The 51193-nt window shown below is 72.5% G+C and carries 41 protein-coding genes and 1 pseudogene; 19 read left to right on the forward strand and 23 right to left on the reverse strand.

Annotated elements, in window-relative coordinates; all coding sequences use genetic code 11:
* Positions 1–990, reverse strand: a 990-nt coding sequence (locus C569_RS0126325; RefSeq protein ID WP_026268673.1) for a glycoside hydrolase family 6 protein, incomplete at its 3' end; no start/stop codon positions are given.
* Between the two features lie 567 nt (positions 991–1557).
* Here C569_RS0126325 and C569_RS0126330 point away from each other — a divergent pair.
* Both C569_RS0126330 and C569_RS0126335 read left to right on the forward strand, forming a co-directional pair.
* Entirely contained in the window at positions 1558–2691 is a 1134-nt protein-coding gene (locus tag C569_RS0126330) for a hypothetical protein (protein ID WP_018788730.1), read from the forward strand.
* Positions 2678–3526, forward strand: a complete 849-nt coding sequence (locus tag C569_RS0126335; protein WP_018788731.1) for a class F sortase — start codon at positions 2678–2680, stop codon at positions 3524–3526. Before C569_RS0126330 ends, C569_RS0126335 begins: the two co-directional genes overlap by 14 nt.
* Positions 3527–3589: 63 nt before the next feature.
* Here the strand turns inward: C569_RS0126335 and C569_RS0126340 are convergent, their stop codons facing one another.
* On the reverse strand, positions 3590–8650 hold the full coding sequence (locus C569_RS0126340; RefSeq protein ID WP_018788732.1) for an NAD-glutamate dehydrogenase: 5061 nt from the start codon (positions 8648–8650) through the stop codon (positions 3590–3592).
* Between the two features lie 288 nt (positions 8651–8938).
* Between C569_RS0126340 and C569_RS0126345 the strand changes: the two genes are divergently transcribed.
* Positions 8939–10906: a penicillin-binding transpeptidase domain-containing protein gene (locus C569_RS0126345; RefSeq protein WP_026268674.1), complete on the forward strand. Its 1968-nt coding sequence runs from the start codon at positions 8939–8941 to the stop codon at positions 10904–10906.
* Between the two features lie 10 nt (positions 10907–10916).
* On the opposite strand, the gene C569_RS0126350 is transcribed toward C569_RS0126345, so the two are convergent.
* The 4 genes from C569_RS0126350 to C569_RS0126365 all read right to left on the reverse strand — a co-directional run bounded on the left by C569_RS0126350 (position 10917) and on the right by C569_RS0126365 (position 16814).
* On the reverse strand, positions 10917–12095 hold the full coding sequence (locus C569_RS0126350; protein ID WP_018788734.1) for an arginase family protein: 1179 nt from the start codon (positions 12093–12095) through the stop codon (positions 10917–10919).
* A 60-nt stretch (positions 12096–12155) separates the two neighbouring features.
* Complete coding sequence (locus tag C569_RS0126355) at positions 12156–13073, reverse strand: tetratricopeptide repeat protein (protein WP_018788735.1); 918 nt, start codon at positions 13071–13073, stop codon at positions 12156–12158.
* Positions 13074–13252: 179 nt separating this feature from the next.
* The gene (locus C569_RS0126360) at positions 13253–14941 is read right to left on the reverse strand and encodes a methylmalonyl-CoA mutase (RefSeq protein ID WP_018788736.1); all 1689 of its coding nucleotides are present in this window, start codon (positions 14939–14941) and stop codon (positions 13253–13255) included.
* Between the two features lie 229 nt (positions 14942–15170).
* Positions 15171–16814 (reverse strand): PucR family transcriptional regulator ligand-binding domain-containing protein, encoded by a 1644-nt coding sequence (locus tag C569_RS0126365; protein WP_026268675.1) that lies wholly within the window; start codon positions 16812–16814, stop codon positions 15171–15173.
* A gap of 108 nt (positions 16815–16922) precedes the next feature.
* Between C569_RS0126365 and C569_RS0126370 the strand changes: the two genes are divergently transcribed.
* Both C569_RS0126370 and C569_RS0126375 read left to right on the forward strand, forming a co-directional pair.
* Positions 16923–18455 (forward strand): CoA-acylating methylmalonate-semialdehyde dehydrogenase, encoded by a 1533-nt coding sequence (locus C569_RS0126370; RefSeq protein WP_369754120.1) that lies wholly within the window; start codon positions 16923–16925, stop codon positions 18453–18455.
* Positions 18456–18475: 20 nt separating this feature from the next.
* Positions 18476–19807, forward strand: a complete 1332-nt coding sequence (locus C569_RS0126375; RefSeq protein WP_018788739.1) for an aspartate aminotransferase family protein — start codon at positions 18476–18478, stop codon at positions 19805–19807.
* Between the two features lie 34 nt (positions 19808–19841).
* Here C569_RS0126375 and C569_RS0126380 read toward each other — a convergent pair whose 3' ends face one another.
* Together C569_RS0126380 and C569_RS34560 are read right to left on the reverse strand one after the other, a co-directional pair.
* Positions 19842–20099, reverse strand: a complete 258-nt coding sequence (locus C569_RS0126380; RefSeq protein WP_018788740.1) for a hypothetical protein — start codon at positions 20097–20099, stop codon at positions 19842–19844.
* Complete coding sequence (locus C569_RS34560) at positions 20096–20422, reverse strand: DivIVA domain-containing protein (protein ID WP_018788741.1); 327 nt, start codon at positions 20420–20422, stop codon at positions 20096–20098. Before C569_RS34560 ends, C569_RS0126380 begins: the two co-directional genes overlap by 4 nt.
* 266 nt (positions 20423–20688) lie before the next feature.
* Here C569_RS34560 and C569_RS0126390 point away from each other — a divergent pair, with 266 nt between their 5' ends.
* Entirely contained in the window at positions 20689–21105 is a 417-nt protein-coding gene (locus C569_RS0126390; protein ID WP_018788742.1) for a winged helix-turn-helix domain-containing protein, read from the forward strand.
* A 15-nt stretch (positions 21106–21120) separates the two neighbouring features.
* Here C569_RS0126390 and C569_RS0126395 read toward each other — a convergent pair whose 3' ends face one another.
* The 3 genes from C569_RS0126395 to C569_RS0126405 form a co-directional block, all read right to left on the reverse strand.
* Positions 21121–21525 carry an Asp23/Gls24 family envelope stress response protein gene (locus C569_RS0126395; protein ID WP_018788743.1) on the reverse strand — a complete coding sequence of 135 codons (405 nt, stop codon included), beginning with the start codon at positions 21523–21525 and terminating at the stop codon, positions 21121–21123.
* A gap of 154 nt (positions 21526–21679) precedes the next feature.
* The gene (gene meaB, locus C569_RS0126400) at positions 21680–22681 is read right to left on the reverse strand and encodes a methylmalonyl Co-A mutase-associated GTPase MeaB (protein ID WP_018788744.1); all 1002 of its coding nucleotides are present in this window, start codon (positions 22679–22681) and stop codon (positions 21680–21682) included.
* A 5-nt stretch (positions 22682–22686) separates the two neighbouring features.
* Entirely contained in the window at positions 22687–23880 is a 1194-nt protein-coding gene (locus C569_RS0126405; RefSeq protein WP_018788745.1) for an acetyl-CoA C-acetyltransferase, read from the reverse strand.
* A gap of 62 nt (positions 23881–23942) precedes the next feature.
* On the opposite strand from C569_RS0126405, the gene mce reads away from it, so the two are divergent.
* The 5 genes from mce (at position 23943) to C569_RS0126430 (ending at position 31051) form a co-directional block, all read left to right on the forward strand.
* On the forward strand, positions 23943–24404 hold the full coding sequence (mce, locus tag C569_RS0126410; protein ID WP_018788746.1) for a methylmalonyl-CoA epimerase: 462 nt from the start codon (positions 23943–23945) through the stop codon (positions 24402–24404).
* Between the two features lie 300 nt (positions 24405–24704).
* A complete protein-coding gene (gene ccrA, locus C569_RS0126415) occupies positions 24705–26060 on the forward strand; it encodes a crotonyl-CoA carboxylase/reductase (RefSeq protein ID WP_018788747.1) in 1356 nt (451 codons plus the stop codon).
* Between the two features lie 263 nt (positions 26061–26323).
* Positions 26324–27574: a DivIVA domain-containing protein gene (locus C569_RS0126420; RefSeq protein ID WP_018788748.1), complete on the forward strand. Its 1251-nt coding sequence runs from the start codon at positions 26324–26326 to the stop codon at positions 27572–27574.
* 172 nt (positions 27575–27746) lie between these two features.
* Positions 27747–29843 carry a hypothetical protein gene (locus tag C569_RS0126425; protein WP_018788749.1) on the forward strand — a complete coding sequence of 699 codons (2097 nt, stop codon included), beginning with the start codon at positions 27747–27749 and terminating at the stop codon, positions 29841–29843.
* A 35-nt stretch (positions 29844–29878) separates the two neighbouring features.
* Positions 29879–31051, forward strand: a complete 1173-nt coding sequence (locus tag C569_RS0126430; RefSeq protein WP_081636041.1) for an AI-2E family transporter — start codon at positions 29879–29881, stop codon at positions 31049–31051.
* A 5-nt stretch (positions 31052–31056) separates the two neighbouring features.
* On the opposite strand, the gene C569_RS0126435 is transcribed toward C569_RS0126430, so the two are convergent.
* The 5 genes from C569_RS0126435 to C569_RS0126455 all read right to left on the reverse strand — a co-directional run bounded on the left by C569_RS0126435 (position 31057) and on the right by C569_RS0126455 (position 35950).
* A complete protein-coding gene (locus C569_RS0126435; protein ID WP_018788751.1) occupies positions 31057–31866 on the reverse strand; it encodes an alpha/beta hydrolase in 810 nt (269 codons plus the stop codon).
* Between the two features lie 67 nt (positions 31867–31933).
* Entirely contained in the window at positions 31934–32260 is a 327-nt protein-coding gene (locus tag C569_RS0126440) for a hypothetical protein (protein ID WP_081636038.1), read from the reverse strand.
* A gap of 121 nt (positions 32261–32381) precedes the next feature.
* Positions 32382–34172, reverse strand: coding sequence for a 3-hydroxyacyl-CoA dehydrogenase family protein (locus tag C569_RS0126445; protein ID WP_018788753.1), 1791 nt, complete (start codon positions 34170–34172; stop codon positions 32382–32384).
* Positions 34173–34296: 124 nt separating this feature from the next.
* Positions 34297–35361: an alpha/beta hydrolase gene (locus tag C569_RS0126450; protein ID WP_018788754.1), complete on the reverse strand. Its 1065-nt coding sequence runs from the start codon at positions 35359–35361 to the stop codon at positions 34297–34299.
* A 142-nt stretch (positions 35362–35503) separates the two neighbouring features.
* Positions 35504–35950 carry an FHA domain-containing protein gene (locus C569_RS0126455; RefSeq protein WP_018788755.1) on the reverse strand — a complete coding sequence of 149 codons (447 nt, stop codon included), beginning with the start codon at positions 35948–35950 and terminating at the stop codon, positions 35504–35506.
* Between the two features lie 216 nt (positions 35951–36166).
* On the opposite strand from C569_RS0126455, the gene C569_RS0126460 reads away from it, so the two are divergent.
* Positions 36167–37669 (forward strand): aldehyde dehydrogenase family protein, encoded by a 1503-nt coding sequence (locus tag C569_RS0126460; protein ID WP_026268680.1) that lies wholly within the window; start codon positions 36167–36169, stop codon positions 37667–37669.
* 9 nt (positions 37670–37678) lie between these two features.
* Here C569_RS0126460 and nucS read toward each other — a convergent pair whose 3' ends face one another.
* Positions 37679–38338: an endonuclease NucS gene (nucS, locus tag C569_RS0126465; RefSeq protein WP_026268681.1), complete on the reverse strand. Its 660-nt coding sequence runs from the start codon at positions 38336–38338 to the stop codon at positions 37679–37681.
* A gap of 71 nt (positions 38339–38409) precedes the next feature.
* Here nucS and C569_RS0126470 point away from each other — a divergent pair, with 71 nt between their 5' ends.
* Entirely contained in the window at positions 38410–39027 is a 618-nt protein-coding gene (locus C569_RS0126470) for a DUF4126 domain-containing protein (protein WP_018788758.1), read from the forward strand.
* Positions 39028–39086: 59 nt separating this feature from the next.
* The gene (locus C569_RS0126475; RefSeq protein ID WP_018788759.1) at positions 39087–39383 is read left to right on the forward strand and encodes a DUF1540 domain-containing protein; all 297 of its coding nucleotides are present in this window, start codon (positions 39087–39089) and stop codon (positions 39381–39383) included.
* Positions 39384–39471: 88 nt separating this feature from the next.
* Here C569_RS0126475 and C569_RS0126480 read toward each other — a convergent pair whose 3' ends face one another.
* From C569_RS0126480 to C569_RS0126495, 4 genes are all read right to left on the reverse strand, one after another.
* Positions 39472–41475 (reverse strand): protein meaA, encoded by a 2004-nt coding sequence (locus tag C569_RS0126480; RefSeq protein WP_018788760.1) that lies wholly within the window; start codon positions 41473–41475, stop codon positions 39472–39474.
* A gap of 101 nt (positions 41476–41576) precedes the next feature.
* Entirely contained in the window at positions 41577–43730 is a 2154-nt protein-coding gene (locus C569_RS0126485; protein ID WP_018788761.1) for an FtsX-like permease family protein, read from the reverse strand.
* Positions 43727–44407 carry an ABC transporter ATP-binding protein gene (locus tag C569_RS0126490; protein WP_018788762.1) on the reverse strand — a complete coding sequence of 227 codons (681 nt, stop codon included), beginning with the start codon at positions 44405–44407 and terminating at the stop codon, positions 43727–43729. Before C569_RS0126490 ends, C569_RS0126485 begins: the two co-directional genes overlap by 4 nt.
* The gene (locus tag C569_RS0126495; protein WP_018788763.1) at positions 44404–44928 is read right to left on the reverse strand and encodes a PadR family transcriptional regulator; all 525 of its coding nucleotides are present in this window, start codon (positions 44926–44928) and stop codon (positions 44404–44406) included. Before C569_RS0126495 ends, C569_RS0126490 begins: the two co-directional genes overlap by 4 nt.
* An 86-nt stretch (positions 44929–45014) precedes the next feature.
* On the opposite strand from C569_RS0126495, the gene C569_RS0126500 reads away from it, so the two are divergent.
* The 3 genes from C569_RS0126500 to C569_RS0126510 all read left to right on the forward strand — a co-directional run bounded on the left by C569_RS0126500 (position 45015) and on the right by C569_RS0126510 (position 47628).
* On the forward strand, positions 45015–45863 hold the full coding sequence (locus tag C569_RS0126500; RefSeq protein ID WP_018788764.1) for an ABC transporter ATP-binding protein: 849 nt from the start codon (positions 45015–45017) through the stop codon (positions 45861–45863).
* On the forward strand, positions 45860–46708 hold the full coding sequence (locus tag C569_RS0126505) for an ABC transporter permease (protein ID WP_018788765.1): 849 nt from the start codon (positions 45860–45862) through the stop codon (positions 46706–46708). The genes C569_RS0126500 and C569_RS0126505 overlap by 4 nt, the downstream gene beginning before the upstream one ends.
* Before the next feature lie 110 nt (positions 46709–46818).
* The gene (locus C569_RS0126510; protein ID WP_018788766.1) at positions 46819–47628 is read left to right on the forward strand and encodes an alpha/beta hydrolase family protein; all 810 of its coding nucleotides are present in this window, start codon (positions 46819–46821) and stop codon (positions 47626–47628) included.
* 57 nt (positions 47629–47685) lie between these two features.
* Here C569_RS0126510 and C569_RS0126515 read toward each other — a convergent pair whose 3' ends face one another.
* Both C569_RS0126515 and murA read right to left on the reverse strand, forming a co-directional pair.
* Positions 47686–48534: a 3-hydroxyacyl-CoA dehydrogenase family protein gene (locus C569_RS0126515; protein WP_026268682.1), complete on the reverse strand. Its 849-nt coding sequence runs from the start codon at positions 48532–48534 to the stop codon at positions 47686–47688.
* Between the two features lie 69 nt (positions 48535–48603).
* Positions 48604–50025, reverse strand: coding sequence for a UDP-N-acetylglucosamine 1-carboxyvinyltransferase (gene murA, locus C569_RS0126520; RefSeq protein ID WP_026268683.1), 1422 nt, complete (start codon positions 50023–50025; stop codon positions 48604–48606).
* On the opposite strand from murA, the gene C569_RS0126525 reads away from it, so the two are divergent.
* Both C569_RS0126525 and C569_RS31115 read left to right on the forward strand, forming a co-directional pair.
* The gene (locus C569_RS0126525; RefSeq protein ID WP_013475364.1) at positions 50024–50596 is read left to right on the forward strand and encodes a cob(I)yrinic acid a,c-diamide adenosyltransferase; all 573 of its coding nucleotides are present in this window, start codon (positions 50024–50026) and stop codon (positions 50594–50596) included. The two genes, murA and C569_RS0126525, sit on opposite strands and share 2 nt — an antisense overlap.
* Positions 50572–50995, forward strand: a pseudogene (locus tag C569_RS31115) (VOC family protein). Before C569_RS0126525 ends, C569_RS31115 begins: the two are co-directional and overlap by 25 nt.
* Positions 50996–51193: the final 198 nt, after the last annotated feature.

A 51193-nucleotide genomic window follows, 5' to 3' on the forward strand; every position in this document is an offset into this window, starting at 1 on the left:
GCCGCCCGCGTTGCCCGAGGTGTTGGTCACCAGGTTGGGCAGCGAGTCGATTTCGATGATGTTGATGATGCGCAGGTTCCGGTACTTCGCGTCGCCCTGGATCGCGGCGATCGGGTCGATGTACTCGGCCTTGTACTTGGGCAGCTCGTTCGGGCCCAGCTCACCGTTGGAGGCGAGCGCCGCACAGTCCCGGCCGGGCAGGTTGTAGATGACGAACTGGATGTAACCGGCACCCTGAGCGAGCGCCTCATCCAGGTGGTCCCGCACGCCCATCGCACCGTTGGAGCTGCTGTCCGGGGTGCCGTTGATGGCGGCGATCCGGTCCAGCCAGACCGCGGTCGGGTTGTTCGACACCCGGTTACCGCCGGCCACCGACTCGGCCTTGGCCTTCCACTCGGGGTTCACGTACCCCTTCACCCCGACGTACGGGTTGTCGACCTTCTGCCCCGGCGGCGGGGTGGTCGGCGGCGTCGAGGTAGGCGGGGTCGACGTGGGCGGCGTGCTCGTCGGCGGGGTGCTGGTCGGCGGGGTGCTCGTGGGCGGCGTGCTCGTGGGCGGCGTGCCGCCGTTGCACACGGTGCCGTTGAGCGTGAACTGGGTCGGCTTGGGGTTGCTGCCGCTCCAGGAGCCGTTGAAGCCGAGGCTCAGCGTGGCACCGCTGGCGACGGAGCCGTTCCACGACTCGTTCTGCGCGGTGACGTTCTGGCCGTTCTGCGACCAACGCGCGGACCAGCCGTTCACCACCCGCTGTGAGCTGTTCGGGAAGGTGAAGCCGAGGTTCCACGAGCTGAGCGCGTCACCGATGTTCCTGATGGTCACGCTGCCGGTGAATCCACCGGGCCAGTCGCTGGTCGTGTAGGTCACGCTGCACTGGGTGGCGGCCTGCGCCGCGGTGACCGGGAGGGTCACCAGTCCACCGGCTACCAGGACGCCGGCGCCGGTGAGCGCAAGCGTCCGGTTCCGGCCGGACAGCCTTCTCCACAGATTCATGCCACTGATCTCCTTGGGCGAGACCGGATCCGCGTACGGCCCGGCGCACATGGCGGCGGTGGTCGTCCTGCGGGAACGACCGTGCACGCCACGGGTTTTTTCGGGGACGCCCGACCCGGACGGGCGTTGTGGGGTGGTGGTGCCAACCGGTCCGCAGGACCGGCCGATGGAGCGGGACGTCGGCCGGTGGTGCCGGCTGCCCTCGACGTCTGAGCTCGCGGTGTGGCTCCCCGAACCGCGTGCAGCGATTCTTACATGGGAGCGCTTCCATGGCAATGGCTCGATAGCTTGACGCTCACCCCACCCCCGCGCCTCGTCGGCATCGACGGCGAAGCCGCGCGATCAGGGCCCAACGGGACGGGCAGGGTCAGATCCGCCAGCGCCGCACGAGCGGAACCGGCGTCCCGGCGGAGGCGAAGGGAGGCGGATCGGTGCGCAGCGTCGGGTAGGACGCGGACCAGCCGCAACATCAGCAAATCCCTAAAAGCGAATCTTTCCCCGAATAAGTCGCGAAAAGGTCTAACGTCGGCCTTAGCTCGACTGACGTCGGGCTCAGGACGAACAGGGATGGAGACGCTGGTCATGGCTAAGAAGATGCTCGGGAAGGTGGTCGCGGGCGCCGCCCTCGGCGGCGCCGGCCTTCTCGTGTTCACCCCGGGGATGGCCTACGCGGGCGGGCACGACGAGGGCAAGGTCGTCGCCAAGCCGCACGTGGTGAAGGCGGGGGACACCGTCGAGCTGCTCGCGATCTGCTCCGAGCCGCAGAAGCACGCCACCGTCTGGTCGAAGGTGACCGGCAAGGTCGACCTGCACCCGGCTCGCGACGGCGAGCACGGCGACCGGACCGACCGCGGCGGCGACCACGGCAAGGGCCCGGACGGCAAGGGCCCCGACGGCAAGGACGACCACGGCAAGGGCCCCGACGGCAAGGGCCCCGACGGCAAGGGCCCCGACGGCAAGGGCCCCGACGGCAAGGACGACCACGGCAAGGGTCCCGACGGTCGCGGCGAGCCGGGCGGCGACGGGCACGGCCCGGACGGCAACGGGCCGGGTGGCAACGGGCCGGGTGGCGACGGCATGCCGCAGCCTCCGGCGAACCAGCCCCAGCCGCCCGCCGGTCAGCCGGGGGGACAGCCGCAGCCGGGCGGCGCGGGCGGCGGCACGGCCGTCGACCCGGGCGACTGGCAGGGGCACGACGAGTACGGCCAGGACGCCGAGCCGGGCTGGGAGAAGGAGCAGCGGGGCACGCCGGACTGGACCAGGGACGCGCACGGCTCCGACGGCAAGGGCCGGTACGGCAAGGACGCGAAGGACGAACACGGCAAGGACGCCAAGGGCGAGCACGGCAAGGACGACTGGCAGGCGAGCGGAGGCGCCTGGCCGGACGACAAGGGCGGCTACGGCAAGGACGCCGAGCACGACTACGGCAATGACGGCTGGGAGCACGGGAAGGACTTCGTCTACTACGGCGAGGCCACCGTCTCGCACGACGCCCGGCCGGGCCGGTACGAGCTGCGGGGCACCTGCGGTGAGGGCGAGCTGGTGGTCCTGCCGCGCGGTGGGGTCGACGGCGGCGACGGTGGCATGACGAGCACCGGCGTGGACCGCAACCTCGCCACCGGCGGCGCGGGCATGATCGGCGCCGCGGCGCTGGGCGGCCTGGTGCTGCTGCGCCGGCGGCGGGCCGGTGGCCTGGTCTGACCGGACGACGACCCGGGCCGGCGGCCGTCACGGAAGTCCGTGGCGTGCCGCCGGCACCGCCGTCGTCGTCCTGCTCGCCATGGCCGGGGCCGGTCTGATCGGCGCTTCCGTCCGGACCGTCCCGCCGCCGTCACCGCCGCAGCCGATCTCGCAGGCCGCTCCCGTCACCACCGGACCGCGAGCCGACCCGGCCGGGATCGCCACCGACCCGGACACCGAAGGGCCGGACGCCGCGGGCCGGCCGGCTGCGGAGGCCGCCGGGGGCGGCAACGGCCCGGCGACGCCGGACCCGCCGGCCGGGTCCGTCACCCCGGGAGCCCTGGGCACGACGGGCACCCCGGGCGCGGCGGGCGCCACCGGCCCCGCCCCGGCCCCGCTCCCCCGATCGGCGCCGGCCACCATCTCGATCCCCCGCATCGGGGTGCAGGCGCCGATCATGTCGCTCGGCACGAACCCGGACGGCACGGTCCAGGTGCCCCCGCTGGACCAGGCCATGAAGGCCGGCTGGTACTCCCCCGGCGCCAGCCCGGGCGAGGCCGGTAACGCGGTGATCGTGGGTCACGTCGACTCCGCCCAGCTCGGCCCGGCGGTGTTCTTCAACCTCGGCGCGCTGGTGCCCGGCGACACGATCGTGGTCACCCGGCAGGACGGCTCGTCCGCCACGTTCACGGTGCGGGAGGTCGGGTCGTACCCGAAGACCGCCTTTCCCGCCGCGCAGGTCTACGGCCCGTCGGCCGTGCCCGCCCTGCGCGTCGTGACCTGCGGCGGGGTGTTCGACCGGACGGCCGGCAGCTACTTGGACAACATCGTCGTCTACGCCCCGATGACGAGCTGAGGGCCTACACGGCAGTGGCCCGGTGGTCGGTCCCCGACCACCGGGCCACGCACGCATCAGCGGTCAGGCCGCCGCCGAGGTCCGGACCAGGGTACGGATCTGGCGCAGCAGCACCGACAGCGCGGCCAGGTCGGCGCGGGACTCGTCGAACTCCCCCATCGCCCGGTGCGCCCGGTGGATCGAGGTGGCGTTCGCCTGCTCCCACTCCTGCACCCGCTCCACCGGTGGCACGTCCTCGGGCGTGGACCCGAGCACCTCCGCGGTGAGCGCGGCGAGCGCGGCGTACAGGTCGTAGCGCAGCGCCATCCGGGCCAGGGTCTGCCACCGGTCCTCGCGGGGCAGCAGGGAGATCTTCGACAACAGCGCGTCGACCCGGAACCGGTCGGAGAGCACGAAGTAGACCGAGGCCACCTCGCTCACGTCCCGCCCGGTGCCCTGCGCCGTCTCGACGATGTCCAGCAGGCCGAAGCTGTACATCAGGCGGGTCGCCTGCTCGGCCAGGTCACGCGGCAGCCCGCGGCCGACCAGCGACTCGATGTGCGCCGCGATGGCCTCCCGCTCGGTGCCCCAGAACCGGTGCTCCAGGTCCGGCAGGAGCCGGGCCACACCGTCACGCAGGCGGGAGATCTCCGCCGGCACGTCGATCGGCGACCGCCGGTTGGTGACCAGCCAGCGCACCGCGCGGTCGAGCAGCCGCCGGGTGTCCAGATAGACGGCGGTCTGCAACTCGGGCGAGACCTTGTTGTCAAGCGCCTCGACCGCGTCCCACAGGTCGCGCAGGCCGAACACCTCGCGGACCACCGCGTACGCCCGGAGCACGTCGGCCGCGGACGCCGCAGTCTCCTCGACCACCCGGAAGACGAACGAGATGCCGCCCCGGTTGATCGCCTCGTTGACCAGGACGGTCGTGACGATGTCCCGGCGCAGGCGGTGCCGGCCCATCCGCTCGGCGAAGCGCTGACGCAGCGGCGTCGGGAAGTAGTTGACCAGGACCTCGGTCGTCCACTCCTCGTCCGCCAGGCCCTCGCCGACGATCTCGCGCTCCAGCACGATCTTGACGTACGCGAGCAGCACCGCGAACTCCGGCGCGGTCAGCCCGCTCTCGGTGCGGACCGCCAGTTCCTCGTCCGAGGGCAGCGCCTCCAGCGCCCGGTCCAGCGCACCGGACCGCTCCAACTCGTTGATCATCCGCCGGTGCACCGGCAGCAGCGAGGCGGCCTGTGCCTGGGCGTTGTTGAGCGCCCGAGCCTGGTCGTAGTTGTCCCGCAGCACCAGATCGGCGACCTCGTCGGTCATCTGGGCCAGCAGCTCGTCGCGCTCCGGCCGGTCCAGCTCACCGTCGGCCACCGCCGTGTTGAGCAGGATCTTGATGTTGACCTCGTGGTCGGAGCAGTCCACACCGGCCGCGTTGTCGATGAAGTCGGTGTAGATGCGGCCGCCGGTCGAGGCGTACTCGATCCGGCCCTGCTGGGTGAAGCCCAGGTTGCCGCCCTCGCCGACCACCCGGCAGCGCAGGCCCTTGCCGTCCACCCGGATGGCGTCGTTGGACTTGTCCCCCACGTCGGCACTGGTCTGGCTGGACGCCTTGACGTAGGTGCCGATGCCGCCGTTCCAGAACAGGTCGACCGGCGCGGTGAGGATCGCCTTCATCAGCTCCGGCGGGCTGAGCTGCGTGACGTCCTCGTCGAGGCCGAGCACCGCGCGGACCTGCGGCGAGACCGGCACCGACTTCGCGGTACGCGGGTAGATCCCGCCGCCTTCGGAGATCAGCTCGCGGTCGTAGTCCTCCCAGGACGAGCGGGGCATGTCGAACAGCCGCCTGCGTTCGGCGAAGGACCGGGCCGAGTCCGGATCCGGGTCCAGGAAGATGTGCCGGTGGTCGAACGCGGCCACCAGGCGGATGTGCTGCGACAGCAGCATCCCGTTGCCGAACACGTCGCCGGACATGTCACCGACACCGACCACCGTGAAGTCCTGCGTCTGGGTGTCGTGCCCCAGCTCCCGGAAGTGCCGCTTGACGGACTCCCAGGCGCCACGGGCGGTGATGCCCATCTTCTTGTGGTCGTAGCCGGCCGAGCCGCCGGAGGCGAACGCGTCGCCCAGCCAGAAGCTGTGCGCCTCGGAGATCTCGTTGGCGATGTCGGAGAACGTCGCGGTGCCCTTGTCGGCGGCCACCACCAGGTACGGGTCGTCGCCGTCGTGCCGGACCACGTCCTCGGGCGGCACGATCTCGCCGCTGACGATGTTGTCGGTGACGTCGAGCAGCGCGGAGATGAACTCCTTGTAGCAGATGACCGCCTCGTCCCGGTCGCCCGGCTTCTGCTTGAGCACGAAGCCGCCCTTGGCGCCGACCGGCACGATCACCGCGTTCTTCACCATCTGCGCCTTGACCAGGCCGAGGACCTCGGTCCGGAAGTCCTCGCGCCGGTCGGACCAGCGCAGGCCGCCGCGGGCCACCGGCCCGTAGCGCAGGTGTACGCCCTCGAACCGGGGCGAGTAGACGAAGATCTCGAACTTGGGTCGCGGGGCCGGCAGGTCCGGGATGGCCTGCGGGTCCAGCTTGAACGCCACGTACGCCTTCGGCCGCCCACCCACCGGCTTCTGGTAGAAGCTGGTGCGCAGCGTGGCCTGGATCAACGTCAGGTACGACCGCAGGATGCGGTCCTGGTCGAGGCTGGCCACCTCGTCCAGGGCCTCGGCGATCGCGTCGACCAGCTCACCGCTGCGCTGCCGGCGCTCGTCGAGCGTGGTCGCGCCCGGGGCGAACCGGGTCTCGAACAGTTTCACCAGCAGTCCGGCGATCTGCGGGTACGCGATGAACGTCTGCTCCATGTACTCCTGGGAGAACACGGTGCCGGCCTGGCGCAGGTACTTCGCGTACGCGCGCAGCACGACGACCTGCCGCCAGGTGAGCCCGGCCCGGAGCACCAGCTCGTTGAAGCCGTCCACCTCGGCCTCGCCCCGCCAGGCGGCGGCGAAGGCGTTCTCCACGTGCGGGCGCACCTCGGCCAGGTCCTGGTGCCGCTCGGGCAGCTCCAGACCGAAGTCGTAGAGCCAGATCCGGCCGTCGACGCGCTCCACCTCGTACGGGTGCTCGTCGACCACCTTCACGCCGAGGGAGTGCAGCACCGGCAGCACGGCGGAGAGCATCATCGGCTCGCCGTACCGGTAGACCTTGAACCGCACGTCCATCGCCTCGTCGGCGGCGCGGGCGGCGTACGGACGCGGCGGCGCCTGCTTGCGGAACAGGTGCATCTCCAGCTGGCCGGGCTCCTCCAGCAGCTCCAGCTTCGCCAGGTCCTTCATCGCCTCGTACGGCGTGTGCCCGTCCTTGTAGCCCTCCGGGAACGCGTCGGCGTACCTGGCGAACAGGTGCTTGGCCTGCTCGTCGCCGAGCTTGCGTTCCAGCACCAGCCGGTAGTCGTCGTCCCAGAGCCGGGTCGCGTCGGCCAGCTCCTCGGCGAGCAGATCGGCGTCGATGTCGCCGGGCGGGTTGTTCGGGTCGGTACGCACGATGAAGTGCACCCGGGCCAGCATCGACTCGGTCACCCGCGTGGTGTAGTCGACGCCGACGCCGTTCAGCTCGCGCAGCAGGATGTCCTGCATGCGCAGCCGGTTCTGCGTGGTGAAGCGGTCCCGCGGCAGGTAGATCAGGCAGGAGATGAACCGCCCGTACGCGTCGCGGCGCAGGAACACCCGCAGTTGCCGGCGGCCCGCCATCCGCAGCACGCCGATCACCGCGTGGTACAGGTCGTCGGTCTTGATCTGGAACAGCTCGTCGCGCGGGTAGGTCTCCAGGATCTGCAACAGGTCCTTGCCGGAGTGGCTGCGCAGGCTCAGGCCCGAGCGGTCGAGCACCTCGGCGACCTTGCGCCGGACCACCGGCAGCTCCTGGACGCTGGTCCGGTACGCGGCGGTGGAGAACAGGCCCAGGAAACGCCGCTCCCCGACCACCTCGCCGGCCTCGTTGAAAATCTTGAAGCCGATGTAGTCGAGGTACGCCGAGCGGTGCACAGTGGCACGCGAGTTGGCCTTGGTGATGATGAGCAGGCGCTTCTCCAGCACCTTCTCGTGCGCCTCGGGCGTCATCGAGTTCAGCGACCGGGCCTCCGGCGAGTCGGAGCGCAGGATGCCCAGCCCGGTGCCGAGCACCGCCTCCAGGGCCTGCCCGCCGCGCGCGCCGTCGGTGTCGACCAGGCGGTACTCCCGGTAGCCGAGGAACGTGAAGTGGTCGTGCGCCAGCCAGCGCAGCAGCTCCACCGAGTCGGTGATGTCCTTCTCCGGCACCGGCGGGCGGTTGTCCGACGTCCGGGCGGCGGCCAGCTCGTCGGCGAGCGCGAGGGCCCGCTGCCGCATCTTCGGCCAGTCCTCGACCGCCTCGCGCACGTCGGTGAGCACCCGCTGCAACTCGCGCCGCAGCGTCTCCCGTTCGGCCGGGTCGCGGACCGGGTCGATCTCGATCCGCATCCAGCTCTCGACCAGGTCACCGGCGATGGCGTCGTCCGGTTCCACGTCCGCCGAGACCTCGGTGAGCCGGCCCAGCGGCTCACGCCGCACCACGACCAGCGGGTGCACCAGCAGGTGCACGTCGAGGTGGCGGGAGTTCAGCAGGGCGGTCACGGAGTCGACCAGGAACGGCATGTCGTCGGTGACGATCTCGACGACCGTGTGGTGCTGTTCGGCGTCCGGCTCGTGGATGCGGAGCTTCAGCTCGCCCGGAACGCGCTGCTGGGCCAGGTCCCGGTGGGCCCGCGCCGCCTCCAGCATCTCCTCGGCGGTGAAGCCGATCAGCTCCTCGTCCGGCGCGAACCGCCAGAAGCGGTCCACGAGTGTGGCCGCGTCGTGGTCGTCGCCGGCGAGCGCGACCGCCTGGGCGACCAGCCGCTCCGCGTTGGGAACTGGCTCGTCCAGCTCGGCGTCCTCCGACTCGTCGGCCAGTGCCTGCGCGGGCAGGCCCAGGTCGTAGAGGGTGTCGATGCTGGAACCGGTCATCCCGGTCACCCCTGTGTCGAGACGGCTGAAACCGTCTCCGTCGGTCGCCGAATCGAAGCTGTCGTCGTCGTCCCGGCCGGTGTCAGCCGGCCGGAGGTCGGGTCCCGGTTTGATCGCCGGACGCCGGTCCATCGGTGCCACTCCCCTCGACCCACCGCGTTGTGGGTCACTCTGCCGCCCAGCCTAGGCCCTACCGCGTGGTACCTCCCGCGGCGGACCACTGGCCGGACGTCCGGATCGGGACTCTGTCCTTTCACCCGTTGCGGGCCCGTGGTCAACCGATCGCGGAGTACCCCGACTGGCGATGTTCATCACACTGTCACACGCCGCTTCTGGCGCTGCCGGAGGCCGTGGCGGGGCGATGGGGAACGCCGGACCGTACTAGCGTGCAGGGCAGTTGAGCACCGGAGGGACTGCTTCATGCCCGTGTCGTACCCCGTCCGCCCCCGCCGTCACACCCGTCACCGCGCCCTCCCGGCGCTGGTCGCCGTCCTGGTCGCGGCCGGCGCGCTGACCGGATGCTCCGGGGACGACGGCCCCGAGACGGCCGTCGAGGCGTTCCTCGGCGGCTGGCGCACCGGCGAGCTGCGGGAGGTCGGCTTCGTCGAGCCGACCGGCGGGCGGGTGCCCGCGGGCGAGGTGACCAAGCAGATCCAGGCGCTCGCCGGCGCGCTCGCGGCCAACCCGCCGGAGCTGGCGCGCACCGGCGACATCACCACAAAGGGGGACGTCGCCACCGCCCGCGTCAAGGTGAGCTGGGCGCTGCCCGGCGGCGGCACCTGGGACTACGAGAATCCGGTACGCCTCAAGCGCGGCGGCGACGACCACTGGCAGGTGATCTGGGAGCCGTCGGTGGTGCACGAGAAGCTGGAGGGCGGTGACCGGATCGCGCTGCGGCGGGAGCCGGCGCAGCGCGCCGGTGTGCTGGACGCGGCCGGTCAGCCGATCGTCGCGCCGCGCCCGGTGGTCCGGGTGCAGGTCGTCCCCGGCGAGGTCGACGACGTCCCCGGCCTGGTCCGGAAGCTGGACGCCGCGTTCCGGGCGATCCGGCCCGCGCTCACCCCGCCGGTCGACCTGGGCGACCTCCCGAAGCGGATGCAGGAGGCGAAGCCGGACGGGCGCGTCGAGGTGGTGACGTTGCGCGACGAGGCGTACCGGCAGATCAAGCCGCGCATCTACGAACTGTCCGGCACCCGGTTCGTCTCCGAGCAGCTCATGCTGGCGCCGACCCGCGAGTTCGCCCGCGCGCTGCTCGGCTCGGTCGACCAGGCCACCGCCGACGACCTCCAGGCCCACCCCGAGCGGTACGCGCGCGGCGACCTGGTCGGCCACGGCGGCCTCCAGGGCCGGTACGACGAGCGGCTGCGCGGCGTCCCCGGCGTCACCGTGATCACCGAGCGGACCACCCCGGACGGCAAGGTGGAGCCGACCGGCACGGAACTGTTCCGCGCCGACCCGAAGCCCGGGCAGCCGGTGAAGACCACAATCGACGTGGCCACCCAGAACGCCGCCGACGCCGCGTTGCGCGGACAGGCCCGCCGCTCCGCCCTGGTCGCCGTGCGGATCAGCGACGGCGCGGTGCTGGCCGCCGCGAACGGCCCGGGCGCGGCGGGCGAGAACCTCGCCTTCACCGCCCAGGTGCCGCCCGGCTCGACGTTCAAGATGGTCAGCGCGCTCGGCCTGCTCGACCGGGGCGCGGTGACTCCGCAGGCGACTGTGGACTGCCCGAAGACGTCGACCGTCGAGGGCCGGGTCTTCAAGAACTCGGACAACTTCGAGCTGGGCCCAGTGCCGTTCGCCACCGACTTCGCCAAGTCGTGCAACACCGCGTTCACCGCGCTGGCACCCAAGCTCGGCCCTGACGGGCTGGCGCAGGCGGGCCGTACGCTCGGCCTGGAGGCCGCGTGGGATCTCGGCACCGACGCGTTCACCGGCAAGATCTCCGCCAACGGCTCGGCCACCGAGCAGGCCGCCGCCGCGATCGGCCAGGGCACCACACTGGTGAGCCCGCTGGCGATGGCGAGCGCCACGGCGGCGGTGGCCCGGGGCAGGTTCGAGCAGCCCGAGCTGCTGCTCGACCCGGCGCCGGCCAAGCCCGCGCCGGCCGGCGAGGCGCTCAAGCCGGAGTCGGTGACGGCGCTGAAGTCGATGATGCGCGGGGTGGTCACAGCGGGCAGCGGCAGTGCGCTGGCGGACGTGCCGGGCGAGCCGGTGCACGGCAAGACCGGCACCGCGGAGTACGACAACAACCCGGCGCACACGCACGCCTGGTTCGTCGGCTGGCAGGGCGACGTGGCCTTCGCCGTCTTCGTGGAGCAGGGCGGGGCGGGTTCGAAGGTCGCGGCGCCGATCGCCGAGGAGTTCCTGCGCGGCCTGGCCGCGAGCTGAGGCGTACCGGTCAGGCGATGTCGATGCCGGAGCGGGCCGGGTCCGGCTCGTCTCCGGTGGCGGCGCGGCGCAGCAGGCCCGGCCCGAGCGAGTCGTCACCGAGGTCGTCGTCGGCGGTCGGGTCGGGGCCGATCGGCTCGACCGCGACCGCCGGCGCCGGCACGGCCGCCGGGGCGGGCAGCGGCTCGGGCAGCGGCTCGGGCTCGGGCCGGCTGTCGGCGGCGCGGGGCGCCGGTGCGACCGGTCCGGCCGGCAGCAGCCGGGGCGGCACGGCGCCCGGCGCGGCAACCGGGGCGAGCCCGGCCACCACGGTGTTGACGATCTCGGCCGCGTACGCCCCGTCCGGGTCGTAGTCGGGGTCGAAGACGGTCAGCTCGACGCCGAGGCAGTGCGGGGTGTCGACCAGCCCGGCGAGCAGGATCTCCAGCTCGGCGAAGGCGATGCCGCCCGGGTCGGGCGCGTCCACGGCGGGCATCACCGCCGGGTCGAGCACGTCCACGTCGATGTGCACCCAGTAGCCGGCGCAGTCGACGAGTTGTTCGTGCGCCCACTGGGCGGTACGGGCCGCGCCCTCGGCGCGCAGCGCCGGCACCGGCCGGGTGGTGATGCCGGCGGCCTGGAGGTCGAGCCGGTACTCGTCCTGCGCGCGGATGCCGAGCACCACCACGTCGATGTCCCGGAAGTACGGCCGGCGGCCCTCGATCGCGGCCAGGTCGGGCTGTCCCCGGCCGGTGACCAGGGCGAGATCCTCCCCGGCGGCGGCGCCGACGTACGAGGCGTTGCCGGGGTGCCGGAAGTCGGAGTGGCCGTCGACGAAGACCAGCCCGATCCGCCCGCCGACCGCCTCGCCGAGGCGGTGCATGGCCAGCGCCGAGCCGAGCAGCACCGAGCAGTCACCGCCGAGCACCAGCGGGAACTCACCCCGGTCGATGATCGCGCCGATCCGGTCGGCGAGCGCCGCCGAGTACGCGGAGATCTCCGGCGCGTGGCAGACGCCGTCGCCGGGCCGCCAGTCTCCCGGGTCGTACCGGGGCGGGGTGAGGCAGCCGGCGTCGCGGGCCCGCAGCCGGGCGAGCAGGCCGTGGTCGCGCAGCGCACCCGGCGCCTTGGCGCACCCGGGGACCGAGCTGACGGTGGGCGGGCGCAGTCCGAGGTTCGTCGGCGCGTCGAGGACGGCGATCCGGCGCATATGGGCTCCCGTCCTCGGCGGTCGGGCGGGCCGGCGGTGCGCCGGCCCGCGCGGATTGACTCAGAACAGCGCGCTGGCCAGGGCGCGTCGGGCGGAGGCCACGGCGGGGTCGTCCGGGCCGGCGATGGTGAACAGGCCGAGCAGGTGCTGGCGTACCCGGTCCCGGTCGTCCCCGGCGGTGCGCCGGACCAGGCCGACCAGCCGCTTGTACGCCTGGTCGGCGACGCCGCTGAGCACCTCGATGTCGGCGGCGAGCAGCTGGGCGTCCACGTCGTCGGGGGCGGCGGCCGCGGCGTCGAGCGCGCCCTGCGGGTCGGCACCCGCGACCCGGCGGGCCAGCCCGACCTGCGCCAGGCCCGCCTCCGCCGCCGCGTCCGCCGGCGACTCGGCCAGGATCTTCCGGTACGCCGCCTCGGCCGCGTCGAGGTCACCGCTCATCAGCGCGTCGTCGGCGGCGTCGAGGCGCGGGTCCTCGGGCTCGGCGACTGTGACGCCACCGGCCTTGAGGACCGCCTGGAGCCACTGTCGCAACTGCGACTCCGGCACCGGGCCGGGGAAGGCGTCGATCGGGCGGCCACCGACGATGGCGTACGTGGTGGGCAGCGTCTGGAGCTGGAACATCTGCGCGAGCCGCGGCTGCTGCTGCACGTCGACCCGGGCCAGCAACCACGCTCCGCCGCCCTCGGCGGCAAGCCGCTCCAGCACCGGGGCGAACTGGTCGCTCTCCGGGTAGCCGGCGGCACCGAAGAAGACCACCACCGGTGTGGTGAGCGAGCGTTCGAGCACCTCGGACTGGATGTTCGCCTCGGTCACGTCGATCACGGCGGTGGAGCCGGCGGGGCTGCCCGGCAGCCCGGTCGGCCCAGCGCCCTGGGACGGTGTGGCGGAGGAGGTGTCGGCCGGTGCGGGGGTGCGCAGCGCGCTGAGGTCGACCGCGCCGCGGGTGAAGATCGACGAGGTGATCCGTGGGTCGCTCATGGTTGTCTAGTCTCGCACGCGCGTCACGGATCTCCGACCAGCCGCGACGGCGACAGTCGCCACTCTCCCACCTGCTCAGCCCGTGCAAGGAAGGGCCCCCTGTTAACGCCTGCGGTAGAGGAAGGGCCCCTTCTTAACACGCCGTGTTAAGAAGGGGCCCTTCCTTGCACGGCGGTGGGTCAGAAGCGGGCGGGCTCGCGGTAGACGCCCCACTCGGTGCGGAGGGCGTCGCAGATCTCGCCGAGCGTGGCCTCGGCGCGGACCGCGTCGAGCATGGCGGGGATCATGTTCTCGCCGGTCCGGGAGACCTCGACCATCCGCGCTACGGCCGCGGTGACGGCGGCGTCGTCGCGGGCCGACTTGCGCTCGGTCAGCACCCGGCGCTGCTCCAGCTCCACCTCGTGCGAGATGCGCAGGATCTCCAGGTCCTTCGCGACGGTGCCGGTGTGGCAGTTGACGCCGACGATCCGCTTGTCGCCCTTCTCCAGCGCCTGCTGGTAGGCGAAGGCCGACTCGGCGATGTGCCCGGTGAACCAGCCGTCCTCGATGCCGCGCAGGATGCCGGAGGTCATCGGGCCGATGGTGTGCGGGCCCTCGCCGCCGAGCTGCTTGATCCGGGCGAAGATCTCCTCCGCCTCGGCCTCGATCCGGTCGGTGAGCGCCTCGACGTACCAGGAGCCGCCGAGCGGGTCGGCCACGTTCACCACGCCGGTCTCCTCCATCAGCACCTGCTGGGTACGCAGGGCGATCTCGGCCGAGGAGTCGGTGGGCAGGGCGAGCGTCTCGTCGAGGGCGTTGGTGTGCAGCGAGTTGGTGCCGCCGAGCACCGCGGCCAGGGCCTCCACGGCGGTCCGGACCACGTTGTTCACCGGCTGCTGGGCGGTCAGCGACACCCCGGCGGTCTGGGTGTGGAACCGCAGCCACTGCGCCTTCTCGCTGGTCGCCCCGTACACGTCGCGCAGCCAGCGGGCCCAGATCCGGCGGGCGGCGCGGAACTTGGCGATCTCCTCGAAGAAGTCCACGTGGGAGTCGAAGAAGAAGCTCAGGCCGGGGGCGAACGTGTTCACGTCGAGGCCGCGCGACAGGCCCAGCTCGACGTACCCGAATCCGTCGGCGAGCGTGTACGCCAGCTCCTGCGCGGCGGTCGAGCCGGCCTCGCGGATGTGGTAGCCGGAGACGGACAGCGGCTTGTACCGGGGGATCTCCCGCGCGCAGTACTCCATCAGGTCGCCGATGAGGCGCAGGTGCGGCTCGGGGTCGAACAGCCACTCCTTCTGCGCGATGTACTCCTTGAAGATGTCCGTCTGGAGCGTTCCGTCCAGCGTGGACAGGTCGGCGCCCTGCCGTTCGGCGGCGACCAGGTACATGCAGAAGACCGGCACGGCCGGACCGGAGATGGTCATGGAGGTGGTCACGCCGGCCAGGTCGATGCCGTCGAACAGCACCTCCATGTCGGCCGCCGAGTCCACGGCGACGCCGCAGTGGCCGACCTCGCCGAGGGACTGCGGGTCGTCCGAGTCGCGGCCCATCAGCGTCGGCATGTCGAAGGCGACTGACAGACCGCCGCCGCCCGCGCCGAGGATCATCTTGTAGCGCTCGTTTGTCTGCCGGGCGTTGCCGAAGCCGGCGAACTGCCTGATGGTCCAGGTCCGCCCGCGGTAGCCGGTCGGATACAGACCCCTGGTGTACGGGAACTCGCCGGGCCAGCCGATCCGCTCGAACCCGGGGTACGCGGAGTCCTCCGGCGGGCCGTACACCGGCTCGACCGGCAGTCCGGACAGCGTGGTGAAGTCCGCGTCGCGCTTGCGGGCGGCGTCGTAGCGGGCCTGCCAGCGGGCCCGACCGGCGGCGATCTCGTCAGCGTCCATCCGCGGAGCTCCTTCTCAAGTCGTCGTCCCGAGTCCGAGTGTAGAGCGAAATCCTGAACGATCCTTAAGGGCACGCGTACCGGCTGGTAACCCGGCGGCCGGCCCATCACCGTCGATCCGCAGGTCAGAGCCTCGCCTCAGGTGGCGGACGGCTGCCCGGCGGGCCTCGCGCCGGCCCGCGACGGCGTCCGGCGCCTCGGGTCGGGCCGCGGCACGCACAGGTGACCGGTCAGCCGGTGGGCTCGGGCCCGCCGGCACGCATGACGTCCCGCGCGGTGAGCGCCACGTGCAGCGACAGGCGCCGCTCGCTCGACTCCAGGTCGACGCCGAGCACCCGCTCGATCAACTCCAGCCGCTGGTACAGCGCTGATCGCGACACCGACATCGCGTCCGCCGCGCGCCGCTTGTTGCGGCCCTCCACGAGGTACGTCTCCAGCAGGGCGACGTGGTTCGTGCCGTGGCGCTGGTCGTAGGAGAGCAGCGGGCCCAGCTCGCGCTCGACGAACGTCTGCAGGCGCACGTCGTCGCGCAGCAGGTACAGCAGGCCCCGGAGGCGGACGTCGTGCAGCCGGTAGAACGGGCGCGGCTCGGCGGTGTGCACCGTGGCGTCGGCCACCTGCGCCGCCTCGGCCAGCGAGCGCCGGGCCAGGTCGAGCGTCCGGACCACCGATCCGGCGGCGACCACGACGTCCGATCCGGCTCGGTGGCCCGCCCGGGTGAGCGCGGCGGACAGGTTCCCCAGCGCGGCCTCGTCGGAGCCGGTCTCGTCGAGCGCGACGAGGAGCGTGACACCGGTACCGCCGGCCGCCTCGTCCACGTCGCCGACGAGCGCGGCGAGCCCGCACTCGCGTACCGCCGTCTCCACCGCGTCGAGCAGTTCCCGCCGGTTCGCATTCCCGCCGGCACCGGCGCCCGGGGCCGGACGGCGCCGCCGGACCACGACGCCGAGCAGCCGTCGCTGCTCCAGGACCACACCGAGCCCGCGCGCCCGCAGCGCCACGTCCCGGGTGGGCGCCGAGTGGTTGACGATGCTCAGCAGCAGGCTGCTGCGCGCCTGCCGTTCGACCGACGACGAGTCCCGGGCGACGAGCTGGTTCAGCGCGATGGTGGACGCGGCGCGTTCCAGCAGCACCCGGGTCCGGGCCGGTGGCTCCTGGTCGCACAGCAGCACGAGCCGCCCCCACCTGTCGCCCCGCGCCTCGACACCTGTCACCAGCCAGCCCGAGCGCGGTTCGTAGCCGGTGCCGGACGGGACCTCGACCGCGCGTGAGCGGGTCTCCCAGCGGTCGAGCAGCTCCTCGGCGCTAAGCGGGCCGGTCTCGTACGCCAGCACCTGGTGGGCGAGGTTCTCCAGCACGGCGGGACGCCGGGACAGGCGGGTGACCTCGCGGAGCACCTGCCGGGGCTCGGCGCCCTCCACCGAAAGCTCGGTGAAGATGCGGTGGATCTCGTCCTTGGCGAGCAGGTCGGCCGTCTGCTCCTCGACGATCACCGAGTGGACGACCTCGGTGACGGCGACGAACCGCATCTCGCGGCGGAGCGCGATCAGGGGCAGGTTCCGGCTGCGGGCGTGCTCGACCAGCCCGGCCGGCAGCGTGCCGCCGAACCGGCGGCCCAGCTCGACCACCACACCCGCCACCCCGACCGCCGCCAGGTCGTCGATCCACCGGCGCAGCCCGTCGTCGTCAGGGGGCAGGCCGATACCGGTGGTCAGGACCAGCTCGCCGCCCCGGAGCAGGTCGGCGATCTCGGGGATCTCGGCGACGTGCACCCAGCGCACCGGCGCGTCCAGCCGGTCCCGGCCCGCCAGGACGCGCGGCCCGGCCTGCTGCAACGCCGGCAGTTCGAGCACGTCTCGGACCGTCATGGGCATCGGAGCGTCGCCCCCCTCTCCTCCGGCGCACAGTATGTGCGCTTCCGGTGGACGGGAACGACACAGTGTCCATTGCCCGGACCTGGGCAAGCGCAGATGATCCCGGGCATGACCCAGACAACACCCGGCACCGCGCTCACACCCTTCCCCCTGGAGCGGGTGACCCACTGGATCGACGGCAAGCCGGTCGCCGGCGTCACCGAGCGTACGGCCCCGGTCTACGATCCGGCGCTGGGCGCGGTCCGGGCGGAGGTGCCGCTGGCCTCGGTCGACGAGGTGGACCAGGCGGTCGCGTCGGCCGCCGCCGCGTTCGCCTCCTGGCGGACCTCGTCGTTGACCAGGCGCACCCAGGTGCTGTTCGCGTTCCGGGAGCTGGTCGACCGGCACAAGCAGGAGCTGGCCGAGCTGATCACGGCCGAGCACGGCAAGGTCGTCCCGGACGCCCTCGGCGAGGTCACCCGCGGCCTGGAGGTCGTCGAGTTCGCCTGCGGGATCCCGCACCTGCTCAAGGGCGGCTATTCGGAGGGCGTGTCCACGAACGTGGACGTCTACTCGATCCGCCAGCCGGTCGGCGTCTGCGCCGTCATCTCGCCGTTCAACTTCCCGGTGATGGTCCCGATGTGGTTCGTGCCCGTCGCTGTCGCGGCGGGCAACACGGTCGTGCTCAAGCCCAGCGAGAAGGACCCGTCCGCGTCGCTGCTCGTGGCCCGGCTCTGGGAGCAGGCCGGCCTCCCGGCGGGCGTGTTCAACGTCGTGCACGGCGACAAGGTCGCGGTGGACCGGCTGCTGGAGCACCCCGAGGTCAAGGCGGTGTCGTTCGTCGGCTCCACGCCGATCGCCAGGTACGTGTACGAGACGGGCACCCGCAACGGCAAGCGCGTCCAGGCCCTCGGCGGCGCGAAGAACCACATGGTGGTGCTGCCCGACGCCGACCTGGACCTGGCCGCCGACGCGGCGGTGAACGCCGGGTTCGGCTCGGCCGGCGAGCGGTGCATGGCGATCTCGGCCCTGGTTGTCGTCGAGCCGGTCGCCGACGACCTGGTGGCCCGGATCCGCGAGCGCATCGCCACGCTGAAGGTCGGTGACGGCCGGCGCTCCTGCGACATGGGTCCGCTGGTCACCCGGGAGCACCGCGACCGCGTCGCGTCGTACCTCGACGCGGGCGTCGAGGCGGGCGCGGAACTGGTGGTGGACGGCCGCGACGTGCGCGTCGACGGCGACGGGTCCGGGTTCTGGCTCGGCCCGAGCCTGCTGGACCGGGTGTCGCCGGAGATGAGCGTGTACACCGACGAGATCTTCGGCCCGGTGCTGTCGGTGGTGCGCGTCGGCAGCTACGACGAGGCGCTCGCGCTGGTGAACGCCAACCGGTACGGCAACGGGACGGCCATCTTCACGAACGACGGCGGCGCCGCGCGTCGCTACCAGAACGAGGTCGAGGTCGGCATGGTCGGCGTCAACGTGCCGATTCCGGTGCCGATGGCCTACTACTCCTTCGGCGGCTGGAAGGACAGCCTCTTCGGCGACTCGCACGCCCACGGCACCGAGGGCGTGCACTTCTTCACCCGCGGCAAGGTCGTCACCTCCCGGTGGCTCGACCCCAGCCACGGCGGGATCGACCTCGGCTTCCCCGAGAACGTCTGAGCAGCGGAAGTGAGAACGCGATGAGCACCAGCGCACAGCGCACCTACGAACTCGACCGCGCGCACGTCTTCCACTCCTGGTCCGCCCAGTCGTCGCTCGACCCGATGGTGGTCGAGCGGGCCGAGGGCTCGTACTTCTGGGACGGCGACGGGAACCGCTACCTGGACTTCTCGTCGCAGCTCGTCAACACCAACATCGGCCACCAGCACCCGGTGGTGGTCGCGGCGATCCAGGAGCAGGCCGCCAGGCTGTGCACGATCGCGCCGTCGTACGCCAACGACGCCCGCGGCGAGGCGGCCCGGCTGATCACCGAGTTGACCCCGGCGGGCCTTTCCAAGGTGTTCTTCACCAACGGCGGCGCGGACGCGATCGAGCACGCCGTCCGGATGGCCCGGCTGCACACCGGCCGGCCGAAGGTGCTGTCGCAGTACCGCAGCTACCACGGCGGCACGCAGACCGCGGTGAATCTGACCGGCGACCCGCGCCGCTGGCCCAGCGACAACGGCACCGCCGGAGTCGTGCGCTTCTTCGGCCCGTTCCTCTACCGGTCGGAGTTCGGCGCCAGCACCGAGAAGGAGGAGTGCACGCTCGCGCTGCGCCACCTCGAACGTGTCGTGGAGATGGAGGGCCCGTCCACCATCGCCGCGATCGTGCTGGAGACGGTGCCGGGCACCGCCGGCATCATGCCGCCGCCGCCGGGCTTCCTCGCGGGCGTACGGAACCTGTGCGACAGGCACGGCATCCTCTACGTCGCCGACGAGGTGATGGCGGGCTTCGGGCGTACCGGCGCCTGGTTCGCGCTGGACCACTACGGTGTGACGCCCGACCTGATCACCTTCGCCAAGGGCGTGAACTCCGGTTACGTCCCGCTCGGCGGCGTGGTGATCGCCGACCACGTGGCCGAGACGTTCGCCACCCGCGCCTACCCCGGCGGCCTGACCTACTCCGGCCACCCGCTGGCCACCGCCGCCGCCGTCGCGACCATCAACGTGATGCGGGACGAGCGGATCGTCGAGAACGCCGCCACGATCGGCGCCGACGTGCTGGGCCCGGGACTGCGCGAGCTGGCCGACCGGCACCCGAGCGTCGGTGACGTACGCGGGCTCGGCGTGTTCTGGGCGCTGGAACTGGTACGCGACCGCGAGACGAAGGAGCCGCTGGCGCCGTACGGGTCGTCGTCGCCGGAGATGAACGAGGTGCTGGCCGCGTGCAGGCGCGGCGGCCTGGTCACGTTCGCGAACTTCAACCGGATCCACGTGGTGCCGCCGTGCACCGTGTCGGCGACGGAGACCAAGGCGGGCCTGGCGATCCTCGACGAGGCGCTGACGCTGGCCGACCGCCACACGGTCTGAGCCACGGCCCCGCCGCGCCCGAACGGTCCGACAGTCACAGCAGCAGCCTGCGGGCGCACGGACCGTCGTGGTCGGCCCGCAGCAGGCAGCGCCGGCCGTCGCCCATCCGCAGATCGCAGAAGACCCGATGGCGTACGCCCTGTTCGTCCTCGGCCGAGACGGTGGTCTCGCCCGGGTCGGCCTGGGCGAGCACGCCCGACCAGCGGGCGACGACCCGGGCCAGGCGTACGGCGCCGGCCATGTCACCGGCGACGACCGGCAGGTGGATGACGAACCGCTCGCGGGAACTCATCGACCGTACGCTCCCGCGTTCATCCGCTTCTGCGCCTGCTCGGACTGCCAGCGCCGCAGTGCGTCCCGGACCCGCGCGGTCTCCTCCCGACTGACTCCGAGCGCCCGGTGGACGTCGGCCAGGTCGAGCGCCACCCGGTCGAGGAACTCGTGCACCTCGGCCGGGTCGAGCCCGCGCCGGCCCAGCCGCGTCGTCCGGAACCGCCGTTCCCGCACCTGCCAGGGGCGCAACGGCGTGTAGTTGGCCGCCCGGTAGCAGCCCGGCTGGGTGGTGCCGCGACCGGCTCGCTCGCGCCGACCGGGCCACCGGAGGTTCCACCGCACGAAGGCCTGCCTCTCGTGGTCGAAGGGACTGGAAGGGCGGAGCCACCCGCCCGCCGCGCACGGGCGGCTCCGCCCGCCCCGCCACCGCAGCGTCACTTCGCGGTACGGCACCGGAGCAGTCCGAGATTGAGCGCACTCGAAGGAGTCATGTCCGCCGGTCACCGCGCGAACACGCGCCGACCATAGCAAGAATCCAACATGGCTACAATCCATCATTGCCATAAAGCCTTGATGGATCAGATCTACCGGGGCACAAGGCTTACGTCATGACCATCGATCCGCGCTCGCACACGCCGGTCTACGTCCAGCTCGCCGACCTGATCCGAGAGCAAGTCGAATCGGGCGCGCTGCCGCCCGGGGCGAGCGTCGGCAGCGAGTCGCGGCTCAGCCAGGAGCACCAGATCGGCCGCGACGCGGTCCGGATGGCGATTTCGCTGCTGCGGTCGGAAGGGCTCGTGACCACCAGCCGTCCGCTCGGCACGCGGGTTCGGGAGACGCCGCAGCGCAGGCAGGTGGAGTTGGCCGCGGGCGCGAGAGTCGTCGCGCGGATGCCTACCGGCGCCGAGCGCCGGAACATGCTGCTGGACGAGGGCGTACCGGTGCTGGAGATCCACGGTCCGGAGGGCGACGTGGAGTTGCTGCCGGGTGACGAGGTGGAGCTGACCCGCCCGGCGCACGACTGAGCCGGGCGGCGTACGTCAGGCGGTGGGCGTACCCATCGCCACGTCGTCGACCCGGATGTTGATCTCGGCGGCCCGCAGTCCGTACGCCTCGATGGCGGACGCCACCGCGGCCCGCACCTCGTTCGTCACCTGCGGTACCGGGTACCCGGCGTCGATCACGAGGACCAGGTTGACCACTGCCGAACCATCGGTGACGTGCGCCGAGCAGCCGCGCCGCGCGTCCCCGACCTGGTCCAGCCCGACCCGGTCCAGCACGGCGTTGAAGAAGCGGGCGATGTCGCCGCCCAGTTCGGCCACCCCGGGCACCGACTTCGCGGCGGCCACCGCGATCTTCTCGACCACCTCGTCCGAGACCGAAGTGCTCCCGCCCGCCACGGTCCCAGGCATCGCCGGCAGCTCCTGAGTAGCGTCGTGCTCCACGCGCCCCACCCTCCCTCGTCCCGGGGAGCGTACATCGACCGTCGATCATGGAGTAACGGCCCCGGCAGAAGCCGCGAAGCAGGCGCAACCAGGGCCGCAACTGCAAGATCGCGGGGTTCGTACCAGGGGCGAGGGGCCGGGGGCGGGGGGCGGGTCAGGAGCCCAGCTGGGAGAGAAGTTCCTCCGCCGCGGCGTACGGGTCGACTGCGCCCTCGGCCACCTTGGCGGCGAGCGTCGGGAGCTGCGTACCGTCGCGCAGTGAGCCGATCCGGGCGCGCAGCACGCCCAGCGCGATGGCCTCGATCTCGGCTGCGGCCCGCGCCTCCCGGCGGCGGCGCAGCTCGCCGTGGCGCTCCAGCCAGTCGCGGTGCTTGTCGATCGCGGCGGCGATGTCGTCGATGCCCTCGGCACGGGCGGCGATCGAGCGCACCACCTGCGGCCGCCACTCGCCCGGCCCGCGCTCACCGAGCGCGATCATGCCCTGGATGTCGCGGACGGTGGCGTCCGCGCCGTCCCGGTCGGCCTTGTTGACCACGAAGACGTCGGCGATCTCCAGGATGCCGGCCTTGACCGCCTGGATCGCGTCGCCCATGCCGGGCGCGAGCAGCACGAGCGTGGTGTCGGCCAGCGAGGCCACCTCCACCTCCGCCTGCCCGACGCCGACGGTCTCGACGAGCACCACGTCGCAACCGGCGCCCTCCAGCACCCGCACCGCCTGCGGCGACGCCGCGGAGAGCCCGCCCAGGTGACCGCGGCTGGACATCGAGCGGATGTAGACGCCCGGGTCGGTCGCGTGGTCCTGCATCCGGACCCGGTCGCCGAGGATCGCGCCGCCGGTGAACGGGCTGGACGGGTCGATGGCCAGCACGCCGACCCGGTGACCGTGCGCCCGCAGCGCGCGTACCAGTTCGTTCGTGGTGGTCGACTTGCCCACGCCGGGCGAACCGGTCAGGCCGACCACCTGGGCGTGCCCGGCGTACGGCGCGAGCGCCGCCGCCACCTGCGGCAGCACCTCGTCGCCGGACTCGACCAGGGTGATCAGCCGGGCCACCGCGCGGGGGTCACCCGCGCGGGCCCGCTCCACCAGCATGGGTACGTCCCGGCTGCGGCGCACCGGCCCGGAGGCCGCCGCCGGGGCGTTGCTCGCGTCGTTCAAGACAATCAGCTCTCGGCGCCGTTCGGTACGTGGATGATCAGCGCGTCGCCCTGCCCGCCACCGCCGCAGAGCGCCGCCGCACCGGTGCCGCCGCCGCGCCGCTTCAGCTCCATCGCGAGCGTGAGTACGAGGCGGGCGCCGGACATGCCGATCGGGTGGCCGAGCGCGATCGCGCCGCCGTTGACGTTCACCTTGTCGGCGCTGATCCCGAGGTCGCGGGTCGACTGGATGCCCACCGCCGCGAACGCCTCGTTGATCTCGATGAGGTCGAGGTCCTCGATGCTCAGGCCGCCCTTCCTCAGGGCGTGGTTGATCGCGTTCGACGGCTGCGAGTGCAGGGAGTTGTCCGGGCCGGCCACGTTGCCGTGCGCGCCGATTTCGGCCAGCCAGGTCAGGCCCAGCTCCTTGGCCTTCGCCTTGCTCATCACGACCACTGCGGCGGCGCCGTCGGAGATGGGCGAGGAGCTGCCGGCGGTGATGGTGCCGTCCTTGGTGAAGGCGGGACGCAGCTTGCCGAGCGACTCGGCGGTGGTGTCCGGGCGGATGCCCTCGTCCTCGCTGATCACCAGCGGGTCGCCCTTGCGCTGCGGGATGACCACCGGGGTGATCTCGTCGCCGAAGTGGCCGTTCTTCTGCGCGGCGGCGGCGCGCTGGTGGCTGGCCGCGGCGAACGCGTCCTGCTCCGCGCGGGTGATGCCGTGCTTCGCGCCGTGACGCTCGGTCGACTCACCCATCGAGCAGCAGTCCCAGGCGTCGGTGAGACCGTCGAGTGCCATGTGGTCCTTGACCGTCACGTCGCCGTACTTGTAGCCGGAGCGCTGACCGAGCAGCAGGTGCGGGGCGTTCGTCATCGACTCCATGCCACCGGCCACCACCACGTCGAACTCGCCGGCCCGGATGAGCTGGTCGGCGAGCGCGATCGCGTCCAGCCCGGATAGGCAGACCTTGTTGATGGTCAGCGCCGGGGTGGACATCGGGATGCCGGCCTCGACGGCCGCCTGCCGGGCCGGGATCTGCCCGGCGCCGGCCTGGAGCACCTGGCCCATGATCACGTACTGGACCTGCTCGGGCGCGACGCCGGCCCGCTCCAGGGCCGCCTTGATCGCGATGCCACCGAGCCCGGTCGCGGGGAGGTCCTTGAGGTTGCCCAGCAGGCGCCCCATGGGGGTCCGCGCGCCGCTGACGATCACCGAAGCCATTGCCTGCCTCCGAGGGGGTGCCGACCTGTACGCCTTAACGATTGTTCGGTCAGACTAGCGTCATGGCTGAGAACTCCCCCGTCGAGCCCGCTGCCGAGTTTGTCACAGACATCGGCCTGCGCCGCATCGACCACGTCGGGATCGCCGTGGCCGACCTGGACGCCGCGATCGACTTCTACCAGCGCACGTTCGGGATGCGCTGCGTGCACACCGAGACCAACGCCGAGCAGGGCGTACGCGAGGCGATGCTCGCGGTCGGGCCGGACGCCTCCGGTGGCATGGTGCAGTTGCTCGCCCCACTGTCCCCGGACACCACGATCGGCAAGTTCCTGGACAAGCGCGGTCCCGGCATCCAGCAGGTCGCGTACACGGTGGCCGACATCGACGTGGCCTGTGCGGCGCTGCGTGAGCGCGGCGTACGACTGCTCTACGACGCCCCCCGGCGCGGCACCTCGGACTCCCGGGTCAACTTCGTGCACCCCAAGGACGCCGGCGGGGTACTGATCGAGCTGGTCCAGCCCTGACATGCAAGGAAGGGCCCCTTCTTAACAGACGTCTGTTAAGAAGGGGCCCTTCCTAACAAGTGGGAACGCGCGCGGCCGTGCGCACTTGCACGTTCCCACGGACACCTCCACGCATCGGTGGATGCGGTTTTTCACACAGGGGTTCCCGCTTTAGCTACCGTTCAGTAACGTCCGCCCGAACAGCAGCGGCGACCGGTGCCGAATGTGTCGATTGCCGACATGGCGGTCCCGTCGCACCGGCGCCGACGATGGCAGCACCCCTGCCCGCGGTGTGCGGGTGCGGACAAACGGGAGGTCACCGTGCAGGACATCCTCGAAGCGATCATGGCGGCGGAGGGTTCGTCGCAGCCGGAGCGGGAGCTCGCCGGCCTCGCCGGCCTGCCCGTGCCGGAGAGCTACCGGGGCGTGGTGGTGCGTGCCGAGGACACCCGCATGTTCGACGGCATGGCCACCCGCGACAAGGACCCGCGCAAGGCGCTGCACGTGCAGGAGGTGCCGACGCCCGAGCTGGGCCCGGGTGAGGCGCTCGTCGCCGTGATGGCCAGCGCGATCAACTACAACACGGTGTGGACGAGCATCTTCGAGCCGCTGCCCACCTTCAAGTTCCTCCAGCGGTACGGCCGGCTCTCCGAGCTGACCCGCCGCCACGACCTGCCGTACCACGTGGTCGGCTCGGACGCCGCCGGCGTGGTGCTGCGCACCGGGCCCGGCGTGACCAAGTGGAAGGCCGGCGACGAGGTGGTCGCGCACTGCCTCTCGGTCGAGCTGGAGGACTCCGCCGGCCACGACGACACGATGCTCGACCCGCAGCAGCGGATCTGGGGCTTCGAGACCAACTTCGGCGGCCTCGCCGAACTGACGGTGGTCAAGGCCAACCAGCTGATGCCGAAGCCGCGCCACCTGAGCTGGGAGGAGGCGGCCAGCCCCGGGCTGGTCAACTCCACCGCGTACCGGCAGCTCGTCTCGCACCACGGCGCGAACATGAAGCAGGGCGACGTGGTGCTGATCTGGGGCGCCTCCGGCGGCCTCGGCGGGTACGCGACCCAGATGGCGCTGGGCGGCGGCGCGATCCCGGTCTGCGTGGTCTCCTCGCCGGAGAAGGCCGAGCTGTGCCGGAAGATGGGCGCCGAGCTGGTCATCGACCGCACCGCCGAGGGGTTCCGGTTCTGGAAGGACGAGCAGACCCAGGACCAGGACGAGTGGCGCCGCTTCGGTGAGCGCATCCGCGAGCTGACCGGCGGCGAGGACCCGGACATCGTCTTCGAGCACCCGGGCCGGGAGACGTTCGGCGCCAGCGTCTACGTCGCCAAGAAGGGCGGCACGATCGTCACCTGTGCCTCCACCAGCGGCTTCAACCACCAGTACGACAACCGCTACCTGTGGATGCACCTCAAGCGGATCGTCGGCAGCCACTTCGCCAACTACCACGAGGCGTGGCAGGCCAACCGCCTGGTCGCGCTGGGCAAGGTGCACCCGACCGTGTCGAAGACGTACGCGCTGGAGCAGACCGGCCAGGCCGCGTACGAGGTGCACCGCAACGCCCACCAGGGCAAGGTCGGCGTGCGGTGCCTCGCCCCCGCCGACGGGCTCGGCGTCCGGGACACCGAGATGCGTTCCCGCCACGAAAGCGCCATCAACCGGTTCCGCGGTCACTGACCGTACGGCCGCCCCGGATTGCCTTTCCGGTTGACCGGGGCGCCATTCGACCGGCGTACGCACAAAGGGCCGCGGGTGCCGACCCGCGGCCCTTTTCGCGCCACCTTCCCCGCAGAAGCCCGACCCGCCCCACCCGCCCGGGAGCTGCCAAGATCGCCAATTGGTCCAGTCTCGCCGGACGGCGCAGTTGACCATGTAAACAGGACGCGAAAGGTGCCCACCGCTCTTGCGAACCACCCTGGGGCGTCTGCCAGTATGTCCCAATGCCCCAGCAGCAGTCCTCCCCTCTTGCGTTCTTCGATAACGCGAACTCACAGCCCGATTTCACCGTTGGCCTGCGTGGATACAACACCAACCAGGTCGACGACTTCATCGGCCGCCTCAGCGCCGCCCTGAGCCAGTCCGAGCAGGCCCGCGCCGAGGCCGAGCAGCGGATGAACGACGCGCAGCGCCGCCTGCGGCAGGCCGAGCAGCGCCAGAGCGCGCTGGAGCAGAAGCTCACCGAGACCAACAAGCAGCTCGAGGAGAACAGCCGGCCGACGCTCTCCGGCCTGGGCACTCGCGTCGAGCAGATCCTGCGGCTGGCCGAGGAGCAGGCCAACGACCACCGCAACGAGGCCAAGCGCGAGTCGGAGGGCATCCTCTCCGCCGCCCGCCTCGAGGCGCGTGAGATCACCGACAAGGCCCGCGCCGAGGCCGCCGCCATGAAGGCGACCGCCGAACGCGAGGCCGGCAGCGTCCGCACCGCCGCCGAGCGCGAGGCCGCCGAGGTCCGGGTGCAGGCCCGCCGCGAGGCCGACACGCTGCGCGCCGACGCCGACCGGGAGACCAAGCAGCTGCGTACGGTCACCGCGCACGAGGTGGCCGAGCTGAAGTCGACTGTCGAGCGCGAGGTCGCCACGCTGCGCGCCACCGCCGAGCGGGAGATCACCCAGCAGCGGGCCAAGGCCGCGCGGGAGGCCGAGGAGAAGCGGGCCGAGGCGACCAAGCTGCTCACCGACGCGCGCGACAAGCGCGACAAGGACCTCCAGGCCCTGGAGCTCCAGCTCGCCGAGCGGCGGGAGAAGGCCGAGCGCGAGGAGTCGGAGCGGCACGCCACCCAGGTCGCGCAGACCCAGAAGCTGGTGAACGAGGCGGAGCAGCGGGCCCGTGCCGCGCAGGAGCGCGCCAAGGAGATCGAGCAGCGGGCCGAGGCCCGCCGGGTCGAGTCCGAGCGCACCGCGAACGAGACCGTCGACAAGGCCAAGGCGCTGGCCGACAAGACGCTCAACGAGGCGCGCGCCGAGGCGCAGCGGGTGCTCAACGAGGCCCGTACCGAGGCGGAGCTGACCACGCAGGCGGCCCGCCGCGAGGTCGAGGACCTGACCCGCCAGAAGGACGCGGTCACCTCGCAGCTCGGGCAGATGCTGTCCGGTCTGGCCGGCATCGTGCCGGGCGTTCCGGCCGGCGGCAAGGCCGAGGCGCCGAAGGCCGACGCCTCCGGGCAGAAGGTGACGGCCGAGTCGGCCGGCTGACCGAGACACCCGCTGTCGGGGGCATGAGCCACGGCGCGGGGTGACACCGGGTGACCGGTGTCACCCCGCGCCGTCATGCGTGTGCGGCCCGCTTCGTCCGGAGGGTGAAGTAGGTCCCAGGAGGGGCGTCCGTATCGCCCCAGCAGAGCCGGATGCGTGTGAGGATGGGGGCATGTCGCACGGCGAGGAACTGTTCGCGCTCGGCGGGGACGTGACGACGGAGCCCAGCTTCGAGTCCGCCCTGCGGGGATACGAGAAACGGCAGGTCGACCGCTACGTCGCTCGCGCGGAGCACGAGATCGCGGCGTTGACCACCGAGCGGGAACAGGCGTACACCCAGATCCACAAGCTGGCCGGTCAGGTCGAGGTGCTCCAGCGCGACCTGGCCCAGGTGCGCAAGCAGGCGGCGGTGGTGGACCGGGCGTCGTTCCGGCACCTGGGGCCGCGCGTCGAGCAGATCCTCACCATGGCCGAGGAGCAGGCCGACGAGATCCTGGCCGCCGCGAACGAGGAGATCGAGGCCCGCCGCGCCGCCGCCGAGCACATCGTCGAGGAGGCCCGGGAGCAGGCCAACAAGGCGCTCAAGGACTTCGAGATCGCGCTGGCCGCCCGCCGGGCCGAGGAGGAGCGGCACACCGCCGCCCGCAAGGCCGAGGCCGAGGCCACGCTCAAGGCCGCCAAGGACGAGTCGGCGAAGCTGCGCAAGGCCGCGCACGACGAGTCGACCAAGCTGCGGACGGCCGCCCAGGACGAGGCCGAGAAGCTGCGCCGGACCGCCCAGGACGCGCTGGCGAAGGCCCAGCAGGAGGCCACCCAGCTCCGCGACACCGCCAGAGAGATCCACGCCCGGGCCCAGCAGGAGGCCGCGCGGCTGCGTGAGGCCGCCAAGGAGGCGCTGGCCAAGGCCCAGCAGGAGGCGAGCCAGCTCCGCGAGGCCGCCAAGGAGGTGCACGCCAAGGGCCAGCAGGAGGCCAAGCGGCTCACCGACGCCGCCGCCGAGGCCGGCCGGGCCACGCACGCCAAGGCGCTGGCCGAGGCCAAGAAGATCGTGGACGACGCGGAGGAGGCCGCCAAGGCCACCCGCGGCCGGGCCCGCACCGAGGCCAACCGGCTCACCACCGAGGCCGCGGAGGCCGGCAAGCGCAACCGCGCCGAGGTCGAGGCGTACGTGCAGCGCACGCGCACCGAGACCGAGGCGTACGTGCAGCAGTCCCGCGCGCAGACCCAGCAGGAGCTGGGCGCGTGGCGGGCCGGGGTGGAGAAGGAGGTCGCCGAGCGGCGGGACGGCGCGGAGAAGGAGCTGGCCCAGCGCCGGGCCGCCGCCGAGCAGGAGTTCGCCAGGCGCCGCGACGAGCTGGACAAGCAGCACACCAGGCGGCAGGAGGAGCTGGAGCAGGCGTACACCACGCGGCGCGACGAGATCGAGCGCACCGCCGCCGGCATCCGTGAGGCCGCCGAGGCCGACGCGCTGAGCATGCGGCAGCAGGCCGAGCTGGAGGCCGCCGAGCTGCTGCGCCGCGCCGAGGCGGACGCCACCGCGCAGCGGCGCAAGGCCGACGAACACGTCGCGGCCTCGCGCCGTCAGTTCGAGGAGTACGCGGCCACCACCCAGCAGCACCTCGCCACCACGCAGCAGCACCTGGCCGCCACCCAGCAGGAGGTGGCCGCCGGCCGGCAGCAGCTCGCCGGGGTGATGCTGGAGATCGCCAAGGCCCAGCAGGAGCTGGCCGACCTGCGTACCGAGACCTGGAAGTCGCGGCAGGAGTCCGACGACCTGCAACGCCGCCTCACCGACCTGCGGCGCGACGCCGACGCGGCCGGGATCGCGGCCACCCCGGTCGATCCGGGCGACCTCGCCGCCGCCTCCACCGGCCGGGCCACGGCCGACAGCAAGCCGGCGGGCGAGGGCACACCGGTCACCAGCGGCGTGGAGACCGTCGGCGACACCCCGGCCGGCGGCGGTGCGCCGGCGGCCGTGAAGGGCACCGCCACCGCGGTTTCGAACGGCGCCGGCCCGGCCAAGGGTGACGGCGGGCCCGCCGACGCGGGCAGGGCGAAGCCGGTCGGCGAGCCGGTGACCACCATGGATTCCCTTGGCGGAGCGGGGGTCGACGGCGAGCCCACTGTGGCGGCCGTACCGGGCGAGGGCGGCCGGGGCGCCACCCCCACGAAGATCACCAGCACCGGTGAGAACGGCAAGCGCCCGACCAAGCCGACCACCGACGAGCGCAGCGCCAAGCCCAGCACCGTGACGGTCGACAAGGACTGAGCCACCCGCCGCGCCGGATCGGGGAGGTGGCGGCCATGGATCCCACCGGCGAGGCGGAACCCGCGCGCGACGCGACGAGCGCCGCCGGCAACCCGCGAATCGGGACGGACACGAGCAGCGGACGGCCCGTCGACGTCGAGCCGGGCGAGTTCGAGCCGAGCGGCCGGTTCGGCGTGCCGGGCCGCCCGCTGCGGCGCAGTGCCTTCCTGATCGGGTTCACCGGCGCGCTCGGCGTGCTGCTGGCGTACGCGCTGTTCCTGGGCATCCGCAACGCCGCCGGCATCCTGGTGCTGGTGGTGATCGCGCTGTTCCTCGCGGTCGGCCTGCACCCGGCGGTGGTCCGGCTGCGCAGGTGGGGCGTGCCGCGTGGGCTGGCCGTCGCGGTGGTGACGCTCGTCGTGGTGCTGCTGATCGTCGGCGGGCTGCTGGCGCTGGTGCCGCCGGTGGTGACCCAGTCCGGCCAGTTCGTGCAGCAACTGCCCGGGTACGTCGAGGAGCTGCGCCGCAATCCCACCGTCAACGACCTCGTGGTCCGCTACGACGTGATGGAACGGGTCCGGGCGGCGGCGGACGCGGACACGATCGGGCGGGCGCTCGGCGGGGTGCTCGGTGGGGCACAACTGGTCTTCGGGACGATCTTCCGCCTGCTCACCGTGCTGGTGCTGACGATCTACTTCCTGGCGTACTTCGACAGGCTGCGCGAACTCGGGTACGCGCTGGTGCCGCGCTCGCGCCGGCAGCGGGTCCGGCTGATCGGCGACGAGATCCTCACCCGGGTCGGCGCGTACATGGTCGGCGCGCTCGCCATCGCGGTGCTGGCCGGGGTTACCACGTTCGTGTTCGCGCTGGCCGTCGGCCTGCCGTACCCGTTCGCGCTCGCGGTGGTGGTTGCGGTGACCGACCTGATCCCGCAGATCGGCGCGACGCTGGGCGCGGTGGTGGTGACGCTCGTCGGGCTCGCCACGGATCTGCCGGTGGGCATCGCCTGCCTGGTGTTCTTCGTGCTCTACCAGCAGGTCGAGAACTACCTGATCTATCCGAAGATCATGCGCCGGGCGGTGTCGGTGAACGAGGTGGCGGCGTTGCTCGCCGCCCTGCTCGGGGTGGCGCTGCTGGGCGTGGTGGGCGCGCTCATCGCGATCCCCACCGTGGCCGCGTTGCAGCTGATCCTGCGCGAGGTGGTGCTACCCCGCCAGGACGCCCGCTGAAGCGGCTACTCGGCGCGTCGCTGGGCCGGGCCGGGCACCGGGGTGTCGGCGAACGCGGCGACCGTGCGGTCGGCGTACGCGCTGACGTCACCGGTCTCCATCGGGCCGTCCCAGGTGGTCGGCAGCGGCAGCGGTACGCCGGGGACGACCCGCTGGACGATCTCGTCCAGCACCTTCTCCGCGTCGCCGACCCACAGGTGCTTGGCACCGTCCACGCCCACCACCTCGGCCTGTGGCACGGCGGCGAACCGCTCCCGGGCCTCCTCCGGCCGCAGGTAGTCGTCGAACTCGGGCACCAGGGCGGTGAGCGGCTTGCCCGTCTCGGCCCAGACCGCCAGGTCCTCCGGGGCGGAGTAGCGCAGCGGCGGGGAGAGCAGGATCGCTCCCGCCACCGCCGGGTCGCAGCCGTACTTCAGCGCCAGGTCGGTGCCGAACGACCACCCGACCAGCCAGATGTTCGGCAGCTCGTGGAACTCGGCGTACTCGATCGCGGCGGCCACGTCGAACCTCTCCCCGACCGCCCCGTCGAACGCCCCCTCGCTGGTGCCGCGGACGCTGCTGGTGCCCCGGGTGTTGAACCGGAGCACGGCCAGGCCGGCCAGCTCCGGCAGCCGCCAGGCCGCCTTGCGGAACACGTGGCTGTCCATCATCCCGCCGTGGGTGGGCAGCGGGTGCAGGCAGACCAGGGTGGCGGACGGCTCGCCCTCCAGCGGCCGGGCCAGCTCACCGACGAGCGTCAGCCCGTCGGCTGTGTGCAGCTCGATGTCCTCCCGGCGGCCGGGCAGGATCGACGACGCGCGAATCGGAGTGCTCACGCCTACCAGTCTCCCGTGTCGGCGGCCCTGCCGCCCAGTGGGACGGGAACCGGGTGATCCAGATCGCTCAGCCGTAGCGCGGGGCGCCCCGGCCGCGCTGAAGGTTCGGGCCGCGCCGGTCCCGGGCCCGCCAGCAGCCGGAGTGCCAGTGCCGGCGATCGGTCAGGTCACCCCGGTCGTCGGCCGGCCAGGCCACCAGGTGCGCCACGCCCGGCCGGATCTCCTGGTCACAGCCGGGACAGCGGTACGTCTTGACGGATGCGCCGCCGCTGATCGCGCGTATCTGCCAGTCGCCGTCGCGCCACTGCTGCACTGTCGGCACGCCGTGGCGGGCACGCTCAGCGTCCAGGCCGGGGCCTTCTTCCCGGCGGGCCCGATTTCGACGGGGACTCACGATCCCAGCCTACGGCCCATCCCCACCCCACCGCCGATGCCCCGAACCCGAGCGATCTCGGTACGGATACGCCCTTCCCGGGGCGGTTCCGTACCAAGATCTCGCTCGTGGCCGGCCGGGATCAGCGGCGGGTGTGGTCGCGGAACCCGCGGCCGGACTTGCGGCCCAGGTAGCCGGCCGTGACCAGGTGCTCCAGCAGCGGCGCCGGGGCGAAGCCGGGCTCGCGCAGCTCCAGGTAAAGCTCCCGCTGGATGGCCAGCGACACGTCCAGGCCGACCACGTCGAGCAGCTCGAACGGGCCCATCGGGTAGCCGCAGCCGAGCTTCATCGCGTAGTCGATGTCGTCGGCGGTCGAGTAGCTGGCCTCCAGCATCTTCACCGCGTCGTTCAGGTACGGGAACAGCAGCGCGTTGACGATGAACCCGGACCGGTCGCCGCAGACCACGCCGGTCTTGCCGAGCTTCGCGCAGACCGCGCGGGCGGTGGCCGACGTCTCGGCGGAGGTGCGGATGGTCTGCACGATCTCCACCAGCGGCATGATCGGCGCCGGGTTGAAGAAGTGCAGGCCGACCACGTCGGCGGGGCGCTGGGTCGCCATCGCCACGTCGATCACCGGCAGCGACGAGGTGGTGGTGGCGAGCACGACGCCGGGCTTGCAGATCTCGTCGAGGCTGGCGAACAGCGCCTTCTTGACGCTCAGCTCCTCGACCACGGCCTCGACCACCAGGTCGACGTCGGCCAGGTGCTCCAGCGTCGCGGACCAGGTGATCCGGCCGAGCGCCTCGTCCCGGTCGGTCTCGCTGAGCTTGCCCCGCACCACGCCCTTGTTCAGCGAGGTCTTGACCGCCTCGCACACCTTCGCGGACTTCTCCGCGCCCCGGGTCACCGAGACGACCTCGTACCCGGCCTTGGCGAACACCTCGATGATGCCGGTGGCCATGGTGCCGGAGCCGACCACGCCGACCTTCGCGATGGCGCGGGTGCCGTCGGCGGGCGCGGCGTCCGCGGCGAGCGGCGTGAACTCGTCGGGTACGACCTTCGGGGAGCCCGGCCGCTCGTAGGTGTAGAAGCCGCGACCGGACTTGCGGCCCAGCAGACCGGCGGTGACCATCTGCTTGAGCAGCGGGGCCGGGGCGTGCCGCCGGTCCCGGCCGCCGCGCCGGTACATGGTGTCGAGGATCTCGTACGCGGTGTCCAGGCCGATCAGGTCCATCAGCGCCAGCGGGCCCATCGGCAGGCCGCAGCCGAGCTTCATGGCGGCGTCGATGTCCTCGCGGGTGGCGTAGCGGGCCTCGAACATGCCGACCGCGTGGTTCAGGTAGCCGAACAGCAGCGCGTTGGCGATGAAGCCGGCCCGGTCGCTGATCGTCACGTCGACCTTGCCGAGCCGCTCGCAGAGCGCCTCCACGTCGGCGACCACGTCCGCGGAGGTGACCACCGTGCGGACCACCTCGACCAGCTTCATCACCGGGGCCGGGTTGAAGAAGTGGATGCCGATGACCTGGTGGGGCCGGGAGGTGGCGACGGAGATCTCGGTGACGCTCAGCGAGGACGTGTTCGTGGCCAGGATCGCCTCGGGCTTGCAGACCCGGTCCAGCTCGGCGAAGATCCGCTGCTTGAGGTCCAGGTGCTCGGGCACCGCCTCGATCACCAGGTCCACGTCGTGCAGCGCGTCCAGCCCGACGCGGAAGTCCACGCGCGCCATCAGGGCGTCCCGCTCGGCCTCGGCGAGCTTGCCCTTGGCCACGGCCCGGTCGGTGGAGCCGGTCAGCGTGGCCCGGCCGCGCTCCAGCGCCGCGTCGGAGATCTCGACGGCTGCGACGTCGAGGCCGTTGCGGGCGAACACCTCCACGATGCCGGCACCCATGGTGCCCAGACCCACCACGCCCACCCTGGTGAACTCCCGCGCCACGACCGGCCTCCCCTGGCTCGACTCCGCCGTCCGCGACATGAACGGCCGCTAAGGTTATGCGCCGGAGTCTGCCATGTGACGCTGTGTTGTCGAGACGCCGTGGGATATTTCACGGCACCGCGCCTCACCCGGTGACGTTCTCCCCGGCCAGCGCCAGCAGCTCGGCGACGAACTCCGCCGGCCGTTCCAGGTGCGGGCTGTGCCCGCAGCCGGGCAGCACGACCTCCCGGTACGTCCCGCCGGCCGCCGCGTACCGGTCCAGCACCGCGCGGGTCTGCCCCACCATCGGCTGGGGCGGGCACTGCTGCGCGCCGGGCCAGCCGGGCACCACACCGAGCTGACCGAGGTACGCCAGGTCGAACAGCGAGGTGTCCGAGACGATCACGTCGGCGTCACCGCGTACCCAGGTCACCGGCGGCTTGACCGGCACGGCGACCAGCGCGTCGGCGAGCCGGAAGTGGGCCGGGGCGAGCGCGTTGAGCACGCCGCGCCCCCCGGCGGCGGTCCCCGGCCAGTGGGCCGAGGCGACAGCCGTGCCCGGGTAGTTGTCGTCGCCGGTGGCGGTGGTCAGCATGCTCTCCAGCAGCAGGTCCTCGTCGTCGCCCAGCGCGGCGGGGTCGGCCACGTACGCGGCGCGCAGCACCGCGCGCGGGCTGGTCGGACCGTCCGCGCTCCGGTCACCGGCGGCGAGCCGGGCCACGAAGTCCGGGTTCGCGCCGCCGGCGCCGGTGCCGGCGAAGTCGGGCGTGGTGGGGGTGCCGTCGCGGTCCCGGGTGCCGCCGAAGCCGTACGGGGACACCGGAGCCTCCAGCAGCAGTCCCGCCACCCGATCCGGGTGGCCGACGAGCAGCCGCATCGCGACGCCACCGCCCAGCGAGTGCCCGGCCACCACCGGCCGGGCGCCGGACGGGAACAGCTCCGGGACGTCCAGCAGCGCGGCCACGTCGTCGGCGAAGTCGTCCAGCCCTCGGGTGGCGTCGACCGGCGCGGTGTCGGTCTCGCCGTACCCGCGCAGGTCGGGGGCGACCACCCGCAGCGTCTCCGGGAGCCGGGCCAGCAGCGGTTCCCAGAACGCGGAGGACGAGACGTTGCCGTGCACCAGCAGCACCGGCACGCCGTCCGGTGGACCGGCCACGCGGACCGCCTGGGTGATGCCGTTGGCCTGGACCGTGAGCCGTTCGCTGCGCATCCGCGCATGCTGGCACGCCCGCGCGACCCCGGTCCATGTGTCCCACCGACACAGCACCCCACCCCGACATGGCCCCACCCGCCCCACTCCGCCGGCCCGGCCTTGCGGCCGGCGGGTGCCGGGCCTCGGCGTTGCCGGGCCGCTAGCGAACGTCGGCCGGCTGGGCCTCACGCGCCTCGATCGGCTGGCGCGGCCCGGGGACGGGCAGCGGCAGGGTGGGCCGCTGGTCGCGGCGGAGCGCGCCGAAGCTCATCCCGACCGGGTCGGTCCGGGCCACGCCCGGGTCGTAGAGGCGCAGGTCGGTGCGGCCCAGCCGGACCACGTCGCCGTCGGCGATGGCCACACTGCCGGTGACCCGGGTGTCGTTGAGCCAGGTGCCGTTTGTCGAGCTGAGGTCGGTGAGCAGCACCCCCTCCGGGGTGGCCCGTACGGAGGCGTGCCGCCGGCTCAGGTGCGGGTCGGCAAGCACGATGTCGGCGGTCGGCGCGCGGCCGATCACCTGTGCCTCCTGGCCGACCCGGAACGTGAGCCCCCGCATCGCCCCGCCCGACACCGTCAGCAACGGCATCAGCTCAGGATGCTCCTTCATGGACAGTCGACCTCCACCCCATCGCCCCGCGGCGTCAGCCTGCCACCTCACCGTAGCGGCTTGCACCCCCGCCCGGTCACCCCCGCGACCCCGGCCGGTCATCTCCCGTTCGCCGTTTCGGACGGCACCTCCGTCGATGCGACGGCTGATCGTCCGCGCAGCGTACGGCGCGTTCCACACCTACCAGCGAGTAATCTTCGGGTCTAGACTTCGGCCATGACCGCTGTGCATGTGCCGGGTGCCCCGCTCATCTCCGAGGGTCTGCTGGTGTCGACCAGCCCGGCCACCGGCGCCGAGGCAGGCAGATTCCCGCTGGCCGACGAGGCGGACGTGCGTGCCGCGGTCGACCGCGCCCGGGCGGCCGGCGACTGGTGGGCCGGGCTCGGTTCCGCCGGCCGGCGGGACCGCCTCCAGCGCTGGCGCGGCGTGCTCGCCCGGCGGATCGAGGAGCTGGCCGACCTGATGCACACCGAGGGCGGCAAGCCGGTCGGTGACGCCGTGGTGGAGATCCTCACCGCGCTGGAGCACATCGACTGGGCGGCCCGCAACGCCCGGCGGGTGCTCGGGCCGCGCCGGGTCCGCTCCCGCCTGATCCTCGCCGAGTTCACCGGTCACCTCGAATACCAGCCGTACGGCGTGGTCGGCGTGATCGGCCCGTGGAACTATCCGGTCTTCACGCCGATCGGTTCCGTCGCGTACGCGCTCGCGGCCGGCAACGCCGTGGTGTTCAAGCCGAGCGAGTACACCCCGGCGGTCGGTCAGTGGCTGGTCGACCGGTTCGCCGAGGTCGTGCCGGAGCAGCCGGTGTTCCAGGCGGTGCACGGCTTCGGCGCGGTCGGTGCGGCGCTGTGCCGCTCCGGGGTGGGCAAGGTGGCGTTCACCGGCTCGACAGCGACCGCGAAGCGGGTGATGGCCGCCTGCGCCGAGACGCTCACGCCGGTGCTGCTGGAGGCCGGCGGCAAGGACGCGATGATCGTGGACGCCGACGCCGACCTGGACGCCGCCGCGGAGGCGTGCGTGTGGGGCGGGCTGACGAACGCCGGCCAGACGTGCATCGGCATCGAGCGGGTCTACGCGGTCGACCAGGTCTTCGACGCCTTCGTGGACAAGGTGGTGGCGAAGGCCGGGCGGCTCACCGTCGGCGCCGACGGGTCCGACCTCGGACCGATCACCATGCCGTCGCAGATCGATGTCATCCGGCGGCACATCGACGACGCGCTCGACCGGGGCGGCCGGGCGGTGCTCGGCGGCCCGGAGGCGGTCCAGCCGCCGTACGTGCACCCGACGGTCCTGGTCGACGTGCCGGAGGACTCGGCGGCCGTGCAGGAGGAGACGTTCGGCCCGACGCTCGTGGTCAACCGGGTCCGTGACGTGGACGAGGCGGTCGAGCGGGCAAACGCGCTGCCGTACGGGCTCGGGGGTTCGGTCTTCGGCCGGGCGCGGGCGGTGGCGGTGGCGCGGCGGCTGCGCTCCGGGATGGCCTCGGTCAACTCGGCGCTGACGTTCGCCGGCATGTCGACGCTGCCGTTCGGCGGCACCGGCGAGTCCGGCTTCGGCCGCATCCACGGCGAGGAGGGCCTGCGCGAGTTCGGCCGGCCCAAGTCGGTCACCCGCCGCCGGGCCCGGTCGCTGCTGCCGGCGATGACGTTCGAGCGCACCCCGGCCGACGTCGCCCGCCTGGTCAAGATCGCCAAGCTCATGTACGGCCGGGGCCGCTGAGGCGGCACCTCAGAACAGCGTCAGCTCGTCGCGCTCGATGCCGCGCAGCTTGTCGTAGTCGACCACCACGCACCGGATGCCCCGGTCGGTGGCGAGCACCCGCGCCTGCGGCTTGATCTCCTGCGCGGCGAACACCCCGGAGACCGGCGCGAGCAGCGGATCGCGGTTCATCAGCTCCAGGTAGCGGGTGAGCTGCTCCACGCCGTCGATCTCGCCGCGCCGCTTCACCTCGACCGCCACCGCACCGCCGACCGCGTCCCGGCAGAGCAGGTCGACCGGCCCGATGGCGGTCATGTACTCCCGCCGGACCAGCGTGAAGCCCTCCCCCAGCGTCTCCGGGTTCGCGGCGAGCAGTTCCTGCAGGTGGGCTTCGACGCCGTCCTTGCGCAGGCCCGGGTCCACGCCCAGCTCGTACGAGGTGTCCTGGAAGATCTCCTCCAGGGTGATGCGCAGCTCCTCGCCGGCCTTGTTCACCACCCGCCAGACGCCGGGGGCCTCCTCCAGCCGGCAGGGCGGGCTCATCCAGTTCAACGGCTTGTAGGCCCGGTCGTCGGCGTGGATCGACACCGACCCGTCCGCCTTCACCATGAGCAACCGGGTCGCCGGGGGCAGGTGGGCCGAGAGCCGTCCGACATAGTCCACCGAGCACTTCGCAATCACCAACCGCACCCGCCGAGGGTAGCCGAGTCCCCGGCGGACGCCGACGAGCGCCACTGGCGCACCGGTGCCATATTGAGATCGTGCTCGAAGTCCTCACCGGTTCCGGCCTGGCCGCCTCGGCGGGCCTGAACGCCTACATCCCGCTGTTGCTGATGGGGCTGCTGTCCCGCTACACCGACCTGGTCGAGCTGCCGAGCGGCTGGCAGTGGCTCGGCAACGGCTGGGTGGTGCTGATCCTCGCGGTCCTGCTCGCGGTCGAAGTGGTGGCCGACAAGGTGCCGGTGGTCGACCACGTCAACGACGTGGTGCAGACAGTGGTCCGGCCGACCGCCGGCGGGCTCGCGTTCGGCGCGGGCGCCGGCTCCGAGACGGTGACCGTGAGCGACCCGGACACGTTCTTCTCCACGCACCAGTGGGTGCCGGTCCTGGTCGGTGTGCTCATCGCGCTCGGCGTGCACCTGCTCAAGGCCGCGGCACGGCCGGTCATCAACGCGACCACGGCCGGGGTGGGCGCGCCGGTGGCCAGCACCGCCGAGGACGCGACGAGCGTGGTCATGTCGGTGGTGGCGCTGCTGCTGCCGGTGCTGGTCCTGGTGTTCCTGGTCGCCCTGGTGATCTTCGTGCCCTGGCTGGTCCGCCGTCGGCGGGAGCGGCGCCGCGAACGCGCCGCCGCCCGGGAGGCCGGCTTCCGCGTCTGACCCGCACCGACTTCTGAAACCTCTAAAATCGGGGCAAGAAACCCAAGGAGGTACGGGAGATGACCGCGTCGTTGGAGATGCCCCGGGTCCAGGAGTGCGCCGTCAGGTCCTGCGCCTACAACCACACGAACGACTGCCACGCCTTCGCCATCACGATCGGCAGCAGCGACCACGCCCACTGCCACACGTTCGTGGAGATGCCGGTGCGCGGCGGCCTCGACCAGTTGGTCGCCCAGGTCGGCGCGTGCTCACGCGCCGACTGCCGGCACAACTCCGACCTGGAGTGTCGCGCCCCGGCCATCACCGTAGGCCCCAACATGGACATGGCCGACTGCATGACCTACGAGAGCCGCTGAGCCGCGCGCAGGCGGGCGTTAAGCGCGCAGGCGGGCGTTAAGAAGGGGCCCCTTCACTACCGGAGGCGTTAAGAGGGGGCCCTTCCTTTCAATCCAGCGCGTTCGCCTCGCGGATCACGGTGACCAGTTCGTCGATGATGCCGGTGAGCGCGAAGTCCTTCGGCGTGAACACCCGGGCCACCCCGGCGGTCCGCAGCGCCTCGGCGTCGGCGGCCGGGATGATCCCGCCCACCACCACCGGCAGGTCTCCCCGCCCGGCCGCGCGCAGCCCGTCCAGCACCGCCGGCACGGCGGCCAGGTGCGAGCCGGACAGCACGGAGAGCCCGACCAGGTCGACGTCCTCCTCCACCGCCGCCGCCACGATCTGCCCGGCGGTCAGCCGGATGCCCTGGTAGACCACCTCGAAGCCGGCGTCGCGGGCGCGTACCGCGATCTGCTCCGCGCCGTTGGAGTGCCCGTCCAGCCCCGGCTTGCCGACGAGCAGCCGCAGCCGGCCGCTGCCCAGCTCCCGGGCGGTCGCGACGACCCGCTCGCGGACCCCGGCGAGGGTCGCGTCACCGGCCGCCCCGGCGGCCCCGGCCAGGCCGGTCGGCGCGCGGTACTCGCCGTACACCTGGCGCAGCGCGCCCGCCCACTCGCCGGTGGTGACACCGGCGCGCACGCATTCGAGCGTCGCCGCCATCAGGTTCGCCGTGGTGGCGGCGTCGGCGCGCAGCTTCGCCAGCGCCTCCTCCACCGCTGCCGCGTCCCGGTCGGCCCGCCACCGGCGTACGCCGTCGGTGGCCGCCTCCTCGACGGCCGGGTCCACCTGCTCGATCGCCTCGGCGCCGGCCGCGGTGAGCGGCGACGGCTCGGTCTCGGTGAACCGGTTGACGCCGACTACCACGTCCGAGCCGGACTCCATCCGGCGGCGCCGGTCGGCGAGCGAGGCCACCAGCGCGCTCTTGAGGTAGCCGGTCTCGACGGCGGTCACCACGCCGCCCATCTCCAGCACCTTCTCCAGCTCGACCCGGGCGCCGGCGACGATGTCGTCGACCAGCGCGGTCATCACGTGCGAGCCGGCGAACAGGTCCGGGTACTCCAGCAGGTCCGACTCGTACGCCAACACCTGCTGCATGCGCAGCGACCACTGCTGGTCCCACGGGCGGGGCAGGCCCAGCGCCTCGTTCCAGGCGGGCAGTTGCAGGGCCCGGGCGCGGGCGTCGCGGGACAGCGTGACGCCGAGCATCTCCAGCACGATCCGCTGGATGTTGTTCTCCGGCTGCGCCTCGGTCAGGCCCAGCGAGTTGACCTGGACGCCGTAGCGGAACCGGCGCTGCTTCGGGTTCTCCACGCCGTAGCGGTCGCGGGTGATCTCGTCCCAGAGCGCGCCGAACGCGCGCATCTTGGCGATCTCCTCGACGAAGCGCACCCCGGCGTTGACGAAGAACGAGATCCGCTGGACCACGTCGCCCATCCGCTCGGCCGGCACCTGGCCGGAGTCGCGTACGGTGTCCAGCACGGCGACGGCGGTGGCCAGCGCGAAGCCGACCTCCTGCACCGGCGTGGCGCCCGCCTCCTGGAGGTGGTACGAGCAGATGTTCACCGGGTTCCACCGGGGCATCTCCCGCAGCGTGTACGCGATCACGTCGGCGGTCAGCCGCAGCGACGCGGCCGGCGGGAAGATGTACGTCCCCCGGGACAGGTACTCCTTGATGATGTCGTTCTGCGTGGTGCCGGCGCAGCGGCTCAGCTCCGCGCCCTGCTCGGCGGCGACGGTGCCGTAGAGGCCGAGCAGCCACATCGCCGGGGCGTTGATGGTCATCGAGGTGTTCATCTCGGCGAGCGGGATGCCCTCGAACAGCGCCCGCATGTCGCCCAGGTGCGACACCGGCACGCCGACCCGGCCCACCTCACCGGAGGCCAGCTCGTGGTCCGGGTCGTACCCGGTCTGGGTGGGCAGGTCGAAGGCGACCGACAGGCCGGTCTGCCCCTTCGCCAGGTTGCGGCGGAAGAGCGAGTTGGTGGCCGCGGCGGAGGAGTGCCCGGCGTACGTGCGCATCACCCACGGGCGGTCCCGCTCGGGCAGCCGTCCCGGCATCGCGTCGTCCATGGCCGGAGTTTAAGTTACCGTTCAGTAAAAGAGAGTGTGGAAAACCACACAACCCGATGGCCGCACCGGTGGGTCGGCACTCGGCCGGCCCACCGCACGGGTCATTCGCTGCGGGCGGTCTCCGGACCGGTGATCCGTTCCAGCAGCGGCAGGGTGGCCGCGATGACGGCGAGGCAGCCCAGCACGCCGAGGGCCATGACCGCCGCGAACCCGGCCCCTGGTAGGCGCAGGTCGTAGCCCATCTGCGCGCGCAGGAACAGGTGCGCGGCGGCCAGTCCCATCCCGACCGCGACCACGGCGACGGTCAGCAGCGGCACCACGCTCTCCAGCGTCACCACGCGGCGCAGCAGCCGTACCGGGGCGCCACTGAGCCGCAGCAGGCTGAACGGCCGCCTCCGTTCACTGAGACCGGCCGCCACCGCCACGGCCAGGCTGCATCCGGCGAGCGCGAGACCGGCCACCACGACGAGGTCGGCCAGCCGCTGCCAGCCCCGCATGGTGTCGGCGAAGTCGGCCTCGAAGTCGCCGGGCACGTTCGGGGCCACGAAGAAGGTGGGGAATGCGGCTTCGAGGACCGTCCGGGCCCGCTCCACCGCGACCGGGTCCGCCGCGTCGACCGCCACCGAATCCGCCGGGAGTCCCGCGAGGGCAGCCGGGTCCACCGGGGACGACGGCCAGACCCGGTCGGCCGAGGCGGACTCCCGCCAGGGGATCAGGCCCGGCGGCACCTCGGCGACGCTCGTCCCCGTGGCGCACCGCCCGTAGGCGGGCGGGATGTCCGCGCAGGCGATCACCCCGGAGTCGCGGCCGTCACCGCGTACCGGGTTCTGCCGGACGAGCACCGGGTTGCGGACGCCGGGAACCGCCGCCAGATCGGCCAGCAGCGTGCCCGGCGCCGGGGCGTCGTCCATCAGCACCATCGACAGCCGGCCGGCCTCCAGGGAACCCCGGGGCGCCGGACCGCGCTCGTGCGCGATCGTCGCCATCACGCCCACGGCCACCGTCGTGACGAACAGCGCGAGCATCACGCCGCTCACCGCCCGGAACCCGGCGGACGGGTTGTCGGCTAGCCGGCGCGCGGCGATCAGCGCGGCCGGCCGGCTGGCCCGGGCGGCCATCGCCCGGGCGCCGACCATGGTCAGCCACGGGCCGCCGGTGAGCAGCCCGACCATGACCAGCAGCAGGGCGGGCAGGAACAGCGCCGTCTGGCCGTCCGACGTGGGCGGCCGGTACACCAGGGCGAAGCCCAGCCCGGCCAGGCCGAGCGCGAGCGGGATCAGCCGGTACGCCCGGGGCGGCCGGGGTGTGACGCGGCGGCTGACACCGAGCGGGGAGATCCGGACCCGGCGCAGCGCGACCCAGGCCGCGGCCGCCGCGCCCGCCGGCACGCCGAGCGCCACCAGGAGGGCCTCCGGCGCGCCGATGGCCATGTCGCCGGGGAAGAACGGCATGCCGGTGAACGGGATGCCGGCGAGCTGCCCGCGGAACGCGAAGAACGCCGCGGAGCCGGCCGCCGCGCCGGCCGCCGCCGCGAGCGCGGCCTCGACGGCCGCGACCGCCGAGATCTGCCGGGGCGTGGCCCCGACCAGCCGCATCGCGGCGAACCGCTGCTCCCGGCGGGCAGCGCCGAGCCGGGTCGCCGTGCCGATGAAGACGAGTACGGGGAACAGCAGTCCGCCCGCGGCCACGCCGAGGATGAGGTCGACAGCCGCACCCGGCAGCGAAGCGCTGTTGTCGTCGAGCCGGGTGATCTTCCGGACCTGGTCGAGCCTGCCCACCTGCTCCGGGGTGCCGCCGACCAGGACGAGCAGGGTGTCCGGCGAGGTGAGCGCCGCCGGCCCGACGGCGCCGAGGTCCCGGCCCGGGTAGCGGTCGGCGAGCTGGTCGGCAGGGGTGGCGGCCAGCAGCCTCCGCAGCGCCGGGGAGGCGTAGAACTCGCCGGGTCCTGGGGTACGGGGGACGCCGACCGGCGTGGGCGCGTCCGGGCCGGTCGCGGCGACGTCGACCCGGATGATCTGATCGCCGCGGAAGTAGTCGGTCCGGGTGGACCACAGCAGCGGGTCGGCGGACCCGCCCGCCGTCTCCTGCGGGTACATCGACGCGTAGCGGGTGAGCTGGGCGTCGGTGGCGTGCACACCAGCGAGCGTGGTGAGCAGCAGGCCGGTGCCGACCGCGACGGCGGCGGCGATGGCTACCAGCCGGACCAGCGCCTCCCGGCCACCGGCGACGGCGAGCCGGAGCGCGAGCCCGATCATGAGGCGACCCCGGCGGGGGCGTTGACCCGGCCGTCCCGCACCATGACCTCCCGGTCGGCGTACGCGGCGATGCGCGCCTCGTGCGTCACCAGGACGACTGTGGTGCTCTTCTCGCGGGCGGCGTCCACCAGCAGCGTCATCACCTCCTCGCCGGTGAGCGAGTCGAGCGCGCCGGTGGGCTCGTCGGCGAACAGCACCCGGGGCTCGGCGACCAGGCCGCGAGCGAGGGCGACCCGCTGGGCCTGCCCGCCGGACAGCTCCCCGGAGCGGCGGTGCTCCATGCCGGCCAGGCCGAGCCGCTCGAACCAGCCCCGCGCGGCGCGCAGCGCCGGGGTACGGCGGACACCGCGCAGCAGCAGCGGCAGCGCCACGTTCTCCGCCGCGGTGAGTTCCGGCACGAGCTGGCCGAACTGGAAGACGAAGCCGAAGCTGTCGCGGCGCAGCGCGCTGCGGTCGGCCTCGCCGAGCGTGTCGATCCGGGTGCCGTCGAACCGGACCTCGCCGGAGTCGGGGCGCAGGATGCCGGCCAGGCAGTGCAGCAACGTCGACTTGCCGGAGCCGCTCGGTCCCATCACGGCGACGACCTCGCCGGCGGCCACGGCGAGGCTCGCGCCGCGCAGGGCGGGTGTCTCGCCGAACGCGTACGTGACGTCGCGTGCCTCGATCATCGGGCTCATGGCCGTACCGCCTTTCTCAGGGCGTCCAGCCGGGTGCCCGTCGTCTCGATCCACCGCAGGTCCGCCTCGAGGTGGTAGAGGCCGTGGTCGGCCAGCATCACGTCGACGAGTTCGCCGCTGCGCTTGATCTCGGTGAGTTCGCGCATCCGGCGCAGGTGTGCGGCGCGCTGGGTGTCCAGGTACTCCTCGGCCGGGCGGTCGAGCATCAGCGCGAGCACGACCTTGGTGAACAACAGGGTCTGCAGGTGCGGTTCCGGTTCGACCGGCTCGGTCAGCCAGTGCTCCACCTCGGTGGCGCCCACGTCGGTGATGACGTAGCGCTTGCGGTCCGGCCCGGCGCCGGAAGCGACGTCGCCGACCACCACCTTGCCGTCGCGGGCGAGCCGGCTCAGCGTCGAGTAGACCTGCCCGTACGGCAGCGGCTTGCCGCGCCCGAAGAAGGTGTCGTAGTCGCGCTTGAGGTCGTAGCCGTGGCTCGGTTCGCGTTCGAGCAGGCCGAGCAGGGTCAGGGGAACGGTCATGACCAGAGACTACACCGAGTGTATACCTCGCGTATATAGCCGACCCGGCAGTGGAACGGGCCACCGCACGACGCACACTTGACGTCATGGAGAACGAGCTCGCGATTTCCGTGCGAGGGCTGCGCAAGGCGTACGGCGACAACGTCGCCGTCGCCTCGGTGGACCTGGACGTCCACCGGGGTGAGGTGTTCGCCCTGCTCGGTCCGAACGGCGCCGGCAAGACCACCACGGTCGAGATCCTGGAGGGCTACCGGCAGCGCGACGCCGGCGAGGTACGCGTCCTCGGCGCCGACCCGGCCCACCCCGACGCCGGCTGGCGCTCCCGGGTCGGCATCGTGCTCCAGGGCACCGGCGAGTTCGACGAGCTCACCGTCAGCGAGGTGGTCCGCCACTTCTCCGGCTTCTACCCGGAGGCCGACGACCCGGACAAGGTGGTCGAGCGGGTCGGGCTGGGCGCCAAGGCCAAAGCGCGCACGCACACGCTCTCCGGCGGGCAGAAGCGCCGCCTGGACGTGGCGCTGGGCATCATCGGCCGCCCCGAGCTGCTCTTCCTCGACGAGCCGACCACCGGCTTCGACCCGGAGGCCCGGCGCGATTTCTGGGAGCTGATCCGGGACCTGTCCGCCGCCGGCACCACGATCGTGCTCACCACCCACTACCTGGACGAGGCCGAGGCGCTCGCCGACCGGGTCGGCGTGATCGCCGCCGGGCGGGTGATCGAGGTCGCGCCGCCGAACGCGCTGGGCAACCGGCAGGAGTCGCTGGCGACCGTCTCCTGGCGTACCCCCGACGGGACGCCGGCGTCGGCGGAGACCGCGACGCCGACGGCGCTGGTGTACGACCTGGCCGCGCGCTTCGGCGGCGAGGTACCCGGCCTCACCGTGACCCGGCCGACCCTGGAAGACGTCTACCTGCGGATGATCGGACACTCATGACCACCACGACGAAACCGGCGGCCCCGGTCACCGCCGCGACCGCTGCCCGGCGGCCCGGCGCGGGCACGCTGGCGCTGCGCCAGGGGCGGCTGGAGATCACCCAGTTCCTGCGCAGCCGGGAGTCCGTCGTGTTCACGATGGGCTTCCCGATCATCATGATCCTGATCTTCGCGGCGATCTTCAGCGACGACATCGCGCCCGGGGTCAGCTACACGCAGTACTTCATCACCGGAATGATCGCGACCGGCCTGATGACAGTCAGCTTCCAGAACCTCGGCATCTGGATCCCGATCGAGCGGGACCGGGGCGTGCTCAAGCGCTACCGCGGCACGCCGATGCCGAAGTGGGTCTGGTTCGCCGGCAAGGTGATCATGGTGGTGGTCATCGGCATCGCCGAGACCGTGCTGCTGCTCGCCGTCTCGGTGGCGATGTTCGACCTGGACCTGCCGCAGACCACCGCCAAGTGGCTGACGTTCGCCTGGGTCTCCGTGCTCGGCGTCACCGCCTGCACGCTGTGCGGCATCGCGATCTCGTCGCTGGCCCGCACCGCCCGCAGCGGCTCGGCGGTGGTCACCCCGGTCGCGCTGGTGCTCCAGTTCATCTCCGGCGTGTTCTTCGTCTTCACCAGCCTGCCCACCTGGATGCAGCAGGTCGCGGCGATCTTCCCGCTCAAGTGGATGTGCCAGGGGCTGCGCTCGGTGTTCCTGCCGGACAGCTTCGGCGCCCGGGAGCCGGGCGGCTCGTTCGAGCTGGGCACCGTCGCGCTGGTGCTGGGCGCCTGGTGCGTCATCGGCCTGGTGCTGTGCCTGACCACGTTCCGCTGGACCACCAAGCGCGACGGCTGAGGTGCAAGGAAGGGCCCCCTATTAACGCCTCCGGTAGAGCAAGGGCCCCCTATTAACAACGCACGTTAAGAAGGGGCCCTTCCTTACACCCGGGTGGCACACTCGCTGGCATGGCACACACGCTGACCCGGCGGACGGTGCTCACCGCCGCCGCCGGGATCGCCGGGGCCGGCCTGGTCGGCGGCCTGGCCGCCCGGCAACTGGCCGGCCCCCGCCCGGGACCGGCCCCGGACCTGCCGGACGCCCCGCCCGGCGACGAGCGGCTGATCCGCATCGCGTCCGCCGCGCGCGGCCGCGAGGTGGACTTCTGGACGGCCGTGCCCGACGGGTACGGCGACGGCCGCGGCCTGCCCGTCTGCCTGGTGCTGCACGGCGCGTCGGCCACCCCGCGCGACTACGGCCGGTTCGGGCTGGCCCGCTTCCTCACCGACGCGGTACGCCGGGGCGCCCCGCCGTTCGCGCTCGCGGGCGCCACCGGCGGGCGGCTGTCCTGGCGGGCGGCCGGTGACGACGACCCGCAGCGGATGGTGCGCGAGGAGGTACCCACCTGGTGTGCCCGGCGCGGTTTCGACAGCAGCCGGCTGGCCGTGTGGGGCTGGTCGATGGGCGGCTTCGGCGCGTTGCTGCTGGCCGAGACGTACCCGAAGTGGTTGCGGATGGCGGCGGCCTTCTCCCCCGCGGTGAGCCCCGGCGACGCGGTCTTCACCGGCGTGGAGAAGCTGCGCGGCACCCCGGTCGGGCTCTGGTGCGGGCGGCAGGACAACTTCCTCTCCGACGTCCGCGCGCTGGCCCGGGTGCTGCCCGAGGAGCCGGTACGCGCCGCCTGGGCCGACGGGCGGCACAACTTCGGCTACTGGGGCACAGTCATCCCGGACGCGTTCGCGCTGATCGGCACCGCGCTCAGCCCGCCCCGCACGTGAACCGGCCACGGACGTGAACCGCCCCCGGCCGCGCGGGCCGGGGGCGGGACGGGCCGGTCAGTACGAGTAGAAGCCCTGGCCGGTCTTGCGGCCCAGGTCGCCGGCGGTGGCCATGCGCTGGAGCAGCTCCGGCGGGAAGAACTTCTCGTCGGCGGTGTCGGTGTAGATGTTGCGGGTGGCGTTGAGCAGCACGTCCACGCCGGTCAGGTCGACGGTGGCGAGCGGGCCCATGGCGTGGCCGAAGCCCAGCTTGCAGGCGGTGTCCAGGTCCTCGGCGGAGATCACGCCGGACTCGACGAGCTTGACCGCCTCCATCGCCAGCGCGCAGATCAGCCGGGTGGTGACGAAACCGGCGATGTCCCGGTTGACCACCACCACGGTCTTGCCGATCCCCTCGGCGAACGACTTCACCGTCTCCATCGTCGCGTCGCTGGTCTTGTAGCCGCGTACCAGCTCGCAGAGCTTCATCATCGGCACCGGCGAGAAGAAGTGGGTGCCGACGACCGACTCCGGGCGTTCGGTGGCGGTGGCGATCTGGGTCACCGGGATGGCGGAGGTGTTGGTGGCGAGCACCGCGTCCGCCTTGCAGATCTTGTCGAGCGCGCGGAACACCTCATGCTTGATCTCGATCTTCTCGAAGACCGCCTCGACCACGATGTCCGCGTCGGCGGCTGCCTCCAGTTCGGTGGTCGGGGTGATCCGGCCCAGCGTCGCCTCGACGTCGGACGCCTCGATCTTGCCCTTCTCGGCGAACTTCGTCAGCGACTTCCGGATGCCGTCCACACCGCGCTTCGTGGCCGCGTCGTCGATGTCGCGCAGCGTCACCTGCCAGCCCGCCTGCGCCGCCACCTGGGCGATGCCCGAGCCCATCAGCCCGGCACCGACTACCGCGAGTCGACCCGCCATCTGCTTCTCCCTCGCCGTGTTCTGCAACGTCTGCCAGAACCCTACTTAACGAGGGATAAGCCCCGGCCGTCAGATGGCCAGGTCCGGCTCCTCCGGCGCGGTGCCGCGCTCCACCTCGACGCCGAGTGCCAGCAGGTCGGCCACGAAGTCCGGGTAGCCCCGGTCGACGTGGTGCACGTGCGAGACCTCGGTCAGCCCGTCGGCGCAGAGCCCGGCGATGATCAGGCCGGCGCCGGCCCGGATGTCGGTGGCGCGTACCGGGGCGCCGGACAGCCGCTCCTGGCCGCACACCAGGGCGTGGTGGCCGTCGGTACGGATCTCCGCGCCCAGCCGCATCATCTCGTTGGCGAACATGAACCGGCCGTCGAAGATGTTCTCGGTGATCAGCGAGCCGCCGTCGCTGACCGCCGCCAGCCCGATCGCCATCGGCAGCAGGTCGGTCGCGAACCCCGGGTACGGCAGCGTGACCACGTCGACCGCCCGCGGGCGGTCGTCCATCCGTACCCGGAAGGCGTCACCCCGGGTCTCGACCAGGCCGCCGGCCGCGACCAGCTTGTCCAGCGCGACCTCCAGGTACGCCGGGTCGAGGCCGGTCACCGTCACGTCGCCGCGGGTCATCGCGGCGGCGAACGCCCAGGTGCCGGCGACGATCCGGTCCCCCACGGCGGCGTGCCGGACCGGCCGCAACTCGGGTACGCCGACGATGTGCAGCGTCGACGTGCCGGCCCCCTCGATCCGGGCGCCCATCCGGTTCAGCATCGTGCAGATGTCGACGATCTCCGGCTCCCGGGCCGCGTTGTCGATCGTCGTACCGCCCCGGGCCAGCACCGCCGCCATGACCAGGTTCTCGGTCGCGCCCACGCTCGGGAAGTCCAGCACGATGTCGGCGCCGTGCAGCCCGTCCGGCGCCTCGGCGATGACGAAGCCGTGCTCACCGGAGATCTCCGCGCCCATCCGGGCCAGCCCGGCGATGTGCATGTCCAGCCCACGCGAGCCGATGGCGTCACCGCCGGGGTGGGCCACCCGGACGTACCCCCGGCGGGCCAGCAGCGGGCCGAGCACGCAGATCGACGCGCGCAGCCGGCGGACCAGGTCGTAGTCGGCCTCCGCGCCCGGCCGTTCCGGCACGTCGATGAGCACCGAGCGGGACCGCTCCACACCGTCGTGGGCCACCATCGGGTCGACCGGGTCGTCCGGGCCGAAACGTACGCCGCAGCCGAGCCGCCGCAGCACCTCGCCCATGATCGCGATGTCGGTGATCCGGGGCACGTTGGTGATCAGGCTGCGGCCGGGCGCGAGCAGCGCGGCGGCCATCAGTTTCAGCGCGGAGTTCTTCGCACCCACCACGTGCACGGTGCCGGCGAGCCGGGCGTCGCCGCGCACCCGGATGACGTCGACGTCGTTGAGCGCCGGATCGCTCGCGTCCCCCGGCCCCACCGGACTCGGCCGGGCTGGGATGGTCAGGTCCGGTATCCGTAGGCTGTGCGTCATGGCCGTCCACCTCACGCGCATCTACACCAAGGCCGGCGACGCCGGCATGACCAGGCTGAGCAACAACGAGCAGGTGCCGAAGACCGATCCGCGCATTGCCGCGTACGCGGACGTGGACGAGTGCAACGCCTCGATCGGCGTCGCGCTCGCACTGGGGCAGCTCTCGGACGAGCTGCGGGCCGTGCTGGAGTCCGTGCAGAACGACATGTTCGACGTCGGCGCGGACCTGGCGACGCCGGTCGAGCCGGACCCGAAGTACCCGCCGCTGCGGGTGACCGAGGAGTACGTCGAGCGCCTCGAGGGTTGGTGCGACGAGTACAACGCGCGCCTGAGCAAGCTCGACTCCTTCATCCTCCCCGGCGGCACCGCGGGCGCGGCACTGCTGCACGTGGCACGGACGACCGCCCGGCGCGCCGAGCGTGCGGCATGGGCGCTGGTCGCGCACGACCCCGATCGGACGAGTCCCCTCCCGGCAAAGTATCTCAACCGGCTCTCCGATTTGCTCTTTATCCTGTCAAGAACGGCAAATCCGGACGGCGACGTGCTATGGGTACCGGGCGGGAAGCGCTGACCATCGGCGGCCTCCATCACGTGGAGGTGTGGGTACCCGACCTGGCGGCGGCCAGTCGTTCCTGGGGCTGGCTTCTCGGCGAGCTGGGCTGGACGCCGCACCAGGACTGGCCCGCCGGCCGCTCCTGGCGCCTCGACGCGACGTACATCGTGCTGGAGGAGTCACCGGCGCTCACCGGCCGCACCCACGACAGGCGCGCGCCCGGGCTGAACCACATGGCCTTCCACGCCGGCCCGCCGGCCGCCGTCGACCGCCTGGTCACTGCCGCCGAGGGGTACGGCTGGAAGCTGCTGTTCCCCGACCGGCACCCGCACGCGGGCGGCCCGGACAGCTACGCCGCCTACCTGACCGACGGACGGGCAGGGGTACGAGGTCGAACTGGTCGCCGGGACTGACTGAGCCCGAGGACGGTGTGGTCGAACCTGCTCCCGGCCCTGGTCTACCACTGCCGCCGACCGGTGCCACGCTGACCCTTTTCGGTACGCGTGAAGGCCGGCACCCCGTCGTCGGGGTGCCGGCCTGTCTCGCTTACTTGTTCCAGTGTTCGGCGACCAGGTCGGCGGCCTGCTGCTCCCACTGGGCGTAGTGGTCCGGGTA

Source organism: Micromonospora sp. CNB394 (assembly GCF_000374985.1).
GTDB lineage: Bacteria > Actinomycetota > Actinomycetes > Mycobacteriales > Micromonosporaceae > Micromonospora > Micromonospora marina.

What these genes read in the sequence shown, in the direction of transcription:
- C569_RS0126330 (WP_018788730.1), top strand. Translation starts at nt 1,558, where the DNA reads ATGGAGACGCTGGTCATGGCTAAGAAGATGCTCGGGAAGGTGGTCGCG.
- C569_RS0126340 (WP_018788732.1), bottom strand. Translation starts at nt 8,650, where the DNA reads ATGGACCGGCGTCCGGCGATCAAACCGGGACCCGACCTCCGGCCGGCT.
- C569_RS0126345 (WP_026268674.1), top strand. Translation starts at nt 8,939, where the DNA reads ATGCCCGTGTCGTACCCCGTCCGCCCCCGCCGTCACACCCGTCACCGC.
- C569_RS0126350 (WP_018788734.1), bottom strand. Translation starts at nt 12,095, where the DNA reads ATGCGCCGGATCGCCGTCCTCGACGCGCCGACGAACCTCGGACTGCGC.
- C569_RS0126355 (WP_018788735.1), bottom strand. Translation starts at nt 13,073, where the DNA reads ATGAGCGACCCACGGATCACCTCGTCGATCTTCACCCGCGGCGCGGTC.
- C569_RS0126360 (WP_018788736.1), bottom strand. Translation starts at nt 14,941, where the DNA reads ATGGACGCTGACGAGATCGCCGCCGGTCGGGCCCGCTGGCAGGCCCGC.
- C569_RS0126365 (WP_026268675.1), bottom strand. Translation starts at nt 16,814, where the DNA reads ATGCCCATGACGGTCCGAGACGTGCTCGAACTGCCGGCGTTGCAGCAG.
- C569_RS0126370 (WP_369754120.1), top strand. Translation starts at nt 16,923, where the DNA reads ATGACCCAGACAACACCCGGCACCGCGCTCACACCCTTCCCCCTGGAG.
- C569_RS0126375 (WP_018788739.1), top strand. Translation starts at nt 18,476, where the DNA reads ATGAGCACCAGCGCACAGCGCACCTACGAACTCGACCGCGCGCACGTC.
- C569_RS0126380 (WP_018788740.1), bottom strand. Translation starts at nt 20,099, where the DNA reads ATGAGTTCCCGCGAGCGGTTCGTCATCCACCTGCCGGTCGTCGCCGGT.
- C569_RS0126390 (WP_018788742.1), top strand. Translation starts at nt 20,689, where the DNA reads ATGACCATCGATCCGCGCTCGCACACGCCGGTCTACGTCCAGCTCGCC.
- C569_RS0126405 (WP_018788745.1), bottom strand. Translation starts at nt 23,880, where the DNA reads ATGGCTTCGGTGATCGTCAGCGGCGCGCGGACCCCCATGGGGCGCCTG.
- mce (WP_018788746.1), top strand. Translation starts at nt 23,943, where the DNA reads ATGGCTGAGAACTCCCCCGTCGAGCCCGCTGCCGAGTTTGTCACAGAC.
- C569_RS0126420 (WP_018788748.1), top strand. Translation starts at nt 26,324, where the DNA reads ATGCCCCAGCAGCAGTCCTCCCCTCTTGCGTTCTTCGATAACGCGAAC.
- C569_RS0126425 (WP_018788749.1), top strand. Translation starts at nt 27,747, where the DNA reads ATGTCGCACGGCGAGGAACTGTTCGCGCTCGGCGGGGACGTGACGACG.
- C569_RS0126430 (WP_081636041.1), top strand. Translation starts at nt 29,879, where the DNA reads ATGGATCCCACCGGCGAGGCGGAACCCGCGCGCGACGCGACGAGCGCC.
- C569_RS0126450 (WP_018788754.1), bottom strand. Translation starts at nt 35,361, where the DNA reads ATGCGCAGCGAACGGCTCACGGTCCAGGCCAACGGCATCACCCAGGCG.
- C569_RS0126455 (WP_018788755.1), bottom strand. Translation starts at nt 35,950, where the DNA reads ATGAAGGAGCATCCTGAGCTGATGCCGTTGCTGACGGTGTCGGGCGGG.
- C569_RS0126460 (WP_026268680.1), top strand. Translation starts at nt 36,167, where the DNA reads ATGACCGCTGTGCATGTGCCGGGTGCCCCGCTCATCTCCGAGGGTCTG.
- C569_RS0126475 (WP_018788759.1), top strand. Translation starts at nt 39,087, where the DNA reads ATGACCGCGTCGTTGGAGATGCCCCGGGTCCAGGAGTGCGCCGTCAGG.
- C569_RS0126480 (WP_018788760.1), bottom strand. Translation starts at nt 41,475, where the DNA reads ATGGACGACGCGATGCCGGGACGGCTGCCCGAGCGGGACCGCCCGTGG.
- C569_RS0126485 (WP_018788761.1), bottom strand. Translation starts at nt 43,730, where the DNA reads ATGATCGGGCTCGCGCTCCGGCTCGCCGTCGCCGGTGGCCGGGAGGCG.
- C569_RS0126490 (WP_018788762.1), bottom strand. Translation starts at nt 44,407, where the DNA reads ATGAGCCCGATGATCGAGGCACGCGACGTCACGTACGCGTTCGGCGAG.
- C569_RS0126495 (WP_018788763.1), bottom strand. Translation starts at nt 44,928, where the DNA reads ATGACCGTTCCCCTGACCCTGCTCGGCCTGCTCGAACGCGAACCGAGC.
- C569_RS0126500 (WP_018788764.1), top strand. Translation starts at nt 45,015, where the DNA reads ATGGAGAACGAGCTCGCGATTTCCGTGCGAGGGCTGCGCAAGGCGTAC.
- C569_RS0126505 (WP_018788765.1), top strand. Translation starts at nt 45,860, where the DNA reads ATGACCACCACGACGAAACCGGCGGCCCCGGTCACCGCCGCGACCGCT.
- C569_RS0126510 (WP_018788766.1), top strand. Translation starts at nt 46,819, where the DNA reads ATGGCACACACGCTGACCCGGCGGACGGTGCTCACCGCCGCCGCCGGG.
- C569_RS0126515 (WP_026268682.1), bottom strand. Translation starts at nt 48,534, where the DNA reads ATGGCGGGTCGACTCGCGGTAGTCGGTGCCGGGCTGATGGGCTCGGGC.
- C569_RS0126525 (WP_013475364.1), top strand. Translation starts at nt 50,024, where the DNA reads ATGGCCGTCCACCTCACGCGCATCTACACCAAGGCCGGCGACGCCGGC.
- murA (WP_026268683.1), bottom strand. Translation starts at nt 50,025, where the DNA reads ATGACGCACAGCCTACGGATACCGGACCTGACCATCCCAGCCCGGCCG.